We start from the raw sequence: 53317 nt of genomic DNA, 5'->3' as shown, positions 1-53317 counted from the left end.
GCTGATCTTTTTTGTCCGAACAGCGTTCGGATTAATTTTACAATCTACCATATGAAATTGTGTTTGAATATTTTCAATGACAGTTAGTCTAATCAAAAATAGCCATCAATAACCAACTACAAGAAAGGATCCGCCACTAGCAAATAGTGCGGATCCTTTCTTGTAGTTGTTCATATAATAAGTGTAATCAAGCGACCGCTTTTTGGCGCCAGCTGGTCCCGATACGAGCAACAGGTTAACCTGCTGGAGGTCAACGTTCGAAGACTTTTGTCTCATTGGCAATGTTTTGACGCAACTAATTATTAACCATTCCACAAATGTTCGCGACGCGCCTTGACGAGTACTAATGCTAACGTAACTAACATTAGTATCGTGACCGTCATAAACAACGTGGCGTACGAAAATTGTGCGACCATCATCCCGCCGAAGAGTGGCCCGACAGCCCGTCCAAGCGACAAGGCCATATTGAAGCGCCCTTGATATTTACCACGTTGCGTGGGCGCTGCCATATCATCGACCCACGCAGGCACGATTGGTAAGCCAATAACTTCCCCAATCGTTAGCACCACCATGATAATAATAAAATCAATATATTGACGGGCAAAGACTAGTCCTAAAAACGATAAGGCAAATAAGGTAATCCCAAACCCAATTTGGGTGCCAATTTTGAACTTTTCGTTGAACAAGGTCACAATCGGCTGACTCACAATAATGAGCAAGCCATTGATCGTCCAAACTTCACTGTAACTGCGGAACGGAATCCCTAAGTTTGTCATGTGGACCGACAACAAACTTTCCCATAAGGCGTAACTCATATAGATTGAAAAAATCATTAAGCAGATGGTCCAAATTAACTGGCGGTGACTGGCGGGCGTCGTATCGGTGCCCCGCTGTTTTTCCGCGTGGTCATCATTAGTAATTGAGTTGACGTCAACATTGAACGTGCTCAAAACAATCACCATCAAGCCAATATAACAAGCCGTCGTCACGGCAAACACGACATTAATCCCTAAGTCGAGTAAGTACCCGACGAGTAGTGTCCCAATCACGACCCCGACATTCAACGCTAAATACAACATGTTGAACACGTAGCGATTGGACTTCGTCGTGACCGTGGCCGCATACGAATTTACGACCGTCATACTAATCCCATCACCAAAACCAACGATAATTAACCCGGCGGCATATGGCCACAAGCTGTGCCAAAAAATTAAGGTCGCCAACGTCAACGTCGAAATGGTCCCGCCTAACAACGCCGTATAGTACGGCCGCCAATGGTCAAATAAGCGACCGCCAACATAATTACCTAAAATCATTGCCAAGGACATGCAAAATAAGACGATCCCTGAAAACGTTAAGGTTTGTTTCAAATAATTGTGCATGTAGACCGTCGTCAACGGCCACATGAACGCGGCGCCGGCGTTATTCAGCAAGTTCGCAATAAATAACCACCGTAGCCGGACTTCTTTTTGCATGCTGTCACCCGGAGTTTCTCTATAAATTAATGACGATCAATATTAGTCATCTTTAAAGGATCGACCCATTGATCGAAATCTTCGCCTTGAACATAGCCAGTCTTCAAAGCGGCGGTACGTAAAGTAGTGCCTTCTTTTTCAGCCAATTGGGCAATTTCAGCGGCATGATGGTACCCAATGTGTGGTGAAAGCGCCGTGACGGTCATCAATGACTCGTCGACTAATGCCCGCATCCGGTCCTCATTGACCGTTAAACCAACCACTAATTTAGTCGTTAAGCCTTCAATCGTCCCACTCAATAATTCGGTCGATTCCAAAAAGGCCGCGATAATTACGGGTTTGTAAACGTTCATTTCAAAGTTACCTTGGCTAGCCGCAAAATCAATGGTCGTATCATTGCCCATCACGCGCGCAGCGGCCATCGTCAAGGCTTCAATCTGGGTCGGGTTGACTTTACCCGGCATAATCGATGAACCCGGTTCATTGGCCGGAATCGTTAATTCGCCATACCCCGCCCGCGGGCCACTTGCTAAGAAGCGAATATCATTGCCAATCTTGACCAGGTCAGCCGCTAACGTTTTCAACGCGCCATGCACGACATTCAGTCCGGAATGGGCCGCCAAACCGGCAAAGTCATTATCGGCGGTGACAAAGTCCACCCCATAAGCCGCAGCCAGTTGGGTCGTCATATCAGTTGCAAAACTAGGCTGCGTATTTAACCCAGTTCCGACTGCCGTGCCACCAATCGGTAATTCTAACAGCGTTGGTGCTAATTGTTGCAAGTAGTGTAAATCATGTTGCAACATGCTGACCCAACCACTGACTTCTTGCCCAAAGGTCAACGGCGTCGCGTCTTGCAAGTGGGTCCGGCCAATCTTAACCGTCCGCCAATATTGCTGTTGCTTGACCGTTAAGGCTGCAATCAAAGCTTCTAACTGGGTTTCCAAAGGCTTTAAAGCTAACGTTGCCACGATATTCATCGCGGTTGGAAACGTATCGTTCGAACTTTGCGATTGGTTTAAGTCGTCATTCAGCAATACAGGTGTCGCCGGGTCAATTTTAGCCGCTAAGTGGGCTAAAACTTCATTGACGTTCATATTAGTCTGCGTCCCGGACCCCGTCTGATAAACGTGTAACGGGAAGTCCGCCATCAACGCCGCATCATCTAAGGCTAACAATTGACGCACGGTTTGTTCAATCACCACGGCTTTGGCCGGGGCCAACGTCCCTAATTTCTGATTGACTTGTGCCGCAGCTTGCTTAATTTGTAATAAGGCGCGAATCACTTGTACTGGCATTAACGCGCCGTGGGGGAAATTGTGGCGACTTCGCTCTGTTTGCGGGCCCCATAAAGCATCTGCGGGAATTTTAACCGGTCCTAGGGTGTCGGCTTCTTCACGATAAGTTGTCATCTAAAAAAATCCTCCTCAAAATTTTGTTATTATGTTTAAGTATACACGCTCAACGCGGTTGTGCCTACTGATGCGACTAGGGGTCCGCTTCCCCATTAAGATATAAATATTATTGGATAAATTCTAAAATAACCTTTTTTAATTCTGATTGTCGACTAGTCACCCTAATGATTGCTATAATATAAACAAGCGCGCCAAAACGGCTGATTTTACGAAAAGCGAGGTAGCAATATGTCGAGTAATAGCTTTGGTCTAGCGGCGGCCTTCCTAGTCATTTTATTGATTTGGATATATCAGCGAATCCGCATGCCAAAGATGCGTTCATTAGCCGGTTATATGTCCCGCCGCGCCATTAACAATGAAGAAACTTGGCGTTTTGCCCAACGATTTTATACAATGTTCGGCATCGAGATCTTCACGATCTTATTGCTCGGAGCGCTCATCGGGGGCGTCTTCAACATCACGTGGCTCCAAAGCGTTAACATGCAAGCTTTAGGACTAGGAATTGGCCTAATCTTGCAAGTTGTCGCCACGGAACGTGAATTGCGGCGCCAATTTCCTGATGACCCCCACTCTAAGCAATAAGTGCTTAATAATTGACCATTGAGCTCAAATGCTTAATATTGGTAATGGTAGCTTTTACAATTTTGAAACTTAATTCCAAATAATCATAAATATTCCTAGTAAAGAAGTGAAATTGATGAGTAAAGAAAAAATTGCCCTGTTCACCATTTTTGGTGGCACTGGCGACTTAGCCCGCCGGAAGCTCTACCCTTCATTATTTAATTTATATCGCAAAGGGTATCTGCAAGACCATTTTGCCGTCATTGGGACGGCCCGGCGCCCTTGGACCGATGAACATTATCACGAAGTCATTGCGGATTCATTAGCGGACTTAGATGTTGATGACGCCCTTGTACAAAAATTCGCCAGCCATTTTTATTATCAATCCCACGATGTGACTGATGTGCAACACTACATCACGTTGAAAAAGTTGTCACAAAAATTGGATGATCAATATGGCTTACAAGGTAATCGGATTTTCTATTTGGCGATGGCCCCGAACTTCTTTGGGACAATTGCCTCACATTTACGTTCCGAAAACATTTTAACGCCCAACGGTTTCAACCGCGTGATCATCGAAAAGCCTTTTGGCCGCGACTATGCGACTGCCAAGGAACTCAATGACCAACTTTCCGCAACTTTCAACGAAAACCAAATTTATCGCATCGACCATTATTTAGGTAAGGAAATGATTCAAAACATTCCGGCCATGCGTTTTGGTAATCAAATTTTGGAAGCTTTATGGAACCACGACTACATCGATAACGTCCAAATTACGTTGAGCGAAAAATTAGGCGTGGAAGAACGGGCCGTGTATTACGATAATAGCGGCGCGTTGCGCGATATGGTTCAAAACCATATTTTACAAATCTTGAGCTTATTAACGATGGAACAACCGGCTAACTTTGACGAAGACGGTGTCAACGCCGAAAAAGTCAAAGTCTTAGAAAGTTTGCATCAATATACCTCCGACGAAGTCTCAACGAATTTCGTTCGCGGTCAATACGGCGCGACTGATACCGTCACCGGTTATCGTCAAGAAGACAAGATTGAACCGGACTCAACGATGGATTCATTCGTGGCCGGTAAAATCATGATTGATAACGAACGTTGGTCTGGCGTGCCGTTCTACGTTCGGACCGGGAAACGGTTGAAAGACAAGTTCACCCGCATTGATGTCGTCTTCAAACAACCGTTAACGAATATTTTCCAAAATTTATCAGCGGAAAATCAATTAGCGACTAACGTTTTAACCATCAATGTTGAACCGGAAGCTGGTTTTGACTTACAAATGACTGGTAAACAAGTTGGTCAAGGCTTCGCCACCATGCCAGTCAACTTGCACTATCAACACGATGCGCAAGAATTAGCCGACAGTCCCGAAGCTTACGAACGTTTATTACATGATATTTTAAACGGCGATGCGACGAACTTTACACACTGGCATCAAGTTGCGGCTTCTTGGAAGTTCGTTGATGTTATTCAAAAGTATTGGGATGAACATCAACCGGAATTTCCTAATTACGCCCCTGGTTCGATGGGCCCACAAGCGGCCGACGACTTATTAACGCGTGATGATCGCCAATGGGTTTATAAGGATTAAATTAATTAATTTTGAAAAGTAACATAGCTGTTGTTGGTAATCGAAACTTTATTTGGTTATTAGCAGCAGTTTTTTTAAAGCTAAATGTAACCGAATTCAAAAAAGGAGTTTATTATGGATAACTCAGAAAAAGCCCAAGTCGACTTCGCAGCGTTGCGGGCCCAATTACCCCCTGAACAAATTGAGTGGATGGATAAAGTCTTTCATTCCCTACAACTGGCCATTGGTCAAAATGTCACTCGGCAAGCTTTGAACGACCAGGGCGTCGAAAATCCGGCGGTCGCCGCCGAAGTTAATGATATGGTGACCCAAACGATGGTTCAGTTTGGGTTCAATGTCACCGACTATACGCATATTCACTATCAACCTTTAGTCGATCCGCAAAGTGATCCAGACGAACAATTCACCGCTTATGCCACCGCCTACCGCGACGACTTGGCTGAAACTGAACGCCAATATATTGTCTTACCACGCCAAAAATAGTCTAAAAAAATCCGTTACAACTGCCACGGCAATTGTAACGGATTTTTTTATGACGGTTGTAATTGTTCACAAGTCGCAATCAGTTGTTTGATTCCCGCCGTCAGGTCCGGCAGCGATAACCCGGCAAACCCCAGCAAATAATAATCAGAACTCGGCATCGCCTGCCAGTTCGAATTCAACGGATACAGCCGGACTTGCACCGCGGCTAATGCCGTTAATAATTCATGCGGCGCGATATCGGGAATCCGAACGACAATATGCAAGCCGGCGCCCGTTAGAATCGGTTGAATGACCTTTTGGTGCCCCAATAACTTTTTAAGCAAATGATATTTTTGCCGATTCAACGCCCGGTTACGACTCAGATGCCGATAGTAGGCACCACTCGTGAAATAATTGACCATCGCTTGTTGCAACAGCCCCGCTACCATTGCCGAACGATATTGATATTGGGCGTGATAGGTTGCCACTAAATGCTCGGGCAAGACTAAGTACCCCATCCGCAACGTCGGGTCAATCCCCCGCGCAAAAGTCCCTAAGTACGCCACTTGGTCATCCGCAGCCAGCGATTGTAAGGCCGGAACTGGCTGCGTATCATAACGATACGCACTGTCGTAATCGTCTTCAATAATCAACCGTTGTTGGTCATGGGCCCATTGCAATAACGCCAGGCGTTGCGTGATGGGCATTGGATAGCCGAGGGGAAATTGGTGCCCAGGCGTCGTATAAACGACCTGTGGATTTTTGGCCGCAATCGCCGTTAACGAAACTCTCGTCGGCGTTACCGGCAATGCCACCGTCGTATGTCCATACCCCGCCGCCAAATCACTCAAGCCCCGATAACCGGGATTTTCAATGCCAACCGTGCCCCGCGGTAAAATGCTGAGCAACAAACTAAGCCCTTCTTTGGACCCATTCGTAATGACAATCTGCTCAGCACGACAAGTCACGCCCCGCGTCTGCCGCAAAAAACGCACTAATTCTTGCCGCAAAGCTAATAAACCTTGGGCGTCCGGCAGCATCGGCGGTTGATTTTCAGCTTGCCGCAAAGCTTCGCGCACCGCTTTTTTCCAACTATTCCAACTCGGGGATAACTGTTCCGTGATTCCATACCGAAAATCATATTTGACTGGTGGCGGGGTCGGCTGACACGTTACCGTTGGTTCAGATGTGTTGGCAGTTTTCGGCCAATGTTTTAAATCATGATAATAATACCCACTGCCCGGAACCGTATAAACGTAACCTTCCGCTAACAATTGGTCGTAAGCTTGTTCCACCGTTGTTTTGGACACCGCTAAGTTCTGAGCTTGTTTACGAATGGACCATAATTTCCGATTACCCATGGTCTGCGGGTCATAGCTGTCCCGCAATTGCTGATAAAGTTGTAAATATAATGGGGTGTTGGCATGGCGGTCTAATGGCATTTGCACAACTGTCCTTTCTTTTTATTTAAAATTGTCTATTTTTAACCTGACAGTTAGCGTCTATTATAGTCGGTAATCATCACGAGAGGAAGTTAAAGTTATGCAAACCAATCAAGTTATTAAAAACATCCAAGTTTCCGGTATTCGCCGTTTTGATGAAGCCATCAGTGACGTCCCCGATATTATTAAATTGACCGTTGGCGAGCCCGATTTGCCAACCCCCGCTCACGTCAAAAAGGCGGGCATTGAAGCGATTCGTGATGACTTTAGCCACTATTCACCACTCATGGGATTTCAAGAACTTCAACAAGCAGCCAGTACTTATTTCCATCAAAAGTATGCGCTGAACTACGCCCCGAGTGAAATCTTAGCGACGGTCGGCGCAACTGAAGCCGTCGCCACGGCCTTACTAACGATTTTAAATCCAGGTGACGGCGTCTTATTGCCAACCCCAAGTTATACGAGTTATGAACCCGTCGTTGAAATGGCCCATGGGCAAGTTATCCCCATCGACACGACCCACAGTGGCTATAAACTAACCCCCGCAATTTTAGCGGCAGCAATTAACCAACACCAGGCCGACCACTTGAAAGCCATTATTTTAAACTATCCGGCTAATCCAACCGGCGTCACTTATTCGCAAGCTGAACTCGCAGCCCTCGTAACTGTCATCAAGCAAGCCGGCATACTTGTCATCAGTGATGAAATTTACAGTGAATTAACGTATGAGCAACCGCACACCGCGTTGGCGACCTTGTATCCCGAACGCACCATTACGATTAACGGCTTATCCAAGTCCCACGCCATGACCGGTTGGCGCATGGGGTTCATTATGGCCCCGCAAGCCTTGATCAACGAAATGAAAAAAACGCATCAATACTTGGTTACTTCAACGAGTTCTATTAGCCAAGTTGCCGCGATTGAAGCCTTAACTAACGGTTTCGACGACGGCCCCCAAATGCGCGCCATTTACCAACAACGCCGCGACTACTTAGTCAGTCGTTTAAGCGAAATTGGTATTAATTATTTATACCCAGCCGGGGCCTTTTACGTTTTTGCTCAAGTGCCGGCTGATTTTCACGGTACGAGTTGGCAATTTGCCACCGAACTCGCCCATGCCGCCCACGTCGCCGTGATTCCAGGCTCCGCATTCGGGGCCACCGGTGAAGGCTGGTTTCGCATCAGTTACGCGGCCAGCCAAACCGCGCTACGCGATAGTATGAATAACTTAGCGCTGTGGCGGGCCGAAACAATGTCTAAATAACGGAGGAATGAATTAATATGAATTTTAAAAATGCCCATTTAATGACGGCCATGGTCACTCCTTTTAACGCCGACCAACAAGTCGACTATGACCGGCTGGCGAACCTGATTGAATACTTGTTGGCCCATCACACTCAAGGCATCTTAGTCGGTGGCACTACCGGTGAAGGTCCCACCCTGAGTGACGCGGAAAAATTGCAGCTATTTGAAGCAACGGCGCATATGGTCAATGGCCGTGTCCCCATTATGGCGAACACCGGCTCCAACAATACAGCGGCCACGATTGCCTTCACCCGTCGCGTTAGTCAAATTACCGGCATTGACGCGGCACTAGTCGTTGTGCCGCCTTACAATAAGCCCGACCAGGCCGGCATGTTAGCGCATTTTACCGCGATTGCTGACAAAAGTGGCTTACCCATTATGATTTATAACATTCCTGGACGCGTCGTCGTTAAAATGGACGTTGCGACAGTTCTCAAATTGGCTAAAAATCCTAACATCATCGGGATTAAGCAATGTACTAGTGAAGCCGAACTTGCCGCCATCGTTGAACAAGCCCCTAGTGATTTTTACGTTTACACCGGCGAAGATGACCAAACGCTAACGGCTCGCGTTTTAGGAGCCCACGGCGTCATTTCAGTGGCCAGTCATCTTTACGGCGATGAAATGGCCGCCATATATCAAGCCTTACAAACCGGTGATTGGCAAGCGGCGGCGGCAATTCAACGGCCATTATTGCCGAAAATGGCTGCCTTATTTAGCGCCCCATCTCCAGCACCGGTCAAAGCTGCTTTAAATTACCGACAAGTTCTCGTTGGGGAACCCCGGTTGCCAATTTTACCATTGACTGCTGACCAGCTAATTACGTTAAATACGGCACTGGCATAAATCAAAAATAAGCTTTCAATCGTCAAAAACGGTGTGCGAGTCAAACTCACACACCGTTTTTATTTATTTCGTATTTTGAACCGCTGTGGCAATTGGCATATCACCATTAATTAAAGCAATAGTTTGACCAATCGTGCCATCTGTCTTAATGGCTTGGACCGCAAACGTGGCCACGTCATCACGCGTAATTTCGCCACCAACAGTTGGATTGAGCGTCACTTTGCCGGTGCCGGCATCATTGACTAACGTTCCAGGTTGCAAGATGGTGTAGGCCAATTGGGTTCGATTCTTGAGCCATTCGTCAGCGTAATACTTCGCCACATAATATGGCTTCAAAGAATTCGGCCACTTAGCGCGTTCCGGCGTAAATTCAGCGCTAATAATCAAATAGCGTTTGATACCAGCTAGTTCCGTTGCTTGCATTGACTTGACGGCGCCGTCCAAATCAATCATCAACGTCATGTCATAGCCGGTAGAACCACCAGAACCAGCCGCGAAGACTACGGCATCCATGCCCTTTAAGGCTAGCGCCATTTCTTCAGGTTGAGCTAATAAATTAAACTGGACCGGTTGGGCGCCCGCATCTTCGAAGGCTTCAGCTTGTTCGGGATGGCGAATTCCTGCATATACCTGATCACCTTGGGCGACTAACTTTGAAACAATCTTTTTACCGATTTGACCATGGGCACCAATTACAAATACTTTCATTTTGCTCACTCCCAGCTAATTAATAGTTTTATTATAGAACTAATGACCAGCTGATTGAAATCAATCTGCTCTGGATTTGTCAGCAACCCCATTTCGACATATAATTAGAAATATTATTCAGAGAGAAGGACTATCATGGCAAAATACGTTCGTACGGCAACTGATACGGATTTAAACGCAATTATGACAATTATTGAACAAGGCCGGGCTGCCCTCGCTGCCGACCAAATTCCACAATGGCAAGATGGTTATCCCCGCACTAGTGACATTCAACAAGACTTGGATGCCGACCGAGCCTGGGTGCTAATTGTTGATGGCGCGGTCGCTGGTTATGCTGCCTTGCTCAATGTCGCCGATCCGAACTATGCTCAAATCTATAACGGTACCTGGGATGACGCCCAAGATGATCATTACACTTCCATTCACCGGATTGCGATTGCCAGCGGTTATCATGGCCCACACTTAGCCGACTTTTTCTTCAGCAATTTGATGACCTTGAGCTATCAACAAGGCTTCCAACAAATCCGGGTAGATACACATCTCGCTAACAAGCGGATGCAACACATCATCCTCAAAGCTGGTTTTACTTACCGCGGTATCGTCTATATGGACCATGATGCCGATGACCAACGCAATGCTTACCAAATTAAACTGTAACTACAAATCACGTCCGGCTAAAAACCGAACGTGATTTTTTTAATTGGTCACGGGTACCATCGCTTGTTGTGGTAATGAATATAAATATTGGGTCACCGTTTGACCAGGATAAATCGACTTCAACGCGGTCGCATACAGTTTGATTTGCCCAGCATATTTTTCCAGTAAATCGCTAGGTTCTTCAACATGGTCCGTCTTGTAATCAAACAAAATCAACCCCGCATCGGTCTCTAAATATCCATCCATAATCCCATGAATTAATACTTTGTGGTCCTCATCGTCTGGATTACCGGATAATTCATTGACCGGTAACAACAACGAAAATGATACTTCACGATGCACTTTAGTCGGCGCAGCTAAAATTTGAGTTCCAAGCTCACTCGCATAAAAACCCACCACGCTGTCCACATCAATTTTCTCCGCCACATCAGCTGTTAACACCCGCCGCTCAACTTGACTAGCAATCGTCGTCGTCACTACTTCAGTCGTAATCGGCGCCGTTAACGGCAATTGTTCTAAAATCAAATGCGTGGCACTCCCAATTTCCGCCCCACTCGGCGTTTGCGCCGTTTGTAAAAATTGTGGCACTGCCAGATGGTCGCTCACATAGCGACTAACTGGTTCGGCGGCCTTAGCCGTCACGGTTGAATTACTTTGCATCAACGGTGTATCAGGGTCTTCAAAGACCCGTTTAACTTCTGACACGGATTGATAAGCCGTTGTCACCGTTAAATTGGCGTCGGGATATTTGAAGTTTAAAATCGCTTGAATTTTTTCTTGGACGCCTTCATCCAAGGTATCCGGTGAAACAGCTTGTTCCACAATTTCAACCGCACTCGGTTGCGTTTCACTGTCAGTCATACTCGTGTCAGGCTTGCCAATCGTGTCAGCATCCCCAAGTTCAACTTGCACATGGGTCGTGTCAGCGGCTAAGGAAAACGCCGGCTGTTCATCGCCCCAATAGGCTTGCATATCCGGATGCCGAATCAGCGTCATGCCGAGCCAATCTAAATCACTCTTAGCGGTGGTCCGCGCTTGCGCACTCAACACTAAATTAGGATATGATAAATTCTTTTGCCATTTGGCACTGGCATTTTCAATCGTATCAATCGTTCCGACCAAATAAAGTTGTTGTTCCGCGCGTGTGATGGCCACGTACAGTTTCCGCATTTCTTCGGCCCGAAATTTTTTGCCCACGACTTGTTTGGTAATCATCTGTGGCAAAGTTGGATATTTCACGCGCTGTTTAGGGTCCAAATAAGTAATTCCAATCCCCGCTTCCCGGTCCATTAAGGCACTCGTCCGCGTATCCATTTCATTGAAATTCTTACTCATATCCATGACAAAGACGACTGGAAATTCCAGTCCTTTACTCCCATGAATCGTCATGACACTCACGGCTTCAGTTTCAGTTTCCGCCACGGCTTCTGCTAAATCTTGGTCTTTATCCTGCATTTTTTGGATAAACCGGACAAATTGGAATAGTCCGCGGAAGCTGCCTTGTTCATACATATGGGCACGTTCATACAACGCATTCAAGTTGGCTTGGCGCTGCTTACCAGCCGGCATGCCGCCAACATAGTCTAAGAAACCGGTGCGTTCATAGATTCGCCAAATCAAAGTAACTAATTGATTACGCCGGGCTAATTCACGAAACTCCGTCAGTTGATCTAAGAAGCGGTCAATTTTAGCAAAGACCGCATCGCCATAATCGTTATGGTCCAACTTAGCGGGATAATTATCGTGAAAATCACGGACTGCTTGGAAATAATCACTCGTTTTATTTTGGATACGTAAATAGACCAGTTGATTTTCATCTAAACCAACAATTGGTGACCGCAAGACCGTGACGATTGGAATATCTTGATACGGATTATCAATCACGCTCAGTAACGCCATCATAATGCGAATTTCAGTCGTTTGAAAATAGTTCTGGGCGTCATTAACGACAATCGGTATTTGCAGCCGTTTAAAAATGTCAATAATCGTTAAATTATGATTACGAGTTGGAACCAATAAAGCCACATCACTGTACTTGAATGGCCGGAATTCGCCCGTCCCCCGGTCATAAATCGGCCGGTCCATTGCCTTCAAGGCGAGAATCTTTTGGGCAACCATCATGATACTACCTTCAGCGGGATCATCAATTGAAAAATTGGCTTCTTCTTCAGGCGAGAGTGGTTCAGCTGGCCCCTGATTAGCCTTTTTCTTTTCGCCCGTTTGATAGAGCAACACGCTCGTCGTTTGTGGCATCGTTGCCGGATAGTCTTTCGGCCCATACTTTAAATGGGCAGCTTCATCGTAATCAATTTGTCCGACCGGCGCATCCATCAGCTGACTAAAAATCAAGTTCGTCAAATTATCCACATTTTCAACTGAACGGAAGTTTTCAGCTAACACAATCCGATCACCATGTGCAGGATTATCCCCATAGTCTTGATATTTATGCAGAAACAGCAATGGGTCGGCCAACCGGAATTGATAAATCGATTGTTTAACGTCGCCGACCATAAACATATTGCCGGGCGTCTCGCGCGACAACAACTGTAAGATCTTTTCTTGCAAGCTGTTGATATCTTGATATTCATCCACCATAACTTCATCAAACTGTGCCCGCATTTGTTGTAGTGCCCCACGGCCACTTTCTGAATCAGTCGTTAAAATCTCTAACGCCAAATGTTCCAAGTCGCCAAAATCCAATACGTGGCGGCGCCGTTTTTCAGCAGCAAACGCTGCTTTGAATTGCTTAACGGCCGTAACTAGCGCATTGACCATCGCCGCAGAACCCGCCATCACATCTAACATCGTGCCTTCATCCGTGACTAAATATTGTGTGTTGATGCCACGAACACTATCCTTCGCCGCATCCACATTGGCCCCCATCTGTTGAGCCGCCGCTGTTTGGATATCATCTGGATACTTCTTCTTTAACCGTGGAAATTTGAAACTATCAATCGTATCGCGTAACGTATTCCAATCCAAGCTCCCCAATTGATTATGCAAAATATTAAGGTCTTGATTCAATTGCGTTAACGCTTCAATATTTTTGGGCAGTAATTCATTATTTTCCGCAATTTTAATCGCGGCTTTCGTACTACTAATCGCATTACTCAAATCCGTTCTTAATAACGGCAATAACGACTGTTGATAATAGTCGGATGCGGCAATCTGGTCACTGGATAGTTGATAAGCATCCGCCAGATGGTCTAACCAATCATCAGGGTCGGGCGTTGATTGGGCAAAGTCAAACAGCCGCATTACGACACTGCTAAGTCCGTCATCATTGCGGTCATTTGAAAAGTTGCTCGTCAATGCCGCAAAAACTGGTCCTTGGTTTTCATCACCGTATAGCTGTTCACGCACGTCATTCCAAACTTGTTCTCGAATCAATAACCCTTCCGTATTATCAGTCAACAGCCGAAAGACCGGGTCTAAATCAATGACATAATAGTACCGTTGAATCAGCCGTAAACAAAACGCATCCAGCGTACTAATATTAGCGACGCCCAATAAATTAATTTGTTGCCGTAACCGCCGGACTTGGTCCGAAGCCGTATCAGCTTTCATTAATTTCGTGATGCGTTTATTCAATTCAGCTTCCAACTTTTGTTTCATATGCTTAGCCGCTAAGTTCGTAAACGTCACAACTAATAGTTGGTCAATATTAATGCCAGCCTCAATTTTACGCATAATTCGTTGAATCAAGACCGTCGTTTTTCCTGAGCCGGCGGAAGCTGAAACTAACAAATTATTGCCGGTCTGATCAATGACCGCTTGTTGGCTTTCGGTATATTTAGGCATGAGCAGGCCCTCCTTGTTCTGCTGAAATCCGATCAATAACATCTTTTGGTGATAATGAGACTAAATCGTGATAATTATTTTCTGGTAGCATCGCATCAAACTGCATAATCGACAAGTATGGCGAATATTGCAACGCCGTCGTCTTATCGTCAAAACGCACGGGATTGATGTCCAGCGCCCCGGCAAAGATTGCTTCAGCGGCTTTCACAATTAAAGTTTCGTTATGGGCAATCAGGGCGTCCAAGTCATCTTCAGTGACTAAGCTAGACGATTTATAAACATCACCAGTCTTATTGTGCCGGAAAGGATACACTTTGGAAGAACCATAATTTTCACGAGCATCACTATCTAGTTGTGACAATAACTCGGGGTCATTTAGTAAAATGCCTTGATATCGGTTCGCCTTTAATAACGCATCTTCAAAACCGGCACTCAAATCTTTCGGTTTCAACGTTGGATTTTGAATGTGCATATATAACGCCCCAGCAAGCTTAACCTTATCTGATTGCTCACCCATGATGTCATTTTCATTCGCTAAAACCGCATCCAAATACGTCAGCATCTGCATGGCCAAACCATAGTAAGCTTGTTCAAAGTCAAACTTATTCACAGAAGATTTATAATCAACAATTCCAAGATAAGCTTGGTCAGCAACTTGAATTTGGTCTAAGCGGTCAATCTTCCCGCGGACATGGACGGCATGGTTCGCATCCACTTGAAAGTCTAATGCTTTGAGACCTGCTTCATGGTTCACATTACCAAACAGCAATTCAGTTTGGGTTGGTTTAGCAGCAGATAACTTACTTTGATTGCGAATAGCAAAGGCAATTTGGCGGACCGTATTAATTAACTGTTGGCGGACATAACTCATCCGATTAGAGCTCGACAAAATTTCAAATTGCGGTTGATCTAAGACGGCAATCGTCACTACCGATAAATATTTATCAAGTTGGGCATCATTCAAATCACGGAGAGCTAATTGATCGTCACGAACAGCCTTCACCAGTTGGTCCAAAACGGCGTGGAAAAATTCGCCCGTGCTTGCCGGTGACAGTTCAAAGACATCGCGCTCCCGTAACTTTAGGCCATATTTCAAAAAGTAAGCGTAACGATTACGATAAAACTCTTCTAGCTTAGAAATCGACGTATAAATATCTTGATGATAGAGGTCGTCAACACTTTTTTGCGTCAATGGCACTGGTACATTGCGATAGCTCAAACCTGCTAATAATTGTTGGGCTAAGTCACCAAATTGCGCATCATTAACGAGTTGTCGGCGCAGCCAAACCCAAACAGATGCTGGCTTGATGGGCTCGCCCACCCGATTACGGTCCGTATTAGTGGTTAAGATTTCACGATAAGCCTGAATGATGTGACTAATCGTCCGTCGTTTGGTCCCCACATACGGCCAAAAGTTACCTTGGGTCGCATCGGGGGTACTTAAATAAACCGACGCAGGTACCGTTGGCATATCTTTTGGTTGCGGCGAGAAATAGCTTGCAATCTGTTTAACGTAATTAGACCAACTGACGTTGCCGCCTTGGTCATCTTTTAACGGCACACTCAAATACAAATCTTGTTTGGCATTCAAGAAGGATAAATAGCTCAAGAAACGTTCGTCCCCTAATTGAATGACCGCGGAATCACTTAAATAGTGTTCGCCATCCAATTCATCTAAGGCCGGTTTCAAACTTTCCTTATCGACATCACTCAGCAAATTATTATCCATAATTCGGTCTGGCATTACTAAGTCTGTCGCGCCCATTAGAAAAACGACTTTCCGATTTTGGGTCTGCACCATTTCACTTTCGGACACTAGCACTTGGTCTAACGTTGAGGGAATCTGTGAATAGGAAGCACCCTCAAAACCAGCTTGTAACAACGCTAAGAAATCATCCGGCTCAAAGGGCGCGTTCCCCAAAATGGTGACATATTCATCCAACATGTCACAGAATGTTTGCCACGTTTGTTCTGGTTCAGCTGCCGCTTCCACTCGTTGTTCCGCCAACGCTTGGTCACGCCAAGCCATCAGCTGTTTATCAACGCCATGTCCGACCAAGAAATTATATAAAATCTTGGCCGCCTGGCGTCCATCTTGGGCCGCAGCGAGCTGCCGATAAAACGGCGGAAAGACGTTACCGACAAAGTGATGGATTAAGTTAATTTGGTCAGAAACCGCCTGGCTCTTTTCCGTTTCAACCCCGGCATCTCCTTGATTCAATTGGAAATATTGCCAATCCGTACGTTGCGTCCACCGGTTACCACTATAACCCGTTTTCAAAATGAAATTTTCCGTTAAATCAACTGCCTGACGATAATCTTGTGCCGGCATCGGTACCTTTTTACCGGCGACTTCAATTGTCGGTAATAACAATTCGGTCTTTAAAACGCGCATAACATCCTGATACTGGTACTTCTTATCTCCTAATTCAAATAAAGCCGAGATTAACTCAACCAGTGGATGGTCGGCCATTGAGCGCTTTAAATCAACGAAATATGGGATATCCATCCCATGCATGATCGGCGCTAACATCGTTTCGTAATTGTTCAAATGACGCGTTAAAACCAAGAAATCGCGGTAATGCAATTGCCCATGACTAGCGGCAATCAGCTGTCGAATTTGGCGCGCAACTTGGGCCACTTCTGTTTGGCGGGTATCTGTTTGAAAGTAGTGAATATTGGCATTATATTCCGGTTTCTCACGCAAAGTTTGGCCGCGCCAAAAATCGTCTAACGCGGCTAGGCCGGCAGTTACCCGTAAATTTTCGGCCTTGATTGTTGGTAACACGGCAACTTTACGAATTTGGGCATACTGATACAATCGAAAATACAGGCGTCCAGTTTGGTAAAACAACGTTCCTTGCTCTGGAAGTTGTTCTTGATACTCCCGGTCCAAAATCAGACTAATGGTCACATTGGCACCGCGTTCTAACATCGTCGTTAAAATACCTTGTTCTTGCGCATCCAGTTGGGCTGAGCCAGAAAGTTCAAAATAAATATGCATGTGATGCAAATCTTGCTGTTGCAAGTAGCGATTTAATTGCGCCAACACGTCGGCCGGTTTCAAGTAAGTTTCGGCAGTCGCCGCAACAAAGTCGGCATAGACAATCGCTAAATCGTGTAGTTTCGCTTTCAGGTCACCAGCTTGGGCGTTCATCGCCAACTGGGTCACATCTTCAGGCGCCAAATTAGCTAACTGTAGTTCTTTGATTTCGCGGGCTAATTGACCGATGAAGCCCGTTTGCGAGATTTCGCCACTGAATAATTGCAACTCGCTGGCGTGTTCGCGCATAATGCGAAACAGCAACATATTAATCCCGGCATTTGAAAGCCGTGGTACTTGATATGCCGGTTCATTCTTCATTAAATACCAAGCTAGCCGCGTAAAGGAAAAAATCTGTACTTGCGATTGCGCTGATAGTTTATCTTGATGCTTGGCCTGCGCCAAACGCTTCAAAATATCAACTTCTGTATCAAACTTAATGTGATCCGGAACTAAGTAAAAGAATTCATCCCCAGCGGCGACTTGCGCTTGTTTAGCGACTAATTGGGCCACCATCGGGCTCCGATGGTCGAACTTGGCTGGTCCTATCACAAATTGTAAGGTCACAAAAAATTCCTCCTCTTAAGGTTGATTCGAACGTACGTTCTTGCTGATGACGTTATTATCGCATACTTTTATTGCTAACAACAGTCATCAAACCGAACGCGTTCAACACTAATTTTAGTTATGAATATAATTATCTGTAGGACATTCTTCGTTAGCGGTTTAATGTCAATTTTGAAGATTTGAAAAAAATTGCAATAAATATTTGCAACCATCTTTATTAACCGTTCATCATTAATAATCGTACAACAAAAAACGCCGTAATCAATGACTAGATTCCGACGAAACACAATTTTTTTACCGATGATAAACTAAAACTAACATCGTTCCAATACAAGCAATGGCGAAGGCCACTAGTCCCAATAACCACCATTTTTCGAGTGAACTCAGCTGCGGTCCTCGCACCGCATGAGGGCCGCGTCGCAACGTCTGCGCCCCCCATAACAAACCGGCCATAATAATTGAAAAGATGGTCGGAAAAGCCCATAGCACCCAGCGACTCCCCCAACTATTAATCTGACCGTCAGCTGAAATATGCCAGACAATCCGAGTCGGTGCCAGGCCAAACAAGATGGCCGTAATTAGCCACAAGCCAAGTGCTAAACTACCGTAAATCCACGAAACCTTCTGCATTTGCTAACCACCTCTCTAATGAAGTCATTATAGCGCTGAATGCTAAAAGCCAACAGTATCCACGCTTGTACTAAAACGATTGTCCGCCGCTAAGTCCCATGCCAATAAAAAAAGCGACTAATCCATTAGACTAGTCGTTTTTTATTGAAGCTAATGTTGTTGACCCCAATTTTCAGGATCTTGACGCCAAGCGTGTAAGGACGCTAACTCATCATCATTAATGTCATCTTGTTGACGAGCGACTTCAATCAACGTCGAATAATTCGACAAACTAAACAGTGGTAACTTAGCGGCGGCAAAGTTTGTGGTGGCCGCAGCTAATTGATAACTAAAAATTGAACCAACGGCTTGAATGTCGCCACCTTCAGCTTGCACTGCTTTGGCCGCTTGTAACACACTACCACCAGTTGAAATTAAGTCATCGAGCATGACCACTTTTTCGCCAGCTTTTAAGACGCCTTCGATTTGACGGCCAGCACCATGATCTTTCGGCTTTGAGCGGACATAAATCAATGGTAAGTTCAGAATTTGAGCGACCCAGGCCGCATGGGGAATCCCCGCCGTCGCGACACCCGCAATTACTTCCGTTGCTGGATAATCACGTTTGATAATATCGGCAATTCCTTGGGCAATATGTTGCCGAACGGTGGGATAAGAAATCGTCAAGCGGTTATCTGTGTAAATTGGACTATGAATACCACTTGCCCAAGTAAATGGGTCATTTGGTCGTAAAGTAACGGCCTGAATACTTAATAAGTCGGTTGCAATTGTTGCTGCGATTTCAGTCATTTGAATTACTCCATTCTGCGACAATTTGTTGGTAAGCGGTTAAAGGATCATCAGCTTGCGTGATTGGCCGGCCCACGACTAACCCGTTACTACCGGCTTGAGCGGCCGCACTGGGTGTCATCACCCGTTGTTGGTCACCAGCTGCGGCATTTTTAGGACGAATGCCGGGGGTGATGCCAAGAAAATCTGGCCCCGCGGCGGCATGAATCGCACTGACTTCTTGGGCGGAACAAATGACACCATCACACCCGCTAGCTTGCGCGACTGCCGCATAATGTACCACGCTATCACGGACTGAACCTGGAATTTGTTGATCATCATTTAAAATTTCTTGATTGGTAGATGTCAGTTGCGTAATCGCCAACAACTTCGGTGCGGGTAATCCAGCCGCCGTGGCCCCAGCAACGAGGCCCCTTTTAGCAGCGGCTAACATGACATGCCCACCAGCCGCATGAACGGTCGTATAAGTTACTCCTAACTGACCTAAAACGCGCATCGCCGACTCCACCGTATTAGGAATATCATGCAATTTCAAATCGAGGAAGACCGCGTGTCCGCGCGCTTGAATTGCTTTAACAATCGCCGGACCCGCTGCATAAAATAATTCCATCCCAATTTTGACGGTGACCGGTTGGGTCGCTGGAAATTGGTCTAAAAAGCTTAAGGCTTGGTCCGCCGTTGGAAAGTCCAAGGCGATAATGACTGGTCGCTTCATCCTTGCACCTCCGCAATCAATTGTTGCAGGCTGGCAATCCCATATTTATCCATTTCAGCTGGCAAACCGGCAATAATATCCGTACAAGCTGTGGGATGACCGTAAGTCGCGGCCCCCACTTCAACGGCGTTGGCGCCGGCTAAATAAAATTCCAAGACATCGGCGGGCGTAAAGACGCCCCCGACCCCAATAATCGGTAACTTCGTTTGCTGACGCACTTCATGAATCATCCGCACGGCTAAGGGATGAATCGCCTTACCCGATAAGCCGCCCGTGCCGTGCGCCAAAATTGGTTTGCGCGTCTTTAAATCAATACCTAAGCCCGTTAACGTATTAATCATCGTTAACCCGTCGGCGCCACCGGCTTCAGCCGCGGCCGCGATTGGCACGATATCGGTCACATTCGGAGTTAGCTTCATAAAGACGGGCTTATCGACCACATCCACAATGGCCCGCGTTAACGTTTCGACCATTTGCGGGTCCGTCCCGAAGGCCAAGCCCCCTTTTTCAACGTTGGGGCAGGAAATATTGATTTCCAATAACTTCACATTGGGCGCAGTCGTCATTTTTTTAGCAACTTCGACATATTCGGCCATCGTACTACCTGCGACACTGCCGACAATTGGTAAATCCGGATAATGTTGCGCCAACCATGGCAAGCGGTCTTGCATCACGGCGGTAATTCCCGGATTTTTCAAGCCAATCGCATTTAACCAACCAGCCGTAGTTGGCGCGGTCGTTGGCCGGGCGTTACCTTCGCGCGGTTCGGCGGTCGTCGACTTAATGACTAAGCCACCTAATGCACTCAAGTCTAATTGTTGCGCCATCGTTTGCCCATAAGCGGCGGTTCCACTGGCGGGCATCACTGGATTTTTTAAAGTTACCCCGGCTAAATTAACTGCTAATCGTTCCATGCTGATCCCCTTTTCTACGTTTATAACGCTTGTGTGACGAATGATTGTGATTCTAAGACTTGTAAGATGGCCGCGACCGTATCGAGCGCCGTGAACAACGGAATGTTATGCGCAATAGATGAATTCCGAATTAACGTCCCATCATCGGCCGCATGTTCTTCGTCCGAAACTGTATTGATGACCACTTGAATATGACCGGCTTCCATTTGATGCAACAAGTCATTTTCACCGCTATCAATCTTATCGACCACCGTTACCGGTAAGTCGTGTTTCGTTAAGTAGCTGGCCGTCCCACTCGTTGCTAACAATTGATAACCTAAATTGTAGAAACGTTTGGCAAGCGTTAAGGCTTCCGGTTTATCATCATCACGGACCGTAATTAAAATGTTGCCGTGATTTGGCACGTGCAATTTCGCTGCTTCAAACGCTTTGTATAAGGCCTTGGACATCGTGGTGTCACTGCCCATAACTTCCCCAGTTGACTTCATTTCTGGTCCGAGTAAACTATCGACCCGGTTCAGCTTAGAAAACGAGAAGACCGGTGCTTTCACGTGGACTAGTGGTCCCGGTGTTACCAGACCCGTTTCATAACCTTGGTCCGCTAATGATTGCCCTAAAATAACCCGGGTGGCAACTTGGGCCATTGGAATTCCCGTAACTTTACTCAAGAATGGGACGGTCCGGCTCGCCCGTGGATTAACTTCGATAACATAAACTTGTTCGTCATGAATGACAAATTGGATATTCATCATCCCAACACAGTTCAAGGCAATGGCAAGTTGTTCGGTATACTTCACGATTTGAGCTTGGACATCCGCTGACAAGGATTGGGGCGGATAGACGGCCATCGAATCACCGGAATGGACCCCAGCACGTTCGATATGTTCCATAATCCCTGGAATGACGACCGTTTGACCGTCACAGATGGCATCAACTTCACATTCTTTACCGACCAAATAGCTGTCAATCAAGACCGGATGATCATGCGAAACTTTGACAGCATTGTGCATGTAATAATCTAAGTCAGCCCGTTTCTTGACGATTTCCATCGCGCGGCCACCGAGCACATAGCTCGGCCGGACTAAGACGGGATAGCCTAATTTGTCGGCAATCTTTAAGGCCGTATCTTCATCACTAGCCGTATCACCAGCGGGTTGTGGAATTTGGAGTTGTTTGATAACTTTGTCAAACTCATCGCGGTCTTCAGCCCGGTCAACGTCCACGACACTTGTCCCGAGAATTTTGACGCCGTGGTCCGCTAATGGCGCCGCTAAGTTAATGGCGGTTTGCCCACCGAACTGCACAATAACCCCCTGTGGTTGTTCCAAGTCAATGACGTTCATGACATCTTCAATCGTCAGTGGTTCGAAGTACAATTTGTCAGAAATTGAGAAGTCGGTCGAAACCGTTTCAGGATTACTATTCATAATAATGGCTTCGTAACCGGCCTTTTGAATAGCCTTCACTGAATGGACCGTCGCATAATCGAATTCGACCCCTTGCCCAATCCGAATCGGACCAGAACCTAGGACTAAGACGGATGGCTTTTTCGTCACGATACTTTCGTTTTCGTATTCGTAAGTCCCGTAGTAATAAGGCGTTGTTGATTCAAATTCACCGGCACACGTATCCACCATTTTATAAACGGGTAAGACGTTGTGGGCTTTGCGGTAATTACGAATATCATCAATCGTTTCGCCCCAGAAATCGGCAATTGTTTGGTCACCGAAACCGTTGCGTTTAGCCGTCGTTAAAACGTCTAAGTCATCATAATGCGCCTTTAGGTCGTTTTCAATTTCGATAATGTGTAATAACTTGTCTAAGAAAAAGACGTTGATTTTGGTAATTTCTGCCAAATCTTCAATCGTATGACCGCGACGAATCGCTTCGGCTAAGTAGAATAAGCGGTCATCTTGGGCATGAATCAGCTTGTCCGATAGCGTATCATCATCGACTTGCGTTAGCGCTGGTTCGTCAATGTAGTTCACGCCAATTTCTAGTGAGCGGACCGCTTTTAAGGTGGCTTCTTCGATGTTGCGACCAATCGCCATGACTTCCCCGGTCGCTTTCATTTGCGTGCCTAAACGCCGGTCCGCTTTAGTGAATTTATCAAATGGCCAGCGCGGAATCTTGCAAACGACGTAGTCTAAAGCGGGTTCAAATTCAGCGTAAGTCGTCCCAGTAACTGGGTTTTTGATTTCGTCTAAATGCAAGCCGACCGCAATCTTAGCGGCCATCTTCGCAATCGGATAGCCGGTTGCTTTAGAAGCTAAAGCTGACGAGCGACTAACCCGGGGATTAACTTCAATGATGTAATAGTTAAAACTGTTCGGATCCAAGGCTAACTGCACGTTGCAGCCCCCTTCGATCTTCAAGGCGCGAATAATCTTCAACGCGGCATCCCGTAACATTTGGACTTCGCGGTCCGCTAACGTTTGGACGGGCGCGTATACGATTGAATCCCCGGTATGAATCCCCACGGGGTCGAAGTTTTCCATGTTGCAGACGACCATCGCATTGTCAGCGGCATCGCGCATGACTTCAAATTCGATTTCTTTGTAACCGGCGATACTTTGTTCAATCAATACTTGCGTTACTGGTGAAAGTGACAACCCGTTTTCGGCAATCGTCTTAAGTTCGGCTTCGGTTTCGGCAATCCCACCACCGGTCCCCCCCATGGTAAAGGCGGGCCGGACAATGACGGGATAGCCCGTCTTAGTCGCAAAGTCGACCGCTTCATCGACGGTATAGGCAATGCCCGAAGCCGGCACCGGTTCACCTAATTTTTCCATCAAGTCTTTAAATTGTTCCCGGTCTTCAGCTTGGTCAATGGCGCTAAGCTTCGTCCCTAACAATTCGATTTGGAGTTCTTTTAGGATGCCAGAATCGGATAATTCCATGGCCATGTTCAAGCCTTGTTGCCCACCCAACGTCGGTAAGATGGCATCAGGATGTTCTTTACGCAAAATTTGTGACACAAATTCGAGCGTAATAGGTTCCAAATAAACTTGGTCCGCAATTTCTTTATCGGTCATAATTGTCGCCGGGTTGGAGTTTACTAAAACGACTTCATAGCCTAATTCCTTGAGGGCTAAACAAGCCTGGGTCCCGGAATAATCAAATTCAGCGGCTTGGCCAATAATAATGGGGCCAGAACCAATGACCATAATTTTATGAATATCTGTGCGTTTAGGCATTGAAGTTGCTTCCTTTCCGGGCGCGTTGATGCGCAGCCATTAAATCAATAAATTCATCAAAAATGTGATCCGCATCGTGAGGACCCGGCGCGGCATCGGGATGATACTGAACGGAAAAGGCTGGGAAGCGTCGATGCCGAACCCCTTCAACCGTCCCGTCATTAATTTCTTCATGCGTAATCATTAAATCCGTATTCGCTAAAGAATCGCGGTCAACGGCATAACCGTGGTTTTGCGAGGTAAAGTCAATCCGGCCAGTCGCAATTTCTCGTACTGGATGGTTAAACCCGCGATGACCGAATTTCATCTTGAACGTGTCAGCGCCGTTAGCTAATGAGAACAATTGGTGCCCCAAACAAATTCCGAACAGTGGCACTTGTTGTTCCACTTCGCGAATCATTTCCAAGGCCCCCGGCACATCTTTGGGGTCGCCAGGGCCATTGGTTAACATGACCCCATCTGGATTGAGCGCCATAATTTGGCCCGCCGTCGCATTGTATGGCAAGACCGTTAAGTTGCAGTGGCGTTTCGCTAATTCCCGTAAAATGGAATGTTTTAAGCCGAAGTCTACCACGACCACGTTGGGACCAGTCGCTGGGTTTGGATAAGCGTTATTCGTCGAACTTTCAGCCACAACCGCTTTATTTAAAACCGTTGCTTGTAATTGACTCACCGTGTCTGGTTTAACTTCGTCGACGATGGTCGCTTTCATGGCCCCAACTTCACGAATATGCTTCGTGACCGCGCGCGTATCGATATCGGCGATTCCTGGAATATGGTTCATTTTCAAGTAATCATCTAACGACATCTCATTGCGCCAGTTGCTGGCCCGGCGCGCTAATTCATGCACGACGACCCCTTTACATGACGGCGTGATTGATTCGTGGTCGTCACGATTAATCCCGTAATTCCCAATCAAGGGATACGTGAACATTAGGATTTCGCCGTTGTATGATTGATCTGTGATCGATTCTTGGTAACCGCTCATCCCGGTATTAAAAACTAACTCGCCGACCGCGGCTTGACGGTCACCAAAGGCGGTTCCGGGATAAATTTGGCCATCTGCTAATACTAAATATCGTTTCATGCTTGCTGGTCCTTTCCATAAACCACTTGGCCGTCTACTAACGTCATCAACACATTGCCGGATACGTGCCAGCCAATAAATGGTGAATTGTGACCTTTAGAAAACATCTGGTTCGCTTTAATTTCGTAGTCGTGTTTCAAATCAATAATAGCTAAATCGGCGGGCATCCCAACCGCCAGGCGGCCGGCTTGTTTCAAGCCAAACAACTTCGCCGGATTCGTGCTCATCAAGTCAATTAATTGGCTGAGGGTTAAAATACGGGTTTTAACGAAAGCCGTGTATAACGTGGCGAAGGCTGTTTCTAGCCCAGTAATTCCGAATGCCGCCGTTTGCATCGAACCTGTTTTTTGTTCGTCGGTATGGGGCGCATGGTCCGTCGCAATCATGTCGATGGTGCCATCTAATAGTCCTGCAATTAACGCCGCGCGGTCTTTAGGTGACCGCAATGGCGGATTCATCTTGAGCATCGGATTATCCATCGTAATATCAGCGTCTGTTAGTAATAAATGATGTGGTGACACTTCACAAGTGACGTTGATACCCGCGCGTTTAGCGTCGCGAATGACGCGAACACTTTCGGCAGTCGAAACGTGGCACACATGATAATGGACACCGCTAGCTTCAGCTAACATCACATCACGTGCAATTTGCGCCGATTCAGAAATACCTAAGATACCTGGCAAGCCCAACTTGTCGGCAACCGGCCCAGCATTCATGACCCCACCATAAGTTAGGGAGTCATCTTCCACATGCGCCGCTAAGGTTAAGCCGGCTTTGGCTACGCCTAACATCGCTTGATACATCGTGCCCGCCGTTTGAACCCCGGAACCATCATTGCTGACGGCAAAGGCCCCTGCTTGTTTGACCCCGTCAAAGTCGACGAGTTCATCACCGACCCGATTTTTGGTGATACTAGCATACTGTTCAACATGCACATGCGCTTTTTCAGCGTTGCGGGCCATCATCAAAGCAATCTTTTCCGGCGTATCCGGTACCGGGTCAACGTTTGGCATCGCGCCGATGGTCGTAAAGCCACCGTGGGCCGCCGCCATGGTCCCCGTTTCAATCGTTTCTTTGGCCGTCAGCCCGGGGTCGCGTAAATGCACGTGAACGTCCACCAAACCAGGTGTTACAAAGCGGTCCGCCGCACAAATGACATGGTCAGCGGGACCATACGCTTGATTTAGGTCGTGACCAATCGCTTTGATGCGACCGTCGTCGATTAAAATATCTTGTTCCGTTAATTGTTCGGCCTGTAAAATTTGGGCGTTTTTAATTAAAGTTGACATCTTGAACCCCTTTCAGCTGATCAGCATTTAAAATTCCTTGTTGGACTAAGACATAGGCGACCATCGCCATGCGAATGTACATCCCATTAGTCATTTGTTGGAAAATTCGCGATTGCGGTGCTTCCACTAAGTCACTCGCTAATTCGACCCCGCGGTTAACGGGCGCCGGATGCATGATAATGGACGTTGCTGGCATCTTAGCCGCCCGCGCGTTAGTCAGGCCATATTTTTCATGGTAAGCACTCGCGTCAAAGCTTTCATTATTAGTGGTCGTGAGCCGTTCATGTTGCACTCGTAAGAGCATCATGACGTCCATTTGGCCCACTAAGTCATCAATGGGGGCATAAGTCCCATACGCGGCGAAGTCATCATTGAACCACGCTTTTGGCCCACTGAAGTAAACTTCTGCGCCGAGTTGGGTCAACAATTCCATATTGGACCGCGCAACCCGTGAATGTTGTAAGTCACCGACGATGGCAATCTTTAAGCCGTCAAAATGGCCGAATTCTTCGTAAATCGTCAACATATCGAGTAAAGATTGTGATGGATGTTGGCCGCTGCCGTCGCCGGCATTGATCAAGGCCATCGGTAAGCCGGCTTCAATTAAAGGTTGGTAGTAATCATCTTGTGGATGCCGAATGACCGCTAAGTCCACGCCAATCGCTTGAATGGTTTTTAACGTATCTAATAAACTTTCACCTTTGGTCACCGAACTCGTTTTGGGGTCGAATGGGATGACTTGCATTCCTAAGCGACGTTCCGCCATTTCAAAACTCGTATGGGTCCGGGTACTGTTTTCAAAAAACAAATCCATCGCGAAGGCTGGCCGGTTCAACGTCACCGTTAATCCTTGTTTGAAAGCCTGTGCTAAATGTAAAAACTGCATGACATCTTCATTATTAAATTGGTCTACACTCACAAGATAATTCGTACTTTGCATGCTCTTTTGCCGTCTCCTTATGTTTTCAACTCAAAGAAAAAAGTCTAGCCACTGCAAATTGTTTGCAAAGAGGCTAGACTCCGATTAAGCGGCCACGCATGGCCAAACCGTTTCGTTCCTCTCTGGAAACAATTAAATGGTTAATTATTTAATTTACTCACTCTAATTTTTCAATACTAATCCCGTCATGCCCGTCATGTTCTTCAAGCGCTACGGCCACTTGTTCATCTAACGCCGTTGGGATGTTTTTGCCAATGAAATCGGGCCGAATTGGTAATTCACGATGGCCACGGTCAACTAAGACAGCTAATGAAATCTTAGCGGGACGACCTTGGTCCATCAAGGCGTCCAAAGCGGCCCGGACAGTGCGGCCGGTGAACAAGACATCATCGACTAAAATAATATGTTTGCCGTTAATATCAACCGGAATATCGGCACCATTTAACTCGGCTTGACCAGCCACGTCAATCGCATGATGGTCATCACGATATAACGTAATGTCTAGTGAACCAACGGGAACTTCCACGCCTTCTAATTGTTTCAGGCGTTGGGCTAAACGTTGCGCTAAGTAAATCCCCCGGGTCTTAATCCCGATAAAGACTAAGTTTGAGACCCCTTTATTTTGCTCGATAATTTCATACGTAATCCGCGTTAACGCGCGGCGCATCGTCATTGCATCAACGACTTCTCGTGCCATGTAAAGTCAGCTCCATTCTGTATTGATAGCACCCAAGATACGAAAAAAGTCTCCACCTTTTCCTGCGAAAAGCGTGGGAGACTTCCTGATAACCGTTCCCCTTGTTAGCCTCACAGGACTAATTTAAAGGTGCTGTTTAATTGAAACAAGTGTAACTAACTCGCCTGCGTCTGTCAAGGGTTGGCCAGAAATCCACTAGATTCTAATTAATCAATTAGACGTAACCATGATATATGAAGTAAAACGTGGCGCCACTTGCATCATCCGCGTTGATAGTTAATAATGAACTAATCAACATCTTCATTATTTTTTAATCTATTTTTCATTTAATTATAGTCAAACTGTCAAATTATCGGTATACTTATTGTGAAAGATAACTAATTTTAGGGGGACGCGCCATGCGATTACAAACACTATTACAAACACCTTCGATGCGTCATATGCGGGTAATTGCGGGTGAAGACGGCCTTCAACGCGAAATTAATAACATCGGGATGATTGAATCCCCCGATATTGCCGATTATTTAAAAGCTGACCAATTTTTAATTACGAATGGCTATCCGTTCTTTAACGCCACGGCAGACCCACTGGAACTCATCCAAGCGATGCACGCCGCGGACTGTGCCGGCTTAGGCTTTAAAGATCAACGCTATGTCGAGCACGTCCCGCAAGCGGTCATTGAATTAGCGGACCAACTGAATTTTCCCATTATTATTACCCCCGCTGATGAACTGATTTCTGAAACGATGCGCAAGATGTTGACGATTATTTTGAAATCGCAGACGGATGAGCTCAGTCGCATCGTGGCTGTCAATCAGACACTCGCGGACTTCTTATTAAAGGACCCCAGTCACACGACCGTCCTGAATAAATGTAGTGAGCTGATACATCACGCCTTATTTTTGATGGACAGTCATTTTCGCGTTGTCAGTGCCTCGCAAGATTTACCGATGACCCGTGGCGCATTGACCGACTACTTACGCAACCAGACCCATGTCGACTATTTCAATTTACATACCCGGCTCACGTTAACTTATCAAGATCAGACGTTAACCATCACGCCCCTGTTTTCAGCGTATAAAGAAAACAAGGCGTTCGTCGGAATTGTCAATTTGGACCCCGGGAATTCGACCGATCAAATGTTGACCCAAGTCGTTTTAAATACGCTAAGTTTTGTCAATAGCCGAGTCGACATGTTAAACGAATCCGCCTTCCGAAATCAAAGTGGGTTTTATTTGAATATTATGGATGGCGGGATTTCCAACGAACTCGTCAATAAAACGATGAAAAGCCAAGGAATCGACCCCACCACCAAATTCCACTGTGCGACGTTACTCGTGACGACCCACCATCAAACGTTGCTGAGTAACCATTTGTTAGAGCAGGTCCAACAACTAACACTCTGGTTCATTAAAGAATACCAAGCCCCAGTGATTGCTTTTTCATTAAAACAACAACTAGTTTTATTAATCAATGAAGAACAAAATGCCCAACACTTTTTAACGACCCTCGTAGACTTTATTCAACCTAAGATTGATAAAGCCGCCCGTTTGATTGCTGGTTACAGCTACTCGACGCTCCCACTGACAGAATTGGCAACGATTTATAACGAAGCCGCCGAAGCTTTGGCATTGAGCAAAAATAGTGCCCAAGCAGTGACGATTTATCGGCCCAAATACGTGAAAGAATTAATCTCATTAATTCCCGATAACGAAGCTAAGTCGTTTGTTGAACGCGTCTTAGGCGGCTTAGTTGGCGGGGTCAGTGCTAACGAACAACTTAACTTATTAAATACGTTATATGGTTATTTTTATCACCACCAAAATATTGCGGAAGTGGCCGGTAACCTCTCGATTCACCGGAATACCGTCATTTATCGCCTCAAAAAAATTGAAAAAATGTTAAACCTCAACTTAGATGATCCCGAACAAACCCAAACACTCGAAATGGCCGTCTTATTGTGGCATAACCAACAGCTACAAAAAGTGAACGTTTACATTTTGTGAATTATCAAAAATCAGTAATTCACGAACATTATTTTGTTCGATTAGGCTTGTATTCGGTTTTCATCTATGTTAAACTATTCTCATTCAAATACGAGTAATTGCCTATATAATGTCATGATAAGGATGACGAGTTTCTACCCAGCGCCGTAAACGCTGGACTATAAGCAGACGAGGCCATCCCGTTTGCCGGGGTGGCCTCTTTTTTCGGGCATATTCGCAGAATTGAGGAGGAAGATTTTTTTGAAGGAAGTAACCAGTACGCCAAAAATCTCCAACGTCAAAGCGGCGATTTTAGGGTTTCAACATTTATTAGCGATGTATTCTGGTGACGTGTTAGTGCCATTATTAATTGGGGCCGCCTTACACTTCAGCGCGGAACAATTAACTTACTTAGTTTCAATCGATATTTTCATGTGTGGGATTGCCACGTTCTTACAATTAAAACGGACACCCATCACCGGGATTGGTTTACCAGTCGTCTTAGGATGTGCGGTGCAAGCCGTCAACCCATTGATTCAAATCGGGAAAACATATGGTTTAGGCACAATGTACGGCTCGATTATCGGGGCCGGGATTTTTATCTTTTTAATTGCCGGTTTATTTTCTAAAATTAAAAATTTATTTCCACCCGTCGTCACTGGTTCCTTGATTACGATTATCGGATTTACTTTGATCCCCGTCGCTTTCCAAAACTTAGGTGGTGGTGACGCGACGGCTAAAGATTATGGGAACTTACAAGCACTCGCGATTGGCTTTTTAACCATTGCCATTATTTTATTGATTAGTGTTTTTGCCAAGGGCTTCATGAAGTCAGTCGCAATTTTAATCGGGATCTTAGCGGGGACCTTACTCGCCGGGGCCTTTGGGATGGTATCATTAAAACCCGTTGCTGAAGCCAGCTGGTTCCACTTACCAACGCTCTTCTACTTCGGGACACCCCACTTTCAATGGTCATCCATTTTGACCATGATTTTGGTTTCATTAACCACGATGGTCGAATCGACCGGGGTCTTCTTCGCTTTAGGCGATATTACCGGTCGTAAAATTGAAGGCGATGACTTGAAACGGGGCTATCGGGCCGAAGGGATTGCCGTTATTTTAGGTGGTTTGTTTAACACGTTCCCTTACTCAACTTTCTCCGAAAACGTCGGCGTCGTTCAATTATCAGGCGTTAAGACGCGTAAGCCGATTTACTTCTCAGCCGCTTTCTTAGTCGTCCTAGGTTTATTGCCAAAGATTGGCGCGTTAGCCACGGTCATCCCTGACCCAGTTTTAGGTGGTGCGATGGTCGTTATGTTCGGGATTGTTGGGATTCAAGGGATTCGGATGTTAGCCCAAGTTGATTTCCAAAACAACAACAACTTGTTAGTTGCGGCCGTTTCGATTGGGTTAGGTCTTGGCGTCACTGTCGAAACCAACATCTTCCAATTCTTACCCGGTGCCTTACAAATTATGTTAAGTAACGGGGTTGTGGTAGGTAGCTTATCTGCCGTCCTCTTGAACTTATTATTCAACCGCCACGCCGTTGAAAATAAAATCGATGAAGAATCCGTGGGGCTCAACGAAACTGAGACTAAAAATTAAGCCTAAAAATATCGCCACGCGGTGAGCATGCCATTATTGCTCACCGCGTGGTTTTTTTATTACTTCGTATCCTTAATAAATCGCTACTCGCACCAGTAGACATCACAGCTTCACTCGCAATTAATACTAACCGAACATCATTTGTTAATTAAATAATTTATCTATGTAAAAACCAGTATGTTATACTGGATAATTGTTGAATTGTTAACTTTTTATTATGTTAGGAGCGGGACAAAATTTTAGCGCAATTTTTTCATTTAGCAGAACGTCGCACTTCTGTCCGGCGAGAACTCGTCGGCGGCTTAACGACGTTCCTAGCAATGTCTTATATTTTAGCAGTTAATCCCGAACTATTAGGTAGTGCCGGGATGGATAAATCGGCCGTCTTTACCGCGACCGTCTTAGCAGCGATTGTCGGTTGTTTATTGATGGGGCTGATTGCCAACTTCCCAGTCGCCTTAGCACCGGGGATGGGACTCAACGCCTTCTTCACGTATACGGTCGTGCAAGAATGGCATATTCCGTGGCAAACAGCTTTAGCTGGCGTCTTTGTCGCTGGTCTCTTATTTATCTTATTGACGCTCTCCAAGCTACGCGATAAGTTAATTAATCTAATTCCTAGTGCGTTGAAGTACGCAGTTTCAGCCGGAATCGGCTTGTTTATTGCCTTTTCTGGTTTACAAACTTCAGGCATCATTGTGGCCAATAAGTCCAACGCGGTCGCCTTAGGAAACTTACACAGTCCCACCGTCTTACTTGCCATTTTTGGGATTATCGTCGGCGTCATGTTAGTGACCGCCAACGTGACTGGCGGGATTTTCTGGGGGATGTTCATCACCGCTGTTGTCGGAATGATCTTCCAAGTAATTCCGTTACCGACTGGGATTATTAGTGGTGTCCCAAGTGTTGCCCCAATTTTCGGGCAAGCGGTCACGCATCTGAGCGATATTAACTCATTTCAAATGATCATCGTCATTTTGACGTTCTTCATTATCGGCTTATTTGATACATCAGGGACGTTAGTTGGTGTCGCAACCGAAGCCGGAATGGTCGATCAAAAGACCGGTGAAGTTAACGGTGTTGGTAAGGCCTTATTCAGTGGCGCCTTAGCTACAACATTGGGTGCTATCTTTGGAACTTCCCCAACGACGGCCTACGTGGAATCCACGTCGGGAGTCGCAGTGGGCGCTCGGACCGGGTTATCGTCAGTAGTTGCCGCCATCTTATTTGCCGTAGCGGCCTTCTTCTCACCCGTCTTAACGGTGATTACGTCTGCCGTAACGGCTTCCGCATTAATTATCGTTGGTATTTTGATGTTATCAAACGTCCAATACATTGACTGGACCAAATTCGAAATCGCCGTCCCAGCCTTCATGACCATGATTATGATGTTGTTGACGTACAGTATTTCTGAAGGTTTAGCCGTTGGATTTATTTTCTACCCCATCACGATGTCCGTTAAGGGTCGTTGGCGGGAGGTTAATGCATTGATGTGGACTATGATGGTCGTCTTCATCTTATACTTTGCCTTCGTGGCCTAATCAGGCCAATATCAATCATGTTGATATTAGCCACTAACGGCTACCATAACGATCGCCATTAACAGTCAGTTATCACTGAATAAACATACAAGGGCGCCGCTACAATACAAAATGTAGCGGCGCCGCTTTTTAGCTTAAAATCAATTTTGTTGTGCGTCCGTGGTAATTGAAGTCGCCGTGCAAGTGCCGTTAGTTCGGCGTGATTTTGACCGGGCTCACAACACCGACACCTTTTCTCTCTTAAACTCGGTTATCAACGGCTATTTCGATTAGCCTAACTGCCATCAAAAATGTTCAGCCACACTTTCTTATACTTAAAGTTATTTTGAAAGTGAGCTGAAATCAGCAATTGGCTGACCGTAATGGAATCGTCCTGAAGGTGGCGTTAACGGACGTTTTTTGGCCGTTTACACCACGGACGTCTTTTGAGACTTGGGTTTCAGGCTCAAAAGCGAGGTCCAAGACCGCTTCTCAGGCTTGGACCGGTCCCCATGGCGGCTGGAATTACGGTCAGCCAGCAGCGGCAACAACTATAGAAATGCCAACCCTAACCGAATCAACGTCACTAATAACGGAATCAAGACTAACCCACCGAGTAGGCCGAGCATTAAGCGATAGTCCTTTTTGACTAGCCCCATGATGGCTAAACCACCGTACACTAGCCCGGTTCCGAGCCAAAACAGCGTGATAAGTCCAGGATTACCGGGCGCAATTAGGAAAAATTAAATAATAGCTAACGCGATACTCAACAACGTTAAGCCCCGTAAAGTTAATTTCAAATCCATCTTGCGCCACTTCCTACCGACTAATTTTATCACCATCATGGTAACATCACGTCCGCAGTGGTGCAATCAATTGCACGACGGTGTAAGTTAGCCCCAAACTTCTTCTGCGATTGATTTAACTAAAGCAATCTTGGCCCATTGTTGGTCTTCCGTTAAAATATTGCCTTCTTCCGTTGAGGCAAAGCCACATTGGGTGCTCAAGCACAGGCGGTCCAACGGCACATATTTAGCCGCTTCATGAATCCGGTCGATAATCGTCTGGCGGTCTTCGAGTTCACCTGATTTAGAAGTTAATAGTCCTAAGACGACCAGCTTGTTATCACTGACTAACTTTAATGGTTCAAAGCCCCCAGCACGGTCGCTGTCATATTCTAAGTAGTAGGCCTGCACATTTTCGTGATTGAACAACGGGTCGGCCACAGAATCGTAACCACCAGCCGAAGCCCAAGTTGAATGATAATTACCACGACAAATATGGGTATTAATCGTTAAATCAGCTGGTAAATCTTGAATCGCTTCATTGTTGACTTGTAAATATAATTGCTTGTTTTGATCTAAGACCGCGTCGTTACGGTCAGACACTTCGCCGGTTTCAGCCCCCTTAGCATGATTGCCAGCTAACATGCCCCATGTACAGTCATCTAATTGAATGGTCCGGGCACCGGCCGCATACAAGTCTTCAATCACTTGATGATAGGCCGCTGCCAAATCATGAACAGCTTCCGCATCGGTCGCATAAACTTGCCGTAAACTAGCCACATTTTCGGGCCGTTGTAATTCTGCTAAACATTGTGCGGGTGCCGGAATCGTTTGTTTGACTTGAATGCCATCGCTAACATGGTCACGCACAAACTTGAAATGGTCGACAAACGGATGGTTGGCACCGCTAATCTTACCACTGACATATGCCGATTCAGCCCGCGTTTCTTCATCATGGAACACGTAGCCTTGGTCGAGTTGCTTCTTCGTAATCCCTTGTAAGCCCCAGAAGAAGTCTAAATGCCACCAACTACGCCGAAATTCACCATCACTAACGGCCTTTAACCCGGCGGCTTCTTCTTTTTTGATCAAATCAATAATTGCGGCATCTTCGACTTGTTTCAAACCGGCAGCATCTAACTTGCCAGCCGCAAAATCCGCCCGAGCATCTTTTAACGCTTGTGGTCGTAAAAAGCTCCCAATCGTGTCATACCGAAATGGTGAAGTCGTCCGTTTTGAAAAAGTTGCTGTTGTTGTCATAAATAAAACCCCCGTCTGAATTTTGTTTTTAATCGTAAAAAAATCGCCCCTTCTAACCACCAATGTGATTAAAAGGGACGATTTACTTTGCGCGTTACCACCCTAACTTCGCTAATCGCTCGCACAATTAGCCTCAACGGTACCTGTTGATACCTGGCAAGCTAACGGTTGCAACCGGTCAGTCAGCGTGAACCGCCTGACATGCTCTGAGCTCATCTTCACTACTAGTTAAGCACCCGTTTCCACCGGCCGGGCTCGCTGTTGGTTAATGTCGTAGTTACTCTTCTCGTCAACGCAAATATGAGATTACGATTAAATGATGATTAAACTATAAATCGAATTCTCATAATTGTCAAGAACGATTAAAAAATTTATTTTTTAGCTAGACCTTTCGCGCCGATATCATGCCGATAAATCAAGCTACCCGTATTTAAGACGGCAACTTTGTCATAAGCCGCTTGTTGTGCTTCGGCCAACGTCTTGGCGTGGGCCGTGACCATCATCACGCGTCCACCGGCACTCACTAATGCATCCGGTTGACCCGCAACACTGGCATAGTATGCCCCAGCTAACGTTGGCACGGGGACATCCTTTTGCGGCGTTCCCGGATAACCAGGGGCCGCCAAGACAACGCCTAAATAAGTATCGGTCGTCTGAAAGGTAACGGTTGGTTGCCGTTGTGCCAATAAGTCGACGATCAATTGATAAAAATCGCTGGTCAATTGTGGCAACAAGATTTGAGTTTCCGGGTCACCTAACCGCAAGTTATATTCAATAACTTGTGGCCCCGCTGGCGTTAGAATGCCACCAACGTAAATGACTCCCGCAAATGATAAGCCGTCTGCTTTAAGTCCGGCAATCGTCGGCTCCACGATGGTTTTAACCGTCGTTTCAATAATGGCCGGCGTAATTTGCGGCACGGGTGAATAGGCGCCCATCCCACCCGTATTCGGCCCTTCGTCATTATCTTGCAGACGCTTATGATCTTGTGCGGTGGGTAACAAAACATACTTGTCACCACCGACCAATACCATTTGTGAAAATTCAAAGCCCGCCACGAAATCTTCAATCAAGACCGTGTCCATCGACGCTAAGGCCGTTTTCAAGGCCGCGGCAGCTTGGGCGTAGGTCGTGGCGACCGTCACTCCTTTGCCCGCGGCTAAGCCATCTTGCTTGATAACTTGCGGTAAGGCGTGGTCCGCACTGTACGCTAAGGCGGCCGTTAAGTCGTGAAATAATTGATAGCCAGCAGTCGGAATATGATGTTTAGCCATGAATTGTTTGGCAAACACTTTAGAACTTTCCAATTGGGCTGCGGCTTGGTGCGGGCCAAAAACGGCTAAGCCCGCGGCCTGAAACGCGTCAACGATTCCGCCAGCTAATGGCACTTCGGGACCCACAAACGTTAAATCGAGCGTATTTTCACGGGCAAACTTAATCAACCCGTCAAAGTCCATTTCATCGATGGCGACGGTCGTAATTTGGTCTAAGGCCATGCCCGGATTTCCCGGGGCACAGTAGACGGTACTGACTTGCGGACTTGCTAATAATTGCTTGGCGATGGCATGTTCACGACCACCATTGCCGACGACTAAAACTTTAGCCATGTCTTGCCACCCTTTCAATTAATGACGGAAGTGCCGAACACCGGTCGTGACCATCGCAATGCCATATCGGTCTGCCATATCAATGGAATCTTGGTCGCGAATACTGCCACCGGGTTGCACGATGGCACGAATCCCGTGTTGTGCGGCGTATTCAACACAATCATCCATTGGGAAGAACGCATCGGAAGCTAAAATGGCATTTTCATAACCCGCTTTACTCATCGCTTTTTGAATCGCAATCTTAGTCGAGTCAATCCGGTTCATTTGACCGGAACCAACCCCGAGCGTCCGATCAGCGGTTGTCACCACGATAGCGTTACTCTTAACATGTTTAACGACTTGTTGCCCAAACGCAAGCGCTTGTAATTGGGCTTCCGTCGGTTGGATCTTCGTCACCACCGTAAAGTCAGCCGGCGTTTCAAAGGCTTGGTCTACTTCTTGACGTAACAGCCCCCCACCAACGGAAATGGTTTCAAACTTATCGGCGGTGTGGGCTTGATTAAAGTCCACCGTCATTAAGCGTAAGTTTTTCTTCTTAGCCAAAGCGGCATACGCATCGTCGTCGAAACCAGGCGCAATAATGATTTCCAAAAACAGTTTGTGCATCTTTTCCGCCGTTGCCAAGTCCACTTGGCGATTTAAAGCAATAATGCCACCAAAAATTGAAATCGAATCGGCTTCATACGCTTTATCCCAAGCGCCTTCAATCGTATCGGCTAACCCAACTCCACAAGGATTCATGTGCTTCATCGCGACGACTGCCGGACGGTCATATTCACTGACCATCCGTAACGCCGCATCGGCGTCCTTGATGTTGTTGTAAGATAATTCTTTACCGTGTAATTGTGTCGCTCCAGTAATTGAGAATGGCGTTGGTAACGCATTTTCGTAGAATGAAGCTTGTTGATGGCTGTTTTCGCCGTAACGTAACGCTTGCTTCTTGTCATAAGTTAACGTTAATTTATCAGGGAATTCATCCGTCGTTAAGTATTGGGCGATTAAGGCATCATACGCCGCGGTGTGTTGGAAAACTTTGGCCGCTAACCGTTGCCGCAGTTCCGGTGTTACCGCATCGGCCTGTAAGTCGGCTAAAATCCGATCATAGTCGGCTGGGTCCACGATTGGTAAGACCGCCGCAAAGTTTTTAGCCGCCGAACGTAACATGGATGGTCCACCGATATCGATTTGTTCGATAGCTTCGGCTTGGGTGACTTCCGGCTGCATAATCGTTTGCTTGAATGGATACAAGTTAACGACCACCATATCAATGGGCGTGATGCCGGCATCTTTTAATTGTTGCATATGTGCAGGTAAATCCCGGCGTGCTAATAAACCGGCGTGAACTTTTGGATGAAGCGTCTTGACCCGACCGTCAAGCATTTCCGGAAAACCCGTGACGTCTTCGATACCAATCACGGGAATACCGGCTGCTTCGAGGGCTTTTTTAGTGCCCCCAGTTGAAACCAATTCATAATCTAATTCGACTAACCCTTTTGCAAAATCGGTTAACCCTTGTTTATCAGATACACTTAATAATGCTCGCTTTGTCATTAGATTGCTCCTTCTTGAATGAGTGTTTGTAACACGTCTGGATAAAATTGATGTTCAACGCTGTGAATGCGCGCGGCCAAAGTTTCAACGGTATCGTCGGTTTTGACTGGCACGGTTCGTTGGCCAATAATCTGGCCGGTATCAATGCCCGCATCGATAAAATGAATCGTCACCCCGGTCGTCGTAACCCCGGCAGCAAAGGCATCTTCAATTCCGTGCCGCCCCGGAAACTTCGGTAACAAGGCTGGATGGATATTAATAATTTTATGGGGATAAGCAGTTAATAGTGTCGGACCAATAATCCGCATGTAACCCGCTAATAAAATGGCATCAACGTTCGCCGCTTGCAGTGCCGGCAAAATTGCCGCTTCAGCCGCTGCTTTATTCGCATAATCTCGAAAGTTAACCGTTAAGACTGGCACGCCTAATGCTTGGGCCTTCTCAACGACTGGCGCCGCAGCATGGTCACAAACTAATAAGGCAATCGTCACTGGCATCGACCGGTCGATAATCGCTTGGTGTAAGGCGATAAAGTTCGTCCCATTACCCGAAGCAAAGACGGCAATTTTTTTAGTCATGGTTAGCCTCCGCAAAAACAACTGGGTCACTGCCGGCGTTCACGGTGCCCACTTGATAGAAGGCTTGCTCGTGCGCCGTTAATAATTGGGCCACCGTCGCTAACTGATCAGGATGCACCATTAGGACCATCCCCAAGCCTAAGTTAAATGTGGACCGCACATCATCACTCGTTAAATCACCTAATTCCGCCAGTAATGACATGATTGGTGGGACCGGCCAACTGCCCAACTTGAATTCAGCACTCAAGTTTGCTGGCAAGGCCCGCGCCACATTTTCAATCAAGCCCCCGCCGGTAATATGCGCAATACTAGCGACTGTTTTCGCTTGGAGCAGTGGCATGACACTATCGACGTAAATCTTAGTAGGCCGCAATAATTCCGTTTGTAAGTCATGGCCGAGTTCGGCAAAGACATGATCTAATTTGAATTGATGTTGCTTAAACAGAATGTCACGGACTAAGCTGAACCCATTCGAATGCAAGCCATTAGATGGTAAGCCAATTAAGATGTCGCCCGCTTGCATGTTATCAGCTTGCAATAAGTCAGCGCGGTCGGCAACCCCCACGGCAAAGCCAGCTAAATCATAATGGTCGTGGCCATACATATCGGGCATCTCCGCCGTTTCACCACCAATTAACGTGGTGCCGGCTTGCCGACAACCCTCAATAACACCACCGACGATGGCTTTCACTTTGTCGGTATCCGTGTGACCGAGCCCTAAATAATCCAAGAAGAACTGTGGCTTGGCACCTTGGGCCAAAATATCATTGACACACATCGCCACCAAATCAATCCCAATCGTGGCATGTTGGTGGGCTTCAATCGCCACTAACAGTTTCGTACCCACGCCATCCGTACCGGCCACCAAGACCGGTTCGTGAGCTGTTTGGTCGGCCGATAACGGGAATAAGCCACCAAAGGCCCCTAATTGCGCATTGCCACTCATCTTTTTAACGGCTTTTAAGACTTCATAACCGGCATTAATATCGACACCAGCTTTTTTGTATGCATCGCTCAACTAATCACCCCTCGACTGACTTTTTTGCAACTGGCGAATCTCTTCGTCGTATTCCGCTTGATAATCATACAGTGGCGTTGGATAGTCGCCGTTGAAGTAAGCCATACATAGCCCACCATATGGCGCATCCACCTTTAAACCGACCGCATCGATAACCCCTTGTTCGCTCAAAAATCCAAGTGAGTCGGCCCCAAACGTTTCACACATTTCGGGAATACTCTTTTGGGCCGCGATGAGTTCTTTAGTTGTTTGAATATCAATACCGTAAAAACAAGGGTAACGCAATGGCGGTGAGGCAATCCGAAGATGGACCGACTTCGCACCGGCATCTTTTAATAACTTGACGATACGGCGGCTGGTCGTCCCTCGCACGATTGAATCGTCAATTAAGACGACCCGTTTGCCCGCGACGACCCCCTTAACCGCGGATAACTTCATCCGCACGCCTTGTTCACGCAACGCTTGGGTCGGTTGAATAAACGTCCGCGACGAATATTGATTTTTAATCAAGCCCATTTCATACGGTAACCCACTCGCTTCGGCATAGCCGGTCGCCGCGGATAATGAGGAATTCGGGACCCCCACGACAATGTCGGCATCGACCGGCTGTTCTTGCGCTAACCGCGCGCCCATCCGTTTACGGGCCGAATGGACGTTGACGCCGTGAATATCGGAATCGGGCCGCGCGAAGTAAATATATTCCATCGAACAAATCGCTAATTGCGTATCCGTCGTGTAATGGTCAATCTTTAAGCCATGGTCATCAATCGTGAGCAATTGGCCGGGTTCGACATCTTGAATGAACTTAGCCCCCACGGCATCGAGCGCACACGTTTCACTGCAAACGACGTAACCACCAGTTGGCAATTGGCCGACGACTAACGGCCGAAAACCATTGGGATCTAACGCTGCAAATAAACGGTCATTGGTCATTAACAAGTAGGCGAACCCACCATGGACTTGCCGTAACGCGTCTTTAACTTGGTCGGTCAATGTGGCTGCCGGACTGCGCCGCACGAGATGCATCAAAATTTCACTATCCGAACTCGCATGGAAAATGGCTCCGTGCATTTCAAGCCGCCGCCGTAACGTTACGGCATTCGTCAAGTTGCCGTTATGGGCTAACGCAAACTGACTGTCACTAAAGTTAAAGCTCAGCGGTTGAATGTTTTCTAAACCATGATTCCCCGCGGTCGTGTAACGGACATGACCAATCGCGGCGGTCCCCGTTAAACGCGCTAACTTGCTCGGGTCGCGGAAGACATCCGCTAACAAGCCAAAGCCGCGTTCTGATTGCAAGACGCCGTGGTCATTGGCCGTAATGCCGGCCCCTTCTTGACCTCGATGTTGCAAGGCATGTAAGCCAAAGTATGTGAGCTGAGCGGCATCTGGTGAGCCCCAAACCCCAAACAAACCACATTCTTCGTTTAAACTTTTTACTTCATAAGGCATGGTAACGCCTCCTCCCACAACCGTTTGGCAAAGCTGACTTTCAAGTCAAAAGCTTGATCGGCCGTCATAACCAACATGCGGTCATCATCAGTTGTTTGACCCAGGTACGTCGCATATGGGTCCATTAAACTTTCAAATTCAGCCCGGTGGTCCGGAGTAACCGAAATGACAAAGCGCGATTGCGTTTCTGAGAAGAAGTTAGCAGCACAAATGTCACTCTTCAAATCCACCCCAAAACCTTTACCGAAGCATGATTCAGCGATAGTGGTAATCAAGCCACCTTCTGAAACATCGTGGGCACTCGCAACCAAGCCTTTTTGAATCGCCCGTAATAATAAGCGTTGATTTTGATTTTCCGTTACTAAGTCAAAATCAAATAACTCACCGCTAATTTCACCAGTCAACATCTTTTGGAGTTCCGAGCCGTTGAACGCCTCATCGGTCGTCCCTAAGACGTACACGGCATCGCCAGCGTGTTTGAAATCTTGGGTGGTAATATCTTGTTGATGCTTAATCAAGCCGACCATCCCAATCATCGGCGTCGGATAAATTGCTTCACCGTTGGATTCATTGTTTAACGAAACGTTCCCCGAAATAACGGGCGTATTGAACAATTGACAGGCGCGGGCGATTCCTTGCGCCGATTCGTCTAAGTCATAAAATTGTTCGGGCTTTTCTGGATTACCATAATTCAAGCAATCCGTAATCCCAAGGGGTTGCCCACCGGAAGCAACAATATTACGGGCCGCTTCAGCCACGGCAATTTCACCCCCAACCCGGGGATTCAAATACAAGTAGCGACCATTAACGTCAGTCGTCACGGCCAACGCTTTATCCGTGTGACGAATGCGAATGACCCCGGCATCCGAACCCGGTTTAACAACGGTATTCGTCAACACTTGGGAGTCATAAGTTTCGTAAAGTGACGCTTTGGACGCAATCGTTGGTTGTTGCAACATCTTCTTCAACGCACCAGTCGCATCCACGATGCGTGGCATGAATTGATGATGACTTTGCTTGTTCAACCGCGCGGGCCGTTTCTTTTCCCGTTGATAAACGGGCGCTTTGGTGGCTAAGGCATCCACAGGCACGTCGGCGACCAGTTCATCATGGTGAAATAATTGATATTGATGCCCAGCGGTGACGTGGCCAATCGTGACCGCATCTAAGCCGTACTTTTTAAAAACGTCATAAATTTCCGCTTCAGCCCCAGCCTTAACGCATAAGAGCATCCGTTCTTGTGATTCTGACAACATCAATTCAAACGGTGACATCCCGGTTTCACGTTGGGGAACTAAATCGAGATTTAATTCAAGCCCACTTCCGGCTTTGGACGCCATTTCAGCGGACGACGAAACTAAGCCGGCGGCGCCCATATCTTGAATCCCAATCAAGACATCGCGGTGGTCATGAATCACTTCCAAGCAGGCTTCCATCAAGAGTTTTTCCATGAAAGGATCACCAACTTGAACGGCGGAACGTTGCGTATCTTTGGCATCGTTAAATTCCGCAGAGGCAAAGGAGGCGCCGTTGATCCCGTCGCGACCCGTTTTGGCCCCGACATAAATCACGCTGTTGCCAATCCCCGTCGCTTGTCCTTTTTGAATGTCGGCTTGGTCCAAAATACCGACACACATCGCGTTAACCAGTGGATTTTTTTGATAGCTGGCATCAAAAACCGTATCGCCACCAATCGTCGGAATCCCAATACAGTTACCGTAGCCGCCAATACCGGCCACGACTTGGGAGATCAAGTATTTTGTATGTTCATCTTCCGGTTCCCCAAACCGCAAACTGTCGAGTAAGGCAATCGGGCGCGCCCCCATCGAGAAGATATCGCGAATAATACCACCGACCCCAGTTGCGGCGCCTTCATAAGGTTCCACCGCGGAAGGATGATTATGACTTTCGGCTTTGAAAACGACGGCTTGACCGTCACCAATATCAATGATGCCGGCACCTTCACCGGGACCTTCAATAACTTGTTCACCTTGCGTCCAAAACTTTTTCAAAACGGGTTTGGAGTTTTTATACGAACAATGTTCACTCCACATACCGGAAAACAGCCCGGCTTCCGTATAGTTTGGTAACCGTCCTAAAACGGAATCCGTCAACAATTGATATTCGTCATCAGTGAGGCCCCATTCACGGTAAGCCTTAGTGGTTTTTAAGGCTTCCGGGGTTAATTCTTGTTCTTTAAGCATGCGCGACCTCCTGTTGATTAGCTAATAACGATTGGAAAATGCCTAAGCCATCGGTCGACCCTAAGATGGTTTCCACCGCGCGTTCGGGATGGGGCATCATGCCTAAAACATTACCTTGACGATTCATGACGCCGGCAATATTCGCCGTACTCCCATTAGGGTTATCGGCATATTCGAAGATGATTTGCTGGTTAGCCCGTAATTCGGCCAAGGTCGCGTCATCGCAATAGTAGTTCCCTTCACCATGGGCAATTGGCAAATTAATATGCGCATTTTCGGCGTAAGCAGATGAGAATTGCGTCTGGTTATTTTTAACGATCAATTCACTCGTCTTGCAAATAAACTTGGATGACCGGTTGGCCTGTAAGGCCCCGGGTAATAACCCGGCTTCGGTTAAGATTTGAAAGCCATTGCAAATTCCCATGACGGGTTTACCCGCACCGGCGAAGGCTTGAACCGCCGTCATCACAGGCGCAAACCGCGCGATTGCGCCACTGCGCAAGTAGTCACCGTACGAAAACCCACCAGGTAAAATAACGGCATCGTAGGCGGATAAGTCGGTCGTTGTTGCTGGGACCAAGTCCGCATCAGCTTTTAAAATATCACGCAGCGCATTGACCATATCGTGGTCACAATTGGAACCGGGAAAAACTGGTACGGCAAACTTCATGACTATAACGCCTCCATCTGCGAGATTTCGTAACGGTAAGTTTCCATGTTGACATTCGCTAATAAGCGGTCACACATTTCATCGACTTCGGCTTCAATCGGACGCTTATCCGGTTTAATCTTAATTTCAAAATATTTACCAAGTTCCACGCTGTCAACATTGGTATAGCCTAAACGGTGTAACGCATCATTAACGGCTTCCCCTTTAGGGTCTAAGATTGATTCCTTATAAGTCACGTAAACTTTAACCAAGTACATTATTGTTGGCTCCCTTCAACAGTGGCTAGGCGTTGTAAAACTTCTTTATAGACGGTCGTCAAATCGCCTAAATCTTTGCGGAAAACATCTTTGTCTAATGACTTTTGGGTCTTTTCATCGACTAAGCGGCAACTGTCCGGTGAAATTTCATCGGCTAAGAGCACCTGGCCTTCATCAGTCAGCCCAAATTCAATTTTGAAATCAACTAGTTGGACGCCCATTTCAGCAAAAATGGCTTGCAAGCGGTCATTGACGAGTAAGGCCTGACGCTTCATTTCTGCCACTGTCTCGGCACTGGCAACTTTTAAAGCGGCAACTTGCGAATCATTGATGAACGGATCATCTAAGGCATCACTCTTATAGAAGAATTCCAAGACGGGTTCGTCGAATTTCATCAGATGGTCCACCGCGAATTTGCGTTCAAAACTTCCAGAAGCCGCGTTACGAACGACCGTTTCCAAGGGAATCATCTTGACGCGACGCACTAATTGCACGCGGTCGGATAATTGTTCAATAAAGTGATTTTTAATGCCATGTTGAGCTAAATCGGTAAAAATCAAGCTCGAAATGTGAGCATTGAGCAACCCTTTCTGGTCAATGGCGACCTTTTTCTTGCCATTTAAGGCGGTCGCTTGATCTAAATAATCCACCCATAAGACATCGGGATCATTCGTCGCGTACATTTCCTTAGCTTTACCGGTATATAACAAATCACCTTTTACAATTTCCGTCATCTTTATTGTTCTCCCTTCAATGTTGCCAATGAATTTAACGCGTCATCAATATCGTCAGCTAAGACCGTCACATGGCCCATTTTGCGCTGCGGTTTGATGTCGGCTTTGCCATAATCGTGAAAATGCCATTCCGGATGGTCTACCAGTTGTTCGCGGGCGACCGTCAAATCGGCGCCGAGCAAGTTGCGCATCACCGCTGGCTTAATTTGTGTAATCGGTGGAATTGGCAAGCCACAAATACTACGGATATGGGCTTCAAATTGTGAAATATTGCAGGCTTCAATCGTATAGTGGCCCGAATTATGGGGCCGCGGCGCGAGTTCGTTAACTAACAAGGTGTCATCTGGCAAAACGAAAAACTCAATACCTAAGACACCGCGTAGTTCCAAAGCTTCCGCAATCGAAACGGCGATTTTGCGCGCCGCAGCGTGGACCGCGGGACCGACATTGGCCGGCGCAATCGTGGTGTGTAAAATGTGATGTTGATGTCGATTTTCAACGAGTGGAAAGGTCGTCACGACCCCGGTGGCACTCCGCGTTACCATGATGGAAACTTCAGCGTGGAACTCTTGCCGCGCTTCTAAAATGCAGTCATGCTTGAGTAACGCTAAGGCGTCATCGGTTGGTTGCGATTGATTAATATCGACTTGGCCGTGGCCATCATAGCCGCCAGCAATCGTTTTTAAAATCGCCGGCGTGCCGACGCGATTAATCGCAAAATTTAAGGATTGTTGATCATTGGCCGGGGCAAAGGGTGTCACCGGAATCCCGTGATCATGTAAGAATTGTTTTTCATTGAGCCGGTTACCGGTAATATGTAGCAACGCGGTTCCTTGTGGTAATTGGGCATATTGTTGGGCCGCTTGCAGCGCGGCTTCATCAACGTTTTCAAATTCATAAGTTAAGACATCGCTGCGTTTAGCTAATTCAATCAACGCAGTTTGGTCTTCATAAGCCGCCGTAACTTGAAAATCAGCGACTTGGGCAGCGGGGGCTTGCGGCAGCGGGTCTAAGACGCCCACATGATACCCCATCGCTTTGGCACTTAAAGCCATCATCTGGCCAAGTTGACCGCCACCAACGATACCAATCGTTGCGGGTGGTAAAATGGCTTGTTTAAAATTGGCGTTCACTTTGTTCAGCCTCCTGCCGTTGTCGTTGTCGGAAATCAGCTACTGCTTGTTGGGTGGTTTGATCTTGTAATCCTAAAATTTGCGCCGCTAACAAGGCCGCGTTTTTCGCTCCCGCATCGCCAATGGCCATCGTGGCTACTGGCACCCCACCAGGCATCTGTACAATTGAAAGTAAGGAATCCATCCCGTTCAACGCCCGGGTCTTAATCGGTACCCCAATCACGGGCAACAACGTGTTCGCCGCCAACATCCCCGGTAAATGCGCCGCCCCACCGGCACCCGCAATAATGACTTGCAAGCCCCGTTTGGCCGCTTGTTCCCCGTACGTTTGCAACTTATCCGGCATCCGATGCGCGGAAATCACGTGCTTTTCGAAGTCTATCCCCATGGCAGTCAACTGCTTCGCTGCCAGTTCCATGGTCGGCCAATCAGAAATTGACCCCATCACTAAACCAACCTTAGCCATCTCAATCCTTCTTTCTTTGTTTTCACCATAAGTTTAGCAACATCAAGTAGCACTGTCAACGAATTTCTTAACTTTATCCATATATTAACATTTTAATGTTCGTGTTTATTAAATTAACCCGGTGTGTCTTTGACCTAATGATTAATATATTTTTACGAGTATAAGGTCGCGTTTGTTAGGTTAGATTACCTTTAAGCCACCTTAAGGTCCCAACCAAGTATCATTTTATTTATATAATAAAAGCCGAACATTAAAAGTTCGGCTTTTTTAGTATGTGACTGTTTTCGCCTCCAGCCAGTTAGCAGCGCGCGGTGGGGCAGACCTGGGGCCAAAAAACGGTCCCCAGGGCACTTTCATGCCTGACTAAAACCCTTGTCAGTCATGAAAGCTGGCCCCAGATTGTGCTTGGCCAAGCCCGCCAAACGCAATCTGCGACACGGCGCGCTGCTAACTGGCTTCCGGCTATATCACGTTTCCATATTTAATAACAACAACTACATCGTGTATTCAAAGCTGATTCACGATACTCAATTGGCATGATTACAACAGGTGATAATAAGTCGCATCAAGTGTGGACTGAAACTAATAATCAACTCAATTGTCTGAAAATATACTCGCAGTCATCCCATAAAAAATTCGTACTCAGCCATTTCCCAGTCAAACGCTTTATCGTTCAGCTATCTGATTGATAACAATCGCGATAAATTGAACAACTTATCAGATATGTTAGAAACTGAGAAGCTGCTTAACTACTTTTCAACTGAGCGCAGCCGGAAACGACTAGTGGGCGCACCGTGTCGCAATTAGTCCTTGGCGCATTTTGCCAAGGGCTGATTGGGGGCGACTTTTCCGACTGGCAGCGGGCTTTTGCCTGGCGAAAAAGCGCCCTCGGGACCGCCCTTTGGCCCGAGGTCTCCCCCACGGTGTGCCCACTAGTCGTTGGAGGCATTCCAGACTAAAAAAACGACCACTAAAATAGTGGTCGCTCGAATAATACTTTATTTAATTAGTCTTTCGCAGAAGCGCCGGAAACACTGTCAACGTCTTTTGGGGCCGCTGGCTTCGTTTCGACGTCGGCGGAAGCGGAGGCGCCGCTGACTTCATCGGTGGCAGGCTTTTCAGCTGGTTTTTCGGTATCGGCGGAAGCCCCGGAAACATCGTCGGGCTTAGCTTTTTCAGCCGCAGCGTGTGACGAGGCTCCCGAAACAGCATCTGCTTTCGCGTTAGGATCTTTAGCTAACACTTGGCCGGTGTGTTCCAAGTAATACTTCACGATTGGCATCAAATCGAGGACGAATTCGTTAATCCCACGATAGCCGCCTTGGTCATCATGCATCGCTTGATAGTAGTGCATGATGTACTTGTCCGGACCCATGCCGGGAACGGGCAACTTGAATAAATCAGTCTTGCCAGTCCGTAACATGTGAACGACTTGTTGAACATGTGGAATCGCCGCTTTAGGATGACAGTCCGCCATCGGGTTCCCGGCCGAACCAGGTGTCCGACCAGCCAACATGTCTTTAACATCCATCGTGTGATTGTAATATAGGAATTGATTATTATCATCGGCATACGTTAATTCCATCGGCATGGAATTTAAGAACCAATTTAATTGATCAACCGTCAAGACGCCGCGGTCTAACTTCACGTAGTCGCTACCTTCAGCGGCGTGAGTCTTTTCAGCAGCTTGTTCCACCCAGTCGTCGGCATGCATATCGAGCCCTTTGATGGTCGTATCAACCGTCCCATGGGATTCCAAGTCTTCTTTTTTCCAGCCTTCATCCGCTTTGTCGTTCATCGAATTGATGACTTTAACAAATTGGGTGAACTTGCCGATAGTTTCTTTCAAGAAGCCCACCGTCCGGTCATCTTTTAAGTTGTTGTGGTCGTCAAAGGCCGTCTTAACATCGCCTAATAAGAATTCATTTCCGGGCATGACGATCGCGTCAACGCCGGGTGATTCCAAAATTTGGCGTAAGTTTAATTGCGCCCGTGAGGAACCTTGGTCGTAATATGAAGCGCCCACGATCATTAAAGGTTTCCCGGATAAGGGGTGAATTTTGAATGATAACCATTCGATAACACTCTTCAAACTAGCGGTAATCGTATGATTATGTTCCGGGGTGGCAATGATGACCCCGTCGGCTTGCGTAATTTTCCGATTCAAAAATTGAACCGCGTCACCATCAGTTTGGTCGTCACTTTGATTGAACATCGGTACATCGTCAATGTCTAAGATTTCCAAATCAATTAAGTCACTAAAATGGGTGGCGATAAACTTTAACAACATCCGGTTGTATGATTGATCAGCTACGGAACCGGCAATCCCTACTAATTTCAACATGAACAAACACCCCTTCTATAAGTTATCCCAGTCTAAATCCCGAACTTCTTGTGCCGTGGCGGCATGCGCATTCTTTAAGCGCTTCGTGATTTCCACAAAAGTTTCAAAATCAGCGAATAAGCCATCGAGTTTGGCAGTCTTTTGTTCGTCTACTAAGTTACCCGTTTCGTCAAACGCTTGTAACGAGTGACCTAATAAGAATTCAGAACTTGGCATGATGCGCGCCCGCAATTCTGGAGAATCCAAGATTTGACGTAAATGTGCTTGGGCCCGCGATGTCCCGAGTGAGCCATAGGACGCCCCGATAATCATGACGGGTTTATCCACAAATGGATGAATGTGGAATGACAACCATTCGAGCGCATTCATTAACACAGCGGGCGCCGAGTGATCGTATTCTGGCGTTGAAATAATCACCCCATCCGCGGCCTCAATCTTGGCAGCCATGTCCGTTACGGCCGCGGGTACTTGTTTGTCAGCGGGTTTGTTAAACATTGGTAACCCTTTAATTTCCATTAATTCAATTTCAGCTTGGTTGGCGTAATGCTTTTGCATATATTGTAATAGTTTACGGTTAGTCGAATTATCAGAGTTCGTCCCAACAATAGCGATAAATTTATCCATAACACACGACCCCTTTATGATTTAATCAGCTGTTTTGATATATTTTACTAATTCACAGCTATATTGTAATAGATTTCACTAAATAAATCAAAATAATATTTAAAGCGATTACATTTTTATATAGGTAAGCCACCGTTTAAACGGTCAGCCCCTATTATAATTAGTTTTACCAGCTATTTACAGCTAAAAAGCATGCATCGATCACGCTTTCACATGATGGCCCTAATCCAAGTAAATCCGGCGTAAGTCAGCAATTTCTTGTTTGGTCAACTTCAATTCTGTCCGTAAATAATGTTCCAAGTTGCCGGATTGACGCTTGATTTCAGCTAATGCGGCATCCAAATAATCAGCATTCACTGACCACAATGCTTTGATACTATCCACCGCATCCGTGGATAACCCTTGCTTTTGGGCCGCCGCCACCGCGCCATCAATCCGTTGCACCGATGCAGCATTGGTCAAAATGTAGTCTTGACGAATCGTCTCAAAATCGACGCCCAAAGCCGTCAACAAGTAAACGGCCCCCATCCCCGTGCGGTCTTTACCGGCTGTACAGTGAAACAGTAAAGCTTCGTCGGGTTGGTCATTGGCCAATAAATTATCAAAGAACCGGCGATATTCCTTTTTAGCGTGGTGTTCATTCGCCACCATGCGGTACACTTTGAGCATGTGACGATAACCACTAGCGGGGTGCTTTTCTAAGTCCGCCGCCATTTTATCTTGACCGTCGGAATTTTTGGTTTCATCGACATTGAACACGGGTGCATACACATATTTGGCGTTACCAGGCACACGGTCAGGTTCATCGAGTACTTCTTTGGGTGAGCGAAAATCAATATCATAGCGCACCCCATACTGATCAAGCATCGTTAGATCAGCCGCCGTTAAATCACTCAAACTACCACTCCGAATGAGTTTATGCCATTTGATCGTATGGCCATCTTTCGTTTGATAACCACCTAATTCGCGGAAGTTTATCCCTTGTTCCATCGTTAAAATACGTTGTTCTGCCATTGTGCTGTCCACCTATCCTGTGTATTTATGACGACGCGTTCGTCAATCATCGTCAGTCATTCAAATGAGCTACCTTTATTTTACCATTGCCCAGTCATTTAGTAGCGTGGAGTTTGCACGGCTGGCAAATTTTCTGCGTCTCAAATTGAACTTATTATATGATTTATCGGCCTAACCACCATTATCCACGCGGGTTGCGTGTAAATGAGGGCGCACCAATTATTGACAAAGCGCGCAACGGTGAGAAAATAATGATAATACGTTTTATATATGGAGGATTTTGATATGACTTTAGACTATGCACAGCAAGCGACTTGGCAACCAGTTGGCGGTAACGTCCAATCACCCATCGACATTCAAACGACGACCACGACGGCTTCCCAATTAGCCGCCATTAGTTGGCGCGGCTTGTATCAAGCGCAAACCATCATGGACGACGGCACGACTTTAAAAGCCGCGGGCAAAGGCGCGGCCTACTTAAATGACCGCGATTTCGACTTTGAACAAGTCCACTTCCACATTCCCGCTGAACACTTAATCGACGGCGTGGCCGCTCCCATTGAATGGCACTTGGTTCATCGTAGCGCGACTGGTCAATTGGCCGTAGTCGCCGTCTTTGGCCGTATCGGCAAGCCCAACCAAGCCTTCCAAGGGTTATTGGATCAATTCACGCCCAAAGCCAGTCATGACTTGACCGAACCCGTTGATTTAACGAAATTACTCCCGGATACTGGCACGGTCTATCATTATTTGGGCTCACTAACGACGCCGCCATTGACGGAAAGTGTTGAATGGTACGTTTGCGGCGATAGTGTCATGCTTGGTGAAGCCCAATTACAAGCTTACCAAGCCTTGTTCCAACCTAACGCCCGGGCAGTCCAACCTTTAAACGACCGCCCCGTTATCGCTGAACGGTTCTAACAACTAACAACGGAAGTGAGGTGAACACATGCCCAAGAAAGTTATCTGGGGATTGATTGCCTGCGGGGCCTTCTTAATTCTAATTGTCACGCTTGGTTTAACGACGCAATTGCACAGTGACCGCACTAGTCATGTGATCACCGCTCAAAAACGCCCGCTAATTCTAGTCGGTGGCAGTAGTAGTACGCCTGAAGATTTTGATGACATGATCAAAACCTTGAATTCGCAACATCAACACCCGATTATCAATGTCACAGTCACTAAAAAACAAACGATTCAATTCAAAGAGACTCGCGTGGACGGGACTCATTTAAGTGATGCGTTAATCGTGATTTACTTTGAAGATAGCACGGATAGTAATGATAACATCATCACCCAAACGACCGGCCTCGACAAAGCGCTACGTTACTTGCAAAAACGGGTAGGCCTAAAAACCGCTAACGCTCTTGGTTACTCCAATGGTGGTCTAATCTGGAGCCGCTATTTAGCCGGTCTCGCCGGTGGCAGTGTCGCCGACATTCAAAACTTGATGCTCCTCGGCACGCCTTTTTTAGGCACCAACGAAAAGCACCCCGACAAAACCTTATATGACCCGTTACTCGCCAACAAAGACAAGTTCAAAAGCTTGGATACCGTCGTCAACATTGCGGCGGATACAAGTAGCGGCGATGACGACGTCGTTCCACTAAGTAGTGTCACCGCGGGCGGCACGCTCTTCATGAATACGGCCGACCGCTACACCCAAATGACCGTTAATCAAAAGGACTTAACCCACGGCACCCTCATCCACGCCGCCTACGTAGCCCGGCTCGTCCGGCAAAATTTATTGAATCAATAATCCAATCTTTAACCGTCCGCATCCTCAGATACGGACGGTTTTTGGGAGTTGCCACTGCCGGTCAGCAGTAATTCCAGTCGCGGTGACGACCGGTTCGAGCCTGAGAAGCGGTCTCGAACCTCACTTTGAAGCTTGGGACAATTCACCAATCTTCAAAGATGCCAGTGCTGTAAGTCCGGCAAAAACCATGCCGAACTTACAGCACTGGCACGGCGACTTCCATTACTGCTGACCTCCAGCTAAAACTTAGCGTCGCTTTCAATATAGGAACCAGTCGACAATCAAAAATACCCAACTACCAAAATAGTAGCTGGGTATTTTTATATCCGATCATATTTAGCTGCCAGCTAATTGTCACAACTGCCAACTGAGTTTCTTCACACGCAATAGTTGTATGGCAACACCAGCGATATATCAAGTAGACCAAAAGACTCAAAAGTGACCGTAGTGACGGAAACAGCTGTATGCGTGGCATTAATATCGTAATTTCCCATATTTACACCAGCGACGCCTTGACTGGTTCCTGCTCAAAGTCATTTATCCTACAGTTAGTCAGTGGCTTGGCAACCTTAACTGAATGTGCACATGATTTCTCTGTCCTTAAGCTG

At 46.7% G+C, this 53317-nt stretch carries 41 protein-coding genes and 1 riboswitch; of the genes, 11 read left to right on the top strand and 30 right to left on the bottom strand.

All coding sequences use genetic code 11. The annotated features are described in order from the left end of the window. Window positions 1–302: 302 nt before the first annotated feature. Together DY78_RS08220 and DY78_RS08215 are read right to left on the bottom strand one after the other, a co-directional pair. Entirely contained in the window at window positions 303–1475 is a 1173-nt protein-coding gene (locus tag DY78_RS08220; protein WP_024623557.1) for an MDR family MFS transporter, read from the bottom strand. Window positions 1476–1501: 26 nt separating this feature from the next. Then, window positions 1502–2887, bottom strand: coding sequence for a class II fumarate hydratase (locus DY78_RS08215; RefSeq protein ID WP_024623558.1), 1386 nt, complete (start codon window positions 2885–2887; stop codon window positions 1502–1504). 231 nt (window positions 2888–3118) lie between these two features. Here DY78_RS08215 and DY78_RS08210 point away from each other — a divergent pair, with 231 nt between their 5' ends. From DY78_RS08210 to DY78_RS08200, 3 genes are all read left to right on the top strand, one after another. Further along, on the top strand, window positions 3119–3472 hold the full coding sequence (locus DY78_RS08210) for an SdpI family protein (RefSeq protein ID WP_024623559.1): 354 nt from the start codon (window positions 3119–3121) through the stop codon (window positions 3470–3472). 115 nt (window positions 3473–3587) lie between these two features. After that, window positions 3588–5054, top strand: a complete 1467-nt coding sequence (gene zwf / locus DY78_RS08205) for a glucose-6-phosphate dehydrogenase (RefSeq protein ID WP_024623560.1) — start codon at window positions 3588–3590, stop codon at window positions 5052–5054. A gap of 114 nt (window positions 5055–5168) precedes the next feature. Continuing rightward, window positions 5169–5537, top strand: a complete 369-nt coding sequence (locus tag DY78_RS08200; RefSeq protein WP_024623561.1) for a hypothetical protein — start codon at window positions 5169–5171, stop codon at window positions 5535–5537. 47 nt (window positions 5538–5584) lie between these two features. Here the strand turns inward: DY78_RS08200 and pdxR are convergent, their stop codons facing one another. After that, entirely contained in the window at window positions 5585–6958 is a 1374-nt protein-coding gene (pdxR, locus tag DY78_RS08195) for a MocR-like pyridoxine biosynthesis transcription factor PdxR (RefSeq protein ID WP_024623562.1), read from the bottom strand. 100 nt (window positions 6959–7058) lie between these two features. Here pdxR and DY78_RS08190 point away from each other — a divergent pair, with 100 nt between their 5' ends. Both DY78_RS08190 and dapA read left to right on the top strand, forming a co-directional pair. After that, on the top strand, window positions 7059–8222 hold the full coding sequence (locus tag DY78_RS08190) for an aminotransferase class I/II-fold pyridoxal phosphate-dependent enzyme (protein ID WP_024623563.1): 1164 nt from the start codon (window positions 7059–7061) through the stop codon (window positions 8220–8222). A 17-nt stretch (window positions 8223–8239) separates the two neighbouring features. After that, entirely contained in the window at window positions 8240–9109 is an 870-nt protein-coding gene (gene dapA / locus DY78_RS08185; protein WP_024623564.1) for a 4-hydroxy-tetrahydrodipicolinate synthase, read from the top strand. A gap of 63 nt (window positions 9110–9172) precedes the next feature. Here the strand turns inward: dapA and DY78_RS08180 are convergent, their stop codons facing one another. After that, window positions 9173–9817 (bottom strand): SDR family oxidoreductase, encoded by a 645-nt coding sequence (locus DY78_RS08180; protein ID WP_024623565.1) that lies wholly within the window; start codon window positions 9815–9817, stop codon window positions 9173–9175. Window positions 9818–9952: 135 nt separating this feature from the next. Between DY78_RS08180 and DY78_RS08175 the strand changes: the two genes are divergently transcribed. Next, a complete protein-coding gene (locus tag DY78_RS08175; RefSeq protein ID WP_024623566.1) occupies window positions 9953–10474 on the top strand; it encodes a GNAT family N-acetyltransferase in 522 nt (173 codons plus the stop codon). A 39-nt stretch (window positions 10475–10513) separates the two neighbouring features. On the opposite strand, the gene addA is transcribed toward DY78_RS08175, so the two are convergent. From addA to pyrR, 11 genes are all read right to left on the bottom strand, one after another. Beyond that, the gene (gene addA / locus DY78_RS08170; RefSeq protein WP_024623567.1) at window positions 10514–14275 is read right to left on the bottom strand and encodes a helicase-exonuclease AddAB subunit AddA; all 3762 of its coding nucleotides are present in this window, start codon (window positions 14273–14275) and stop codon (window positions 10514–10516) included. Next, complete coding sequence (locus DY78_RS08165) at window positions 14268–17885, bottom strand: PD-(D/E)XK nuclease family protein (protein WP_024623568.1); 3618 nt, start codon at window positions 17883–17885, stop codon at window positions 14268–14270. The genes addA and DY78_RS08165 overlap by 8 nt, the downstream gene beginning before the upstream one ends. 294 nt (window positions 17886–18179) lie before the next feature. Then, window positions 18180–18515 (bottom strand): DUF1648 domain-containing protein, encoded by a 336-nt coding sequence (locus DY78_RS08160; RefSeq protein WP_024623569.1) that lies wholly within the window; start codon window positions 18513–18515, stop codon window positions 18180–18182. Between the two features lie 150 nt (window positions 18516–18665). Continuing rightward, the gene (gene pyrE, locus DY78_RS08155; RefSeq protein ID WP_024623570.1) at window positions 18666–19304 is read right to left on the bottom strand and encodes an orotate phosphoribosyltransferase; all 639 of its coding nucleotides are present in this window, start codon (window positions 19302–19304) and stop codon (window positions 18666–18668) included. Then, entirely contained in the window at window positions 19297–20019 is a 723-nt protein-coding gene (gene pyrF, locus DY78_RS08150; protein ID WP_024623571.1) for an orotidine-5'-phosphate decarboxylase, read from the bottom strand. Before pyrF ends, pyrE begins: the two co-directional genes overlap by 8 nt. After that, on the bottom strand, window positions 20016–20933 hold the full coding sequence (locus DY78_RS08145) for a dihydroorotate dehydrogenase (protein WP_024623572.1): 918 nt from the start codon (window positions 20931–20933) through the stop codon (window positions 20016–20018). The genes pyrF and DY78_RS08145 overlap by 4 nt, the downstream gene beginning before the upstream one ends. Window positions 20934–20953: 20 nt before the next feature. Beyond that, on the bottom strand, window positions 20954–24130 hold the full coding sequence (gene carB / locus DY78_RS08140) for a carbamoyl-phosphate synthase large subunit (RefSeq protein WP_024623573.1): 3177 nt from the start codon (window positions 24128–24130) through the stop codon (window positions 20954–20956). Continuing rightward, window positions 24123–25217, bottom strand: coding sequence for a carbamoyl phosphate synthase small subunit (locus DY78_RS08135; protein WP_024623574.1), 1095 nt, complete (start codon window positions 25215–25217; stop codon window positions 24123–24125). The genes carB and DY78_RS08135 overlap by 8 nt, the downstream gene beginning before the upstream one ends. After that, a complete protein-coding gene (locus DY78_RS08130) occupies window positions 25214–26506 on the bottom strand; it encodes a dihydroorotase (protein WP_024623575.1) in 1293 nt (430 codons plus the stop codon). The genes DY78_RS08135 and DY78_RS08130 overlap by 4 nt, the downstream gene beginning before the upstream one ends. Then, window positions 26490–27446 carry an aspartate carbamoyltransferase catalytic subunit gene (locus DY78_RS08125; RefSeq protein WP_024623576.1) on the bottom strand — a complete coding sequence of 319 codons (957 nt, stop codon included), beginning with the start codon at window positions 27444–27446 and terminating at the stop codon, window positions 26490–26492. The genes DY78_RS08130 and DY78_RS08125 overlap by 17 nt, the downstream gene beginning before the upstream one ends. Window positions 27447–27603: 157 nt before the next feature. After that, window positions 27604–28143 carry a bifunctional pyr operon transcriptional regulator/uracil phosphoribosyltransferase PyrR gene (gene pyrR / locus DY78_RS08120; RefSeq protein WP_024623577.1) on the bottom strand — a complete coding sequence of 180 codons (540 nt, stop codon included), beginning with the start codon at window positions 28141–28143 and terminating at the stop codon, window positions 27604–27606. Between the two features lie 398 nt (window positions 28144–28541). Here pyrR and DY78_RS08115 point away from each other — a divergent pair, with 398 nt between their 5' ends. From DY78_RS08115 to DY78_RS08105, 3 genes are all read left to right on the top strand, one after another. After that, a complete protein-coding gene (locus DY78_RS08115) occupies window positions 28542–30149 on the top strand; it encodes a PucR family transcriptional regulator (RefSeq protein ID WP_024623578.1) in 1608 nt (535 codons plus the stop codon). 82 nt (window positions 30150–30231) lie between these two features. Beyond that, a riboswitch (purine riboswitch) is annotated at window positions 30232–30330 on the top strand. A 134-nt stretch (window positions 30331–30464) separates the two neighbouring features. Continuing rightward, on the top strand, window positions 30465–31733 hold the full coding sequence (locus DY78_RS08110) for a nucleobase:cation symporter-2 family protein (protein WP_235810653.1): 1269 nt from the start codon (window positions 30465–30467) through the stop codon (window positions 31731–31733). A gap of 236 nt (window positions 31734–31969) precedes the next feature. Beyond that, window positions 31970–33274 carry an NCS2 family permease gene (locus DY78_RS08105; RefSeq protein ID WP_024623580.1) on the top strand — a complete coding sequence of 435 codons (1305 nt, stop codon included), beginning with the start codon at window positions 31970–31972 and terminating at the stop codon, window positions 33272–33274. A gap of 872 nt (window positions 33275–34146) precedes the next feature. Here the strand turns inward: DY78_RS08105 and DY78_RS08100 are convergent. The 15 genes from DY78_RS08100 to DY78_RS08030 all read right to left on the bottom strand — a co-directional run bounded on the left by DY78_RS08100 (window position 34147) and on the right by DY78_RS08030 (window position 50950). Continuing rightward, window positions 34147–35298, bottom strand: a complete 1152-nt coding sequence (locus tag DY78_RS08100; protein ID WP_024623581.1) for a 5-methyltetrahydropteroyltriglutamate--homocysteine S-methyltransferase — start codon at window positions 35296–35298, stop codon at window positions 34147–34149. Between the two features lie 371 nt (window positions 35299–35669). Next, entirely contained in the window at window positions 35670–36905 is a 1236-nt protein-coding gene (gene purD, locus DY78_RS08095; RefSeq protein ID WP_024623582.1) for a phosphoribosylamine--glycine ligase, read from the bottom strand. 18 nt (window positions 36906–36923) lie between these two features. Continuing rightward, window positions 36924–38456: a bifunctional phosphoribosylaminoimidazolecarboxamide formyltransferase/IMP cyclohydrolase gene (gene purH / locus DY78_RS08090; RefSeq protein WP_024623583.1), complete on the bottom strand. Its 1533-nt coding sequence runs from the start codon at window positions 38454–38456 to the stop codon at window positions 36924–36926. Then, on the bottom strand, window positions 38456–39034 hold the full coding sequence (gene purN / locus DY78_RS08085; protein ID WP_024623584.1) for a phosphoribosylglycinamide formyltransferase: 579 nt from the start codon (window positions 39032–39034) through the stop codon (window positions 38456–38458). The genes purH and purN overlap by 1 nt, the downstream gene beginning before the upstream one ends. Beyond that, window positions 39027–40052 (bottom strand): phosphoribosylformylglycinamidine cyclo-ligase, encoded by a 1026-nt coding sequence (gene purM, locus DY78_RS08080; protein ID WP_024623585.1) that lies wholly within the window; start codon window positions 40050–40052, stop codon window positions 39027–39029. Before purM ends, purN begins: the two co-directional genes overlap by 8 nt. After that, window positions 40053–41504 (bottom strand): amidophosphoribosyltransferase, encoded by a 1452-nt coding sequence (gene purF / locus DY78_RS08075; RefSeq protein ID WP_024623586.1) that lies wholly within the window; start codon window positions 41502–41504, stop codon window positions 40053–40055. It abuts the gene before it with no gap. Next, entirely contained in the window at window positions 41489–43708 is a 2220-nt protein-coding gene (purL, locus tag DY78_RS08070) for a phosphoribosylformylglycinamidine synthase subunit PurL (protein ID WP_024623587.1), read from the bottom strand. The genes purF and purL overlap by 16 nt, the downstream gene beginning before the upstream one ends. Beyond that, on the bottom strand, window positions 43701–44378 hold the full coding sequence (gene purQ, locus DY78_RS08065) for a phosphoribosylformylglycinamidine synthase subunit PurQ (RefSeq protein WP_024623588.1): 678 nt from the start codon (window positions 44376–44378) through the stop codon (window positions 43701–43703). The genes purL and purQ overlap by 8 nt, the downstream gene beginning before the upstream one ends. Window positions 44379–44380: 2 nt before the next feature. After that, window positions 44381–44635, bottom strand: coding sequence for a phosphoribosylformylglycinamidine synthase subunit PurS (gene purS / locus DY78_RS08060; protein WP_024623589.1), 255 nt, complete (start codon window positions 44633–44635; stop codon window positions 44381–44383). Then, window positions 44635–45369: a phosphoribosylaminoimidazolesuccinocarboxamide synthase gene (gene purC, locus DY78_RS08055; RefSeq protein ID WP_024623590.1), complete on the bottom strand. Its 735-nt coding sequence runs from the start codon at window positions 45367–45369 to the stop codon at window positions 44635–44637. Before purC ends, purS begins: the two co-directional genes overlap by 1 nt. Window positions 45370–45371: 2 nt before the next feature. After that, complete coding sequence (gene purK / locus DY78_RS08050; protein ID WP_024623591.1) at window positions 45372–46502, bottom strand: 5-(carboxyamino)imidazole ribonucleotide synthase; 1131 nt, start codon at window positions 46500–46502, stop codon at window positions 45372–45374. Further along, window positions 46486–46968 carry a 5-(carboxyamino)imidazole ribonucleotide mutase gene (purE, locus tag DY78_RS08045; RefSeq protein ID WP_024623592.1) on the bottom strand — a complete coding sequence of 161 codons (483 nt, stop codon included), beginning with the start codon at window positions 46966–46968 and terminating at the stop codon, window positions 46486–46488. Before purE ends, purK begins: the two co-directional genes overlap by 17 nt. Before the next feature lie 1006 nt (window positions 46969–47974). Then, window positions 47975–49309 (bottom strand): NADPH-dependent oxidoreductase, encoded by a 1335-nt coding sequence (locus tag DY78_RS08040; protein WP_024623593.1) that lies wholly within the window; start codon window positions 49307–49309, stop codon window positions 47975–47977. 18 nt (window positions 49310–49327) lie between these two features. Beyond that, complete coding sequence (locus DY78_RS08035) at window positions 49328–49936, bottom strand: NADPH-dependent FMN reductase (RefSeq protein WP_024623594.1); 609 nt, start codon at window positions 49934–49936, stop codon at window positions 49328–49330. A gap of 222 nt (window positions 49937–50158) precedes the next feature. Then, a complete protein-coding gene (locus DY78_RS08030) occupies window positions 50159–50950 on the bottom strand; it encodes a tyrosine-protein phosphatase (protein WP_024623595.1) in 792 nt (263 codons plus the stop codon). A gap of 285 nt (window positions 50951–51235) precedes the next feature. Between DY78_RS08030 and DY78_RS08025 the strand changes: the two genes are divergently transcribed. Together DY78_RS08025 and DY78_RS08020 are read left to right on the top strand one after the other, a co-directional pair. Next, window positions 51236–51871: a carbonic anhydrase family protein gene (locus DY78_RS08025; protein ID WP_024623596.1), complete on the top strand. Its 636-nt coding sequence runs from the start codon at window positions 51236–51238 to the stop codon at window positions 51869–51871. 28 nt (window positions 51872–51899) lie between these two features. Continuing rightward, on the top strand, window positions 51900–52709 hold the full coding sequence (locus tag DY78_RS08020) for an alpha/beta hydrolase (RefSeq protein WP_024623597.1): 810 nt from the start codon (window positions 51900–51902) through the stop codon (window positions 52707–52709). The last annotated feature ends 608 nt before the right edge of the window (window positions 52710–53317 follow it).

The organism is Lactiplantibacillus fabifermentans DSM 21115, assembly GCF_000498955.2.
GTDB lineage: Bacteria > Bacillota > Bacilli > Lactobacillales > Lactobacillaceae > Lactiplantibacillus > Lactiplantibacillus fabifermentans.
This window is presented reverse-complemented; position numbering and strand designations above follow the sequence as displayed.

Bases quoted from the DNA above. Each gene is read 5' to 3' on its own strand.
- DY78_RS08220 (WP_024623557.1), bottom strand. From the start codon at position 1,475: ATGCAAAAAGAAGTCCGGCTACGGTGGTTATTTATTGCGAACTTGCTG.
- DY78_RS08215 (WP_024623558.1), bottom strand. From the start codon at position 2,887: ATGACAACTTATCGTGAAGAAGCCGACACCCTAGGACCGGTTAAAATT.
- DY78_RS08210 (WP_024623559.1), top strand. From the start codon at position 3,119: ATGTCGAGTAATAGCTTTGGTCTAGCGGCGGCCTTCCTAGTCATTTTA.
- zwf (WP_024623560.1), top strand. From the start codon at position 3,588: ATGAGTAAAGAAAAAATTGCCCTGTTCACCATTTTTGGTGGCACTGGC.
- DY78_RS08200 (WP_024623561.1), top strand. From the start codon at position 5,169: ATGGATAACTCAGAAAAAGCCCAAGTCGACTTCGCAGCGTTGCGGGCC.
- pdxR (WP_024623562.1), bottom strand. From the start codon at position 6,958: ATGCCATTAGACCGCCATGCCAACACCCCATTATATTTACAACTTTAT.
- DY78_RS08190 (WP_024623563.1), top strand. From the start codon at position 7,059: ATGCAAACCAATCAAGTTATTAAAAACATCCAAGTTTCCGGTATTCGC.
- dapA (WP_024623564.1), top strand. From the start codon at position 8,240: ATGAATTTTAAAAATGCCCATTTAATGACGGCCATGGTCACTCCTTTT.
- DY78_RS08180 (WP_024623565.1), bottom strand. From the start codon at position 9,817: ATGAAAGTATTTGTAATTGGTGCCCATGGTCAAATCGGTAAAAAGATT.
- DY78_RS08175 (WP_024623566.1), top strand. From the start codon at position 9,953: ATGGCAAAATACGTTCGTACGGCAACTGATACGGATTTAAACGCAATT.
- addA (WP_024623567.1), bottom strand. From the start codon at position 14,275: ATGCCTAAATATACCGAAAGCCAACAAGCGGTCATTGATCAGACCGGC.
- DY78_RS08160 (WP_024623569.1), bottom strand. From the start codon at position 18,515: ATGCAGAAGGTTTCGTGGATTTACGGTAGTTTAGCACTTGGCTTGTGG.
- pyrE (WP_024623570.1), bottom strand. From the start codon at position 19,304: ATGACTGAAATCGCAGCAACAATTGCAACCGACTTATTAAGTATTCAG.
- pyrF (WP_024623571.1), bottom strand. From the start codon at position 20,019: ATGAAGCGACCAGTCATTATCGCCTTGGACTTTCCAACGGCGGACCAA.
- DY78_RS08145 (WP_024623572.1), bottom strand. From the start codon at position 20,933: ATGGAACGATTAGCAGTTAATTTAGCCGGGGTAACTTTAAAAAATCCA.
- carB (WP_024623573.1), bottom strand. From the start codon at position 24,130: ATGCCTAAACGCACAGATATTCATAAAATTATGGTCATTGGTTCTGGC.
- DY78_RS08135 (WP_024623574.1), bottom strand. From the start codon at position 25,217: ATGAAACGATATTTAGTATTAGCAGATGGCCAAATTTATCCCGGAACC.
- DY78_RS08130 (WP_024623575.1), bottom strand. From the start codon at position 26,506: ATGTCAACTTTAATTAAAAACGCCCAAATTTTACAGGCCGAACAATTA.
- DY78_RS08125 (WP_024623576.1), bottom strand. From the start codon at position 27,446: ATGCAAAGTACGAATTATCTTGTGAGTGTAGACCAATTTAATAATGAA.
- pyrR (WP_024623577.1), bottom strand. From the start codon at position 28,143: ATGGCACGAGAAGTCGTTGATGCAATGACGATGCGCCGCGCGTTAACG.
- DY78_RS08115 (WP_024623578.1), top strand. From the start codon at position 28,542: ATGCGATTACAAACACTATTACAAACACCTTCGATGCGTCATATGCGG.
- DY78_RS08110 (WP_235810653.1), top strand. From the start codon at position 30,465: ATGTATTCTGGTGACGTGTTAGTGCCATTATTAATTGGGGCCGCCTTA.
- DY78_RS08100 (WP_024623581.1), bottom strand. From the start codon at position 35,298: ATGACAACAACAGCAACTTTTTCAAAACGGACGACTTCACCATTTCGG.
- purD (WP_024623582.1), bottom strand. From the start codon at position 36,905: ATGGCTAAAGTTTTAGTCGTCGGCAATGGTGGTCGTGAACATGCCATC.
- purH (WP_024623583.1), bottom strand. From the start codon at position 38,456: ATGACAAAGCGAGCATTATTAAGTGTATCTGATAAACAAGGGTTAACC.
- purN (WP_024623584.1), bottom strand. From the start codon at position 39,034: ATGACTAAAAAAATTGCCGTCTTTGCTTCGGGTAATGGGACGAACTTT.
- purF (WP_024623586.1), bottom strand. From the start codon at position 41,504: ATGCCTTATGAAGTAAAAAGTTTAAACGAAGAATGTGGTTTGTTTGGG.
- purL (WP_024623587.1), bottom strand. From the start codon at position 43,708: ATGCTTAAAGAACAAGAATTAACCCCGGAAGCCTTAAAAACCACTAAG.
- purQ (WP_024623588.1), bottom strand. From the start codon at position 44,378: ATGAAGTTTGCCGTACCAGTTTTTCCCGGTTCCAATTGTGACCACGAT.
- purS (WP_024623589.1), bottom strand. From the start codon at position 44,635: ATGTACTTGGTTAAAGTTTACGTGACTTATAAGGAATCAATCTTAGAC.
- purC (WP_024623590.1), bottom strand. From the start codon at position 45,369: ATGACGGAAATTGTAAAAGGTGATTTGTTATATACCGGTAAAGCTAAG.
- purE (WP_024623592.1), bottom strand. From the start codon at position 46,968: ATGGCTAAGGTTGGTTTAGTGATGGGGTCAATTTCTGATTGGCCGACC.
- DY78_RS08035 (WP_024623594.1), bottom strand. From the start codon at position 49,936: ATGGATAAATTTATCGCTATTGTTGGGACGAACTCTGATAATTCGACT.
- DY78_RS08030 (WP_024623595.1), bottom strand. From the start codon at position 50,950: ATGGCAGAACAACGTATTTTAACGATGGAACAAGGGATAAACTTCCGC.
- DY78_RS08025 (WP_024623596.1), top strand. From the start codon at position 51,236: ATGACTTTAGACTATGCACAGCAAGCGACTTGGCAACCAGTTGGCGGT.
- DY78_RS08020 (WP_024623597.1), top strand. From the start codon at position 51,900: ATGCCCAAGAAAGTTATCTGGGGATTGATTGCCTGCGGGGCCTTCTTA.